Annotated in this window: 48 protein-coding genes (1 of these 48 cut by a window edge); 23 read left to right on the forward strand and 25 right to left on the reverse strand. The window is 69.4% G+C overall.

Annotation, left to right across the window (positions count from 1 at the left end):
* Positions 1–228: 228 nt before the first annotated feature.
* Positions 229–723: a hypothetical protein gene (locus QHF89_RS36220; RefSeq protein WP_136970506.1), complete on the reverse strand. Its 495-nt coding sequence runs from the start codon at positions 721–723 to the stop codon at positions 229–231.
* An 81-nt stretch (positions 724–804) separates the two neighbouring features.
* On the opposite strand from QHF89_RS36220, the gene QHF89_RS36225 reads away from it, so the two are divergent.
* From QHF89_RS36225 to QHF89_RS36240, 4 genes are all read left to right on the forward strand, one after another.
* Positions 805–1,467, forward strand: a complete 663-nt coding sequence (locus QHF89_RS36225; protein WP_136970505.1) for a hypothetical protein — start codon at positions 805–807, stop codon at positions 1,465–1,467.
* Positions 1,468–1,491: 24 nt separating this feature from the next.
* Positions 1,492–3,345, forward strand: coding sequence for a sensor histidine kinase (locus tag QHF89_RS36230; RefSeq protein ID WP_136970504.1), 1,854 nt, complete (start codon positions 1,492–1,494; stop codon positions 3,343–3,345).
* The gene (locus tag QHF89_RS36235; protein WP_136970503.1) at positions 3,342–4,070 is read left to right on the forward strand and encodes a response regulator transcription factor; all 729 of its coding nucleotides are present in this window, start codon (positions 3,342–3,344) and stop codon (positions 4,068–4,070) included. Before QHF89_RS36230 ends, QHF89_RS36235 begins: the two co-directional genes overlap by 4 nt.
* A gap of 161 nt (positions 4,071–4,231) precedes the next feature.
* A complete protein-coding gene (locus QHF89_RS36240) occupies positions 4,232–5,479 on the forward strand; it encodes an AgmX/PglI C-terminal domain-containing protein (protein ID WP_136970502.1) in 1,248 nt (415 codons plus the stop codon).
* Here QHF89_RS36240 and QHF89_RS36245 read toward each other — a convergent pair.
* Together QHF89_RS36245 and QHF89_RS36250 are read right to left on the reverse strand one after the other, a co-directional pair.
* Positions 5,464–7,797 (reverse strand): spermidine synthase family protein, encoded by a 2,334-nt coding sequence (locus QHF89_RS36245; protein ID WP_136970501.1) that lies wholly within the window; start codon positions 7,795–7,797, stop codon positions 5,464–5,466. The two genes, QHF89_RS36240 and QHF89_RS36245, sit on opposite strands and share 16 nt — an antisense overlap.
* Before the next feature lie 67 nt (positions 7,798–7,864).
* On the reverse strand, positions 7,865–9,382 hold the full coding sequence (locus tag QHF89_RS36250) for an amidase (protein ID WP_284721377.1): 1,518 nt from the start codon (positions 9,380–9,382) through the stop codon (positions 7,865–7,867).
* Between the two features lie 210 nt (positions 9,383–9,592).
* Here QHF89_RS36250 and QHF89_RS36255 point away from each other — a divergent pair, with 210 nt between their 5' ends.
* Entirely contained in the window at positions 9,593–10,036 is a 444-nt protein-coding gene (locus tag QHF89_RS36255; RefSeq protein ID WP_136934796.1) for a hypothetical protein, read from the forward strand.
* Between the two features lie 3 nt (positions 10,037–10,039).
* On the opposite strand, the gene QHF89_RS36260 is transcribed toward QHF89_RS36255, so the two are convergent.
* Entirely contained in the window at positions 10,040–10,900 is an 861-nt protein-coding gene (locus tag QHF89_RS36260; RefSeq protein WP_136970500.1) for a hypothetical protein, read from the reverse strand.
* 38 nt (positions 10,901–10,938) lie between these two features.
* Positions 10,939–11,934: a hypothetical protein gene (locus QHF89_RS36265; protein WP_136970499.1), complete on the reverse strand. Its 996-nt coding sequence runs from the start codon at positions 11,932–11,934 to the stop codon at positions 10,939–10,941.
* 105 nt (positions 11,935–12,039) lie between these two features.
* Here QHF89_RS36265 and QHF89_RS36270 point away from each other — a divergent pair, with 105 nt between their 5' ends.
* The gene (locus tag QHF89_RS36270) at positions 12,040–13,863 is read left to right on the forward strand and encodes a DNA methyltransferase (protein WP_136970498.1); all 1,824 of its coding nucleotides are present in this window, start codon (positions 12,040–12,042) and stop codon (positions 13,861–13,863) included.
* On the opposite strand, the gene QHF89_RS36275 is transcribed toward QHF89_RS36270, so the two are convergent.
* Both QHF89_RS36275 and adh read right to left on the reverse strand, forming a co-directional pair.
* Positions 13,841–14,236, reverse strand: coding sequence for a DUF779 domain-containing protein (locus QHF89_RS36275; protein WP_136970497.1), 396 nt, complete (start codon positions 14,234–14,236; stop codon positions 13,841–13,843). The two genes, QHF89_RS36270 and QHF89_RS36275, sit on opposite strands and share 23 nt — an antisense overlap.
* A complete protein-coding gene (adh, locus tag QHF89_RS36280) occupies positions 14,236–15,756 on the reverse strand; it encodes an aldehyde dehydrogenase (RefSeq protein ID WP_136970496.1) in 1,521 nt (506 codons plus the stop codon). The genes QHF89_RS36275 and adh overlap by 1 nt, the downstream gene beginning before the upstream one ends.
* A gap of 159 nt (positions 15,757–15,915) precedes the next feature.
* On the opposite strand from adh, the gene QHF89_RS36285 reads away from it, so the two are divergent.
* Entirely contained in the window at positions 15,916–17,043 is a 1,128-nt protein-coding gene (locus QHF89_RS36285) for a hypothetical protein (protein WP_136970495.1), read from the forward strand.
* 134 nt (positions 17,044–17,177) lie between these two features.
* On the forward strand, positions 17,178–17,444 hold the full coding sequence (locus QHF89_RS36290; protein WP_136934803.1) for a hypothetical protein: 267 nt from the start codon (positions 17,178–17,180) through the stop codon (positions 17,442–17,444).
* A gap of 256 nt (positions 17,445–17,700) precedes the next feature.
* Here QHF89_RS36290 and QHF89_RS36295 read toward each other — a convergent pair whose 3' ends face one another.
* The gene (locus tag QHF89_RS36295) at positions 17,701–18,042 is read right to left on the reverse strand and encodes a DUF3634 family protein (RefSeq protein WP_284721378.1); all 342 of its coding nucleotides are present in this window, start codon (positions 18,040–18,042) and stop codon (positions 17,701–17,703) included.
* Positions 17,994–19,574 carry a serine/threonine-protein kinase gene (locus QHF89_RS36300; protein WP_284721379.1) on the reverse strand — a complete coding sequence of 527 codons (1,581 nt, stop codon included), beginning with the start codon at positions 19,572–19,574 and terminating at the stop codon, positions 17,994–17,996. Before QHF89_RS36300 ends, QHF89_RS36295 begins: the two co-directional genes overlap by 49 nt.
* Before the next feature lie 457 nt (positions 19,575–20,031).
* Between QHF89_RS36300 and QHF89_RS36305 the strand changes: the two genes are divergently transcribed.
* Positions 20,032–20,418, forward strand: coding sequence for a hypothetical protein (locus QHF89_RS36305; protein WP_136970492.1), 387 nt, complete (start codon positions 20,032–20,034; stop codon positions 20,416–20,418).
* 9 nt (positions 20,419–20,427) lie between these two features.
* Here QHF89_RS36305 and QHF89_RS36310 read toward each other — a convergent pair whose 3' ends face one another.
* Positions 20,428–21,687 (reverse strand): MFS transporter, encoded by a 1,260-nt coding sequence (locus tag QHF89_RS36310; RefSeq protein WP_136970491.1) that lies wholly within the window; start codon positions 21,685–21,687, stop codon positions 20,428–20,430.
* A 186-nt stretch (positions 21,688–21,873) separates the two neighbouring features.
* Here QHF89_RS36310 and QHF89_RS36315 point away from each other — a divergent pair, with 186 nt between their 5' ends.
* On the forward strand, positions 21,874–22,269 hold the full coding sequence (locus tag QHF89_RS36315) for a c-type cytochrome (protein WP_284721380.1): 396 nt from the start codon (positions 21,874–21,876) through the stop codon (positions 22,267–22,269).
* 49 nt (positions 22,270–22,318) lie between these two features.
* Positions 22,319–23,335 (forward strand): hypothetical protein, encoded by a 1,017-nt coding sequence (locus QHF89_RS36320; protein ID WP_284721381.1) that lies wholly within the window; start codon positions 22,319–22,321, stop codon positions 23,333–23,335.
* Here QHF89_RS36320 and QHF89_RS36325 read toward each other — a convergent pair.
* Entirely contained in the window at positions 23,277–24,263 is a 987-nt protein-coding gene (locus QHF89_RS36325; protein WP_284721382.1) for a DUF4846 domain-containing protein, read from the reverse strand. The two genes, QHF89_RS36320 and QHF89_RS36325, sit on opposite strands and share 59 nt — an antisense overlap.
* Positions 24,264–24,594: 331 nt before the next feature.
* Between QHF89_RS36325 and QHF89_RS36330 the strand changes: the two genes are divergently transcribed.
* Positions 24,595–25,152: a GNAT family N-acetyltransferase gene (locus tag QHF89_RS36330; RefSeq protein WP_136970488.1), complete on the forward strand. Its 558-nt coding sequence runs from the start codon at positions 24,595–24,597 to the stop codon at positions 25,150–25,152.
* 90 nt (positions 25,153–25,242) lie between these two features.
* Here the strand turns inward: QHF89_RS36330 and QHF89_RS36335 are convergent, their stop codons facing one another.
* Both QHF89_RS36335 and QHF89_RS36340 read right to left on the reverse strand, forming a co-directional pair.
* Positions 25,243–28,161: a hypothetical protein gene (locus QHF89_RS36335; RefSeq protein WP_136970487.1), complete on the reverse strand. Its 2,919-nt coding sequence runs from the start codon at positions 28,159–28,161 to the stop codon at positions 25,243–25,245.
* A 118-nt stretch (positions 28,162–28,279) separates the two neighbouring features.
* The gene (locus tag QHF89_RS36340) at positions 28,280–29,572 is read right to left on the reverse strand and encodes a hypothetical protein (RefSeq protein WP_136970486.1); all 1,293 of its coding nucleotides are present in this window, start codon (positions 29,570–29,572) and stop codon (positions 28,280–28,282) included.
* A gap of 168 nt (positions 29,573–29,740) precedes the next feature.
* On the opposite strand from QHF89_RS36340, the gene QHF89_RS36345 reads away from it, so the two are divergent.
* Positions 29,741–32,482, forward strand: a complete 2,742-nt coding sequence (locus tag QHF89_RS36345; RefSeq protein ID WP_136970485.1) for a PAS domain-containing hybrid sensor histidine kinase/response regulator — start codon at positions 29,741–29,743, stop codon at positions 32,480–32,482.
* Positions 32,483–32,834: 352 nt separating this feature from the next.
* Here QHF89_RS36345 and QHF89_RS36350 read toward each other — a convergent pair whose 3' ends face one another.
* The 3 genes from QHF89_RS36350 to QHF89_RS36360 are packed head-to-tail and all read right to left on the reverse strand — an operon-like array spanning position 32,835 to position 35,013.
* Complete coding sequence (locus tag QHF89_RS36350; protein ID WP_136970484.1) at positions 32,835–33,545, reverse strand: hypothetical protein; 711 nt, start codon at positions 33,543–33,545, stop codon at positions 32,835–32,837.
* Positions 33,542–34,492, reverse strand: coding sequence for a multinuclear nonheme iron-dependent oxidase (locus tag QHF89_RS36355; protein WP_284721383.1), 951 nt, complete (start codon positions 34,490–34,492; stop codon positions 33,542–33,544). Before QHF89_RS36355 ends, QHF89_RS36350 begins: the two co-directional genes overlap by 4 nt.
* Positions 34,489–35,013, reverse strand: coding sequence for a hypothetical protein (locus QHF89_RS36360; RefSeq protein WP_136970483.1), 525 nt, complete (start codon positions 35,011–35,013; stop codon positions 34,489–34,491). The genes QHF89_RS36355 and QHF89_RS36360 overlap by 4 nt, the downstream gene beginning before the upstream one ends.
* Before the next feature lie 211 nt (positions 35,014–35,224).
* On the opposite strand from QHF89_RS36360, the gene QHF89_RS36365 reads away from it, so the two are divergent.
* Positions 35,225–37,681 (forward strand): thioredoxin domain-containing protein, encoded by a 2,457-nt coding sequence (locus QHF89_RS36365; protein ID WP_136970482.1) that lies wholly within the window; start codon positions 35,225–35,227, stop codon positions 37,679–37,681.
* 15 nt (positions 37,682–37,696) lie between these two features.
* Here the strand turns inward: QHF89_RS36365 and QHF89_RS36370 are convergent, their stop codons facing one another.
* From QHF89_RS36370 to QHF89_RS36385, 4 genes are all read right to left on the reverse strand, one after another.
* Positions 37,697–38,494: a hypothetical protein gene (locus QHF89_RS36370; RefSeq protein ID WP_136970481.1), complete on the reverse strand. Its 798-nt coding sequence runs from the start codon at positions 38,492–38,494 to the stop codon at positions 37,697–37,699.
* 5 nt (positions 38,495–38,499) lie between these two features.
* Positions 38,500–39,957: a hypothetical protein gene (locus QHF89_RS36375; RefSeq protein ID WP_136970480.1), complete on the reverse strand. Its 1,458-nt coding sequence runs from the start codon at positions 39,955–39,957 to the stop codon at positions 38,500–38,502.
* A gap of 75 nt (positions 39,958–40,032) precedes the next feature.
* Positions 40,033–40,749: a hypothetical protein gene (locus QHF89_RS36380; protein WP_136970479.1), complete on the reverse strand. Its 717-nt coding sequence runs from the start codon at positions 40,747–40,749 to the stop codon at positions 40,033–40,035.
* Between the two features lie 73 nt (positions 40,750–40,822).
* Positions 40,823–41,749, reverse strand: coding sequence for a hypothetical protein (locus tag QHF89_RS36385; protein ID WP_136970478.1), 927 nt, complete (start codon positions 41,747–41,749; stop codon positions 40,823–40,825).
* A 119-nt stretch (positions 41,750–41,868) separates the two neighbouring features.
* On the opposite strand from QHF89_RS36385, the gene QHF89_RS36390 reads away from it, so the two are divergent.
* The gene (locus QHF89_RS36390; RefSeq protein WP_136970477.1) at positions 41,869–43,098 is read left to right on the forward strand and encodes a zinc-dependent alcohol dehydrogenase; all 1,230 of its coding nucleotides are present in this window, start codon (positions 41,869–41,871) and stop codon (positions 43,096–43,098) included.
* Here the strand turns inward: QHF89_RS36390 and QHF89_RS36395 are convergent.
* The 3 genes from QHF89_RS36395 to QHF89_RS36405 form a co-directional block, all read right to left on the reverse strand.
* A complete protein-coding gene (locus QHF89_RS36395) occupies positions 43,014–44,012 on the reverse strand; it encodes an HTTM domain-containing protein (RefSeq protein WP_136970476.1) in 999 nt (332 codons plus the stop codon). The two genes, QHF89_RS36390 and QHF89_RS36395, sit on opposite strands and share 85 nt — an antisense overlap.
* A gap of 14 nt (positions 44,013–44,026) precedes the next feature.
* Positions 44,027–44,524 (reverse strand): hypothetical protein, encoded by a 498-nt coding sequence (locus QHF89_RS36400; RefSeq protein WP_136935639.1) that lies wholly within the window; start codon positions 44,522–44,524, stop codon positions 44,027–44,029.
* An 83-nt stretch (positions 44,525–44,607) separates the two neighbouring features.
* A complete protein-coding gene (locus tag QHF89_RS36405; protein ID WP_136970475.1) occupies positions 44,608–44,973 on the reverse strand; it encodes a hypothetical protein in 366 nt (121 codons plus the stop codon).
* A gap of 170 nt (positions 44,974–45,143) precedes the next feature.
* Between QHF89_RS36405 and dhaK the strand changes: the two genes are divergently transcribed.
* The 4 genes from dhaK to QHF89_RS36425 are packed head-to-tail and all read left to right on the forward strand — an operon-like array spanning position 45,144 to position 50,266.
* Positions 45,144–46,145 carry a dihydroxyacetone kinase subunit DhaK gene (gene dhaK, locus QHF89_RS36410; protein ID WP_136935641.1) on the forward strand — a complete coding sequence of 334 codons (1,002 nt, stop codon included), beginning with the start codon at positions 45,144–45,146 and terminating at the stop codon, positions 46,143–46,145.
* Between the two features lie 13 nt (positions 46,146–46,158).
* On the forward strand, positions 46,159–46,782 hold the full coding sequence (gene dhaL, locus QHF89_RS36415) for a dihydroxyacetone kinase subunit DhaL (RefSeq protein ID WP_136970567.1): 624 nt from the start codon (positions 46,159–46,161) through the stop codon (positions 46,780–46,782).
* A complete protein-coding gene (gene ptsP / locus QHF89_RS36420; protein WP_136970474.1) occupies positions 46,779–49,157 on the forward strand; it encodes a phosphoenolpyruvate--protein phosphotransferase in 2,379 nt (792 codons plus the stop codon). The genes dhaL and ptsP overlap by 4 nt, the downstream gene beginning before the upstream one ends.
* A gap of 11 nt (positions 49,158–49,168) precedes the next feature.
* The gene (locus QHF89_RS36425; protein WP_136970473.1) at positions 49,169–50,266 is read left to right on the forward strand and encodes a DUF4241 domain-containing protein; all 1,098 of its coding nucleotides are present in this window, start codon (positions 49,169–49,171) and stop codon (positions 50,264–50,266) included.
* A 74-nt stretch (positions 50,267–50,340) separates the two neighbouring features.
* Here QHF89_RS36425 and QHF89_RS36430 read toward each other — a convergent pair whose 3' ends face one another.
* On the reverse strand, positions 50,341–52,497 hold the full coding sequence (locus QHF89_RS36430; protein WP_284721385.1) for a hypothetical protein: 2,157 nt from the start codon (positions 52,495–52,497) through the stop codon (positions 50,341–50,343).
* A gap of 277 nt (positions 52,498–52,774) precedes the next feature.
* On the opposite strand from QHF89_RS36430, the gene QHF89_RS36435 reads away from it, so the two are divergent.
* The 3 genes from QHF89_RS36435 to QHF89_RS36445 all read left to right on the forward strand — a co-directional run bounded on the left by QHF89_RS36435 (position 52,775) and on the right by QHF89_RS36445 (position 54,778).
* A complete protein-coding gene (locus QHF89_RS36435; protein ID WP_136970472.1) occupies positions 52,775–53,377 on the forward strand; it encodes a hypothetical protein in 603 nt (200 codons plus the stop codon).
* A gap of 134 nt (positions 53,378–53,511) precedes the next feature.
* Positions 53,512–54,090, forward strand: a complete 579-nt coding sequence (locus tag QHF89_RS36440; RefSeq protein WP_136970471.1) for a hypothetical protein — start codon at positions 53,512–53,514, stop codon at positions 54,088–54,090.
* A gap of 220 nt (positions 54,091–54,310) precedes the next feature.
* Entirely contained in the window at positions 54,311–54,778 is a 468-nt protein-coding gene (locus QHF89_RS36445; RefSeq protein WP_136970470.1) for a hypothetical protein, read from the forward strand.
* A gap of 44 nt (positions 54,779–54,822) precedes the next feature.
* Here the strand turns inward: QHF89_RS36445 and QHF89_RS36450 are convergent, their stop codons facing one another.
* Complete coding sequence (locus tag QHF89_RS36450; protein WP_136970469.1) at positions 54,823–56,370, reverse strand: alpha/beta hydrolase; 1,548 nt, start codon at positions 56,368–56,370, stop codon at positions 54,823–54,825.
* A gap of 124 nt (positions 56,371–56,494) precedes the next feature.
* Between QHF89_RS36450 and QHF89_RS36455 the strand changes: the two genes are divergently transcribed.
* A protein-coding gene (locus QHF89_RS36455; RefSeq protein WP_136970468.1) for a hypothetical protein crosses the window boundary here: on the forward strand, positions 56,495–57,061 show its 5' end (the start). The gene runs 777 nt beyond the window's last position; 567 of the gene's 1,344 nt are visible here — the first part of the coding sequence; the start codon lies at positions 56,495–56,497; the stop codon falls past the right edge of the window.

Consider the following 57,061-nt stretch of genomic DNA (forward strand, 5'->3'; position numbering starts at 1 on the left):
CCTTCGCGCGAGCCACTGTGCCCTTCGCGCGAGCCACTGTGCCCTTCGCGCGAGCTGCTGTGCCCTTCGCGCGAGCTACTGTGCCCTTCGCGCGAGCCACTGTGCCCTTCGCGCGAGCCACTGTGCCCTTCGCGCGAGCCACTGTGCCCTTCGCGCGAGCCACTGTGCCCTTCGCGCGAACGGCTGTGTCGTCCGCGCGAGCCACTGTGCCCTTCCAGCAACCGCGGCTCACCCCCTCATCGGCATGGCCATCGCCCCTCGGCTCGGCCCCTCGGGCGGCGGGAGCATCACCGTCAGCGCCTCGATCGCTGGCAGCGCGGGTCGGATCTTCGCGGCCAGCGGGAACGGCGTGAACGGCCCGCTGAACCAGAGCAGCAATACGTAACCGCCGAACGATTGCGCGTAGGTGAACGGCTCTTCATCGGCCAGCGCGACCGTGAAGCGCGCGCCGGGTTTGTCGTTCCCGGGCGCCCGCGCCCGTAGCACACGCTCGAACATCTCGCTGAGCGTGGAGCGCTCGCGCTCGAACTCGGCCTCGGTCAGCCGCAACGAGGGGACCTCGAGCGCGGCGGGGCCGTTCTGCGGTCGCCGCGACAGACCGTAACAGAGCAAGCTGCCCGAGAGGTCGCACACGATGGCGTTCGTGGCCCCCACGCCGTCCTGCAGGGACACGAGGAGGCGATGCAGTTTGAGCCACGCGGGAATCTCGTCGGCCGAGGCCATGGTCGCAGAGCCTACATCCCTACCGCCCGAGGCACAAGACCCGGGCAGACTCTCGACCTCACCCCATGTATCTTCCCCCGCATGGACGCCCAATCCTTCCTGGATCGACTCCGCAACGACGAAGGCGCCGACGAAAAAGAAATCGCAAAGTCGGCTCTTGCCGACAATCCCGATCTTCCCGCGGAGCTGCTCGCCTGGGCCACGCGGGCGATGAACGAAGAGGTCGTGATCGAGCGCGCGGATGCCTCCACGTTCCTCGTCGTAGCCATGGCCGTGACGGACCCCGCCCTGAAGGGACGCCTCCGCCTCGCCCAGGCCGAGATCATGGAGGCCTCGGGGGATTCCCATCAATATGTGCTCGACGCCGCGATCGACGCCGTCGGCTGGGCTCCGGACCTCGCGCGCGCCTACGAGCTGATCTTCGACAAACTCCGCGGATCGTCCGATCTCGACTGGACCGAAGCAGTCGAAAAAATGGGCGGACGGGGCCTCCCCGAGGACGCCCTCGCGCTGCTGCGCCACGTGATCGAGCGCGCCGAGCTCGGCGTCAAGACCGGGGACCCTCCCTATTTTCTGAGGTTTGGCCCCACGGACGGGGCCACGCGCGCGGACGTCCAGGCGCTCCTCGAAAAAGGCCTCCTCGCCGAGGCCCTCGCGGCCCGCCGCGGCGCCACGGGGGAGGATTTTCCCACGGCGCGGCGGGGCGTCTTTCACGGCCCCGCGCTCGCCGTGACACGGCCGTGACATTTCCATGCGAACCTCCGCCTCGTGCTCACCGAACGCGCTGCGCGGCTGCGGGATCTCCTCCTCTTCGTGACGCTCGCGCTCCTGCCTTCGATCGCGGTGGGCGTGCTCGGCCTGCGCGCGATGGAGGGCGAGGAGGCGGCGCAGCGGCGCGAGGCGCAGAGCGCGCTCGACTTCAGCGCCGAGCGGCTCCGGCTCCGCGTCGAGCAGGCCCTCGCGGAGGCCGACGTGGCCCTCGCCGCCGCGCGCTTCGGCCCCGATCTCCGGGACGCCGAGCGCACCCTCGCCGGCATCGCCCCGCCCTTCGCGGCGCCCTTGCTCCTCGATCGCGACCGCGCCCTCGCCCTCCCCGCCGCGCCGCCCGCGAGCGCCGCCCGGCCGGCTTCGACAGAGCATTGCAATACCCTCGCCGCCACGTTCACCACCACGAAACACCCCGACACGCGGAAGGCCGCCCGGAAGGAGCTGCTCGACGTTTGTCCGGAGGTCCGCGGGGCCGGCGGCCGGTTCCTTTATCCCGTCGTCGCGCTCGTAAACCTCTCGGAGAGCGAGGCTCCGGCCCTCATCGCCTGGATCGAGAGCCATGCGGCCTCCTTCGCCCCCGGGGAGCGCGAGGCCACGCGCGAAGAGATCACCACGGCGACCGCCCTCGGGGATGCCTTGCGCGCCCGCGCGCTCCTCGCCTTGAAGGGGTCTCCCTCGACGCGCGGCCGTATCCTCGAAGCCTTGCGCAGCGAGGAGGCCGCGACGGCGCTCCGCGGCGGCCCCGATCACGCCGGCATGCTGCGGTTTCGCGCCCCGGGCGCCATCTTCGTCCTCCGCGCCCTCGACGACGGCCGGATCGCGGGCCTCGTCGTGCACGGCGAGTCCCTCGCCGCCTCCCTCGACGCGGGGTTTTCCGTCACGCAACCCGGCGAGCGCGCCCTCTTCGCCCCGACGGTGTCCTCGTTCGGGGATCTCCGCGGGACGACCCTCCTCTCGCCCGGCCTCGCCATGCACATCGTCCCCGCCGATCGCACCGCGCTCGATCGGAGGGCTGCGCGGAGCCGCCGCGTCCTCGCCGCCATCGGCGGGGGCGCCGTCGTCGTCTCGCTCGGCCTCCTCGCGTTGTTATGGGCGCGCATGCGCGCGGCGCGGCGCACGAGCGAGCTTCGGGTCGATTTCGTCTCCGCCGTCTCGCACGAGCTCCGCACGCCGGTCTCCTCCGTGCGCATGCTCGCTGAGCTGCTCGAAAGCGGGCGCGTCGAGCCCGAGGAGCAACACGAGGTCTTCGAGGCGCTCGCGCGCGAGTCGAAGCGGCTCGGCGACACGGTCGAGCGCATGCTCTCGCTCGGCCGCATGGCCAAGGGTCGGCTCGCCGCGGTGCGCGCCGAGGCCGATCTCGCGGCCGTCGCGGACGAGGCCATCCTCGCCTTCGAGGAGCGATTCCCCGATGTGCCCGCGATCGAGCGCGCCATCGACGCCCCGGCCCCCGCGCACGTCGATCCGGGGCTCGTCCGCCTCGCCCTCGACAACCTGCTCGACAATGCACGCAAATACGCGCCCGACGGCGCGCCGTATCGGGTCGTCGTGCGGCGCGCGGGCGAAGCCATCACGGTTCGCGTCGAGGACCGGGGCGCCGGCATTTCGCGGCGGGATCAAGCGCGCATCTTCGAGCCCTTCGAGCGGCTCGACGACAAGTTGAGCCGAGAAACCGAGGGCAGCGGCCTCGGCCTCTCGCTGGTCCGGCACGTGATGCGCGCGCACGGCGGTACGGCGCGCGTCGAGAGCGAGCCCGGCCGCGGGGCGGCATTCATGTTGGTGTTTCCCGGGGGTTCGGGGGCGAAGCCAGGCTCGTCCGGGCGGAGCCCCCGCGCGCTCGAGGAGAGCAAATCATGAGCACGAAGAGCCCCGCGGGGCGGCAGGAGACCATTCTCCTCGTCGAGGACGACCTCGGCTTGCGCCTCGCCATGACGAAGACCCTCCGATCCGAGGGATTCCGCGTCGAGATCGCGGGCACCGGCAAGGACGGCCTCGAAGCCGCGCTCGCGCAAAAACCCGACCTCGTCCTGCTCGACGTGATGCTCCCCGGCATGAACGGCTTCGAGGTCTGTCAGCGGCTCCGCGAGGCGGACCCCGAGGTCCCCATTCTGATGGTCACGGCCAAAGGCGAGGAGCCCGACAAGGTCCGGGGCCTGCGGCTCGGCGCCGACGATTACATCGTAAAACCGTTCGGCGTGGCCGAGCTCTGCGCGCGCATCGACGCGGCCCTCCGGCGGCGCAGGCGCGCCGAGGTCGAGACCGAGGTCCTCCAGATCGGCGACATCACCGCCGACTTCCGCGCCCACACGCTGAGCCGCAGGGGCCAGCCGCTCGAGACGACCGCGCTCGAAATGCGCCTGCTCCGGTACTTCCTGCGCCACGAGGGCACGCTCCTGCCCCGCCAGCGGATCCTCGATGCCGTGTGGGGCGCCGACTACTTCGGCACCGATCGCACCGTCGACAACTTCATCAACCGCCTCCGCGCCAAGATCGAGGACGACCCGAAGAACCCCCGCCACCTCGTCACCGTGCGCGGCGCGGGCTACCGCTTCACGCGCGCCCCGAGCGCGGACGGCGACTGACCCGCCCCCGGTGACCGAACGGTGACATGGCAGAGAAACTTCGTACAGGAACGCGCCGCATAGTGGTCTCCAGACGGCGCCGCGATGGCAGCCATAGGGGGTTTGGGGCGTAGGACGCCGAAGGCGATCCGCAGCCCCAAGCGCCGACAGGAGGTCTCGTTATGAACAGCAAGCTTGGCCGTGGTTTTGCGCTGGTTTCCTTGGCTTCGACGTTCGTGCTCGGTTGCGCGGGGGAAGGCACCGAGGGGACCGAGGCGCCCGCCATTCAGGCGGCGCCGGCCGGTGAGGCGTCGGTCGCGCTTCGTATCGAGCGGGTCGCGCGCGCGCTCGACCGGGGCGAGGATCCGAAGCAGGCGCTCGATGAGATCGTGACTGCGCTCACGCATCCCGCCGCCACGGCGACCGAGCAGGACGAGGCGACGCTCGTGCAGAGCCGCGCCCTCGAAGCCAACGGCGACATGGAAGGCGCGATCAGCGCCGTCGAGGCCCTCCTCGCGAACCACGCGGGCGATCGAGAATGGTCCTTCTCGTCCGAGGCCGAGAAACGCCTCCGCAAGCTGCTCACGGGCAGCGAGGACACGCCGAAGCGCCGCCTCACCCCGGCCGTGCCGCCGGTCTCGATCTTCGCGGCCGAGCTCGCGAAGTATTTCCCGGCCGACGCGGGCGGTCGGTATCGCGTGCGGGTGCTCGTGTTCGGCGGCGACCGTCAAGTCTCGGGGGATCGAATCGGCACGTTCAACGTGGATGGCGCGCTGCGCGCCGAAAAAGAGAAGACGTGCCCGACGTGCGAGGTGAACGTCCAAAGCACCACGAACCGCGAGACGTCGTGGGTCGGCATTGTCCGCGCGCGCGCCGAGCTCGCCTCGTCGCTCGTCGTTTATTATTACGACCTCGAAGGCGGCGAGATCCCCGCGCGGTATGACGCCGCGTTGCCGCTGCCTTCGGCCGAGATCAAGGCGCGGCTCGCGAAGGGCAAGGGGCTCGTGGCGGCGAAGAAACGCGAGGGCGCGCCGCCCGTGATCCTCATCGCGGCGCCGCGCTTCGCCCAGCTCGACAACGTCGAGACCACGCTCGCCGGGATGGACGAGCTGCCCCTCGAAGCGACGAGCGTCGATGTGCCCGAATCCCTCGAAGCGGAGGAGATCCAGGCCGTCGTGCGGAGCCACTTCGGCGCGTTCCGGGGTTGTTACGAGGCGGTCCTCCAGACGAATCCGGCGGCGTCAGGTCGGATCTTGCTCGATTTCAAGGTGGACCCCGACGGGCACGTGGCGAGCCTGAAGGCCACCGCGGAGTCGGCCGCGCTCCGGTCGATGGAGACGTGCATGCGGGACGCCGCCCAGAGCTTCGTGTTCCCCGCGGCGACGAAGGAGACCTCGGTCGTGTATCCGGTCCTCTACACGCCCGGCTGAGACGATTTCTCCTCGCCCGCTCTCGCCGGCACCACGAGCGCAGCCACGAGATACGTCGCGGCGCCGGCCACGAGCAACCACCGAAACCCCGCGTGCATGGCGACGAGCGTCCCCAGCGCCGTCGCCACCACGCTGGCCACGCCATTGAGCCCCCAGCACCAGGGCAGAAGCTCGGCCGCGCGCGCGTCGAGGAGCCGCACGCCGAGCGGCGTCTGGGATCCGAGGAGCAACCCGAGCGGCGCGAGGAGGGCCAGCGTGAGGGCAAGGCGCAATCCGAAGGGCAAGCTCACGGCGAGGCCGAGGACGCGGCCGAGCAGGAGCGCGTAGATCACGAGCAGCGCCGCGAGCAAGATCGCCCTCGCGCGCGCCGCTCGTTGCGCGCGCTCCACGCCGATCCGCGCGGTGAGCAGGCTCCCGAGGCCCGTCGAGAGCAAAAGCGCCACGAGCACCGTCGAGAGCGCATAGATCGGGTGCCCGAGGTACATCACGAAATACTGCACGAGCGCGACCTCGACGTAGACGAACCCCGCGCCGAGCCCGAGGAAAAAGAGGAGCGCGCGCAGCCTCTGGCCCCGATCGGGCGCCCGCAGAATGGAGACACGACGAACGAGGAGCGGGCCCAGGAGGAAAAGCGCCGCGCTCACGGCGCTCGTGACGAGCAGGCCCACGAGCGTGAGGAGCCCGTGTTGCAATTGCCGCTCGCTCGGGCTGCCGAGCACCGAGACGAGGCGGCGCGCGGGCACGGTGTAGAAAAAGAAGGGGCGGTCGTCGGTGGGCGGGGTGAGGTCGGTCGGGGCGTCGGGCCATGCCTGCCTCGCGTCGGGCAGGGCGGCGAGGCGGCGGCGGAGATCATTGCCGGGCGCGTCGGGGGCGAACACCTCGTAGAAGTGGTTCGTCTGGCAATGGGCGCGGAGCGAGGCGATCTCCTCGGGCGTGAGCGGCGTGCGCTTGACGAGGAGCGAGGTCGAGCGCTCCTTGCCGCAGGCGAAGAGGTGGTCTTTGGGTTCGGCCGCGCCGGTCTCGCGCAGGGCGGCCGCGCCGAGGGCGAGGAGGCGGGGAAACTCGTTGTCCCAGCGATTGACGAGGAGCGTGCCCTCCGGGGTGAGGCGCTCGATGAAATCGCGGAACGCCTCGACCGTGTAGAGGCTGTTCTCCGAGAGCGCGAGCGCCCCGACCGAGGCCGCCGCCCAGGTGTCCACGAGCGAGATCACGATGTTGCGGAACTGCACCGGCGAACGCCGCACGAAGCTGCGGCCGTCGGCGACCGAGACGTGGACCTCGGGCTTTTCGAACAGGCCGCCGCTGAAATCGCGATACTTCCCCCGCATCACGCCGTTGACGATCGTGGGGTTGATCTCCGCGGCGAACACGTCCTTCTGGCCCGCCTTGAGCGCGGCGCGGACGTCGCGCCCGCCTCCGGCCCCGATGACGAGCACGGGCCCCTGATCCCGGTGCAGGACATACGCCATTTCATCGGGGTGGAGCGGCGGCGTCTTGTCCGGCGCGAGGATGGCCGTGGCAGCGCTCGCGTCCATCCGCATCCAGGCCATTCCGTCCTGGGGTTTGTCGACGGTGATGAGCGCCATCTCATTCCATTGCTGGAACTCGACCTGCTTCATGTCGACCCAGCGCAGCTCGCCAAGCACGAGCCAAGGCACGCGCAGATCGGCCGCGAAGAGCACACACGTGCTGAGGACGAACGTGGCGATGACGGACATGGGCGCGGGCCGTTGCGGCCCATACGGCCCCTCCGCCTGCCGCGCGCCGAGGGCGAAGAAGAGCGCGGCGAGGGCGCAGAGCAAGCCGACGACGAGGCACGCGCGCGGGCCGCCCGCCCGGAGCGCGAGAATGGATCCGGCGCCGCCGACCGCGGCCCCCAGGAGATCGACGAGGTAGAGCCGGCTCACGTCCGCCGCGGCGTGGCGCAACGCCGCGGCCACCACGATGCCGATGAAGACGAACGGGATCGACGTCACGAGGTACGTCCCGGCGAGGCGCCCGAGGACGGCGAGGTCGATCGTCTCGATCGGGCGCGTATGCAGGAGCGTCACGACGGCGACGACGGAGGCGAGGCCCGCGAGGCCGGAGAAGAGCCCGAGGCGCGCGAGGAGGTGCGTCGGGCGGACCAGGGCGGGGGCGACGTACAAAAGGACGCCGCCGAGGCCGATGCCGAAGAGCGAGAGCGAAATGGCCAGGAAGGCGAGGTGATGGCCGAGCAGCGCCGAGTAGAGCCGCGTCAGCGCGATCTGGAGGACGATGCCCGCGGCCGAGATGATCGCCACGCCCGCATAAAGGCCTTGCCGTTGGGTGACTCGCACCGCCGGTGTTTATCACGAACCGCCGCGGGGACGGGAGCCTTCGAGGGGCCCTTTTCGCGGGTTCAGCTCACGAGAGACCCGGCGACGCAGCGGCATGCACGGGGGCCCGCCGCGCGCGGAAAGACTGGACCTCCTCGATTTGCGCGCAGAGCCGGAAGAGGCGCGCGTCCTCGCCGAAGCGCGCCGTGAGCATGGTCCCGATGGGCAAACCGTCGGCATTCCAGTGGAGCGGCACGCTCGCCGAAGGCTGGCCCGTCACGTTGAAGACCGGGGTGAACGGGGAAAACGCATACGCGCGGTCCACGGCCATGTCGAGCAGGCGCGGCAGCCGCAGGAGCTCGGGTCGATCGAGCCGCGCCACGAGCTCCTGCATGCCCTCCTCGAGGCCCTTCGCGAGCAGCGTCCCGTGGGGCACGGGCGGCCTGCCGATCGTCGGCGTGAGCAGGATGTCGTGGTCCTGGAAAAACCCGGCGATCGCGCGCTGCACGTCGAAGAGCTTGCGCCGGTAATACACGAACGTCCCCGCGTCCGTGCTCCGGCCGACGAGGTTCAGGAGCCACGTCGTCCGCTCGACGTCCTCGCGCTTCGCGGGGCGGCCGAGGAAGGCCTCCGCCGCGCGGATCTCGGCGGCGACGAGCGCGCTGAAATGCAGGAAAAACCCTTTCGCGAACTCGCGCGCTTCGAAGCGCGGCCGCGCCGGCTCCACGTGATGGCCGAGCTTTTCGAGGAGCTTTGCCGTCTCCTCGACGGCGCGCCGGTTGTCCGGGTGGGGCTCGGCGCCGTGGAGGAGCGGATCACTCGTGAACGCAATCCGGAGTTTCTCGGGAGGCGAACCGAGCGCAGCCAGAAACCCCTGGTACGGCGCGGGCGCGTGGTACATCGCGGTCGCCTCGGGCCCGGCCGTCGCGTCGAGCGCGGCCGCGCTGTCGCGCACGGTGCGGGAAAGGACGTGCTCGGCGGCGAACCCGTAAAAACTCTCGCTCACGTCGGGGCCGACGGGGTTTCGCGCGCGCGTGGGCTTGAAGCCGAAGAGGCCACAACACGAGGCCGGGATGCGGATCGAGCCGCCGCCGTCGCCGCCGTGCGCCATGGGCACGATCCCCGCCGCGACGGCCGCGGCCGCGCCGCCGCTCGATCCGCCCGGCGAGTAGCCGAGGCGCCAGGGGTTGTGCGTGGGGCCATAAAGCTCGGGCTCCGTTGTCGGCAGGATGCCGAACTCGGGGGAGTTCGTCTTGCCGAAGACAACGAGGCCGGCGCGCAGGAATCGCTCGGTGAGCTCGGCGTGGTGGGCCGGGACGTTGCCCCGATAGAGGCGGCTCGCGGCCTGGAGCGGCACGCCGGCATACGCGGTGGCCATGTCCTTCATGAGGAAAGGCACGCCGCGGAAGGGGCCGTCGGGCAGCTCGCCGCGCGCCCGCGCCCGCGCGATGACGTGCATGCCGATCACGATCGCGTTGAGCCGCCCGTTCACGCGTTCGGCGCGCGTGATCGCCTCCTCGAGCAGCTCGGCGGGGCTTACCTCGCCCTTTTTCACGAGCGCGGCGAGGCCGAGGGCGTCGTGGTCGTCGTATTCCTTGAAGCTCACCTTCGTTTACCTACCAGATCGCGCGCGCCCGACTCAACGACGAAGGGCACGCCCGCCGCGCATCTCCTGCGCCGCCGCGCGCATCTTGCGCGCCGCGCGGGGCCGCACCACGCGCGAGGGGTGAAACACCGGGCAGGTTGGTGTATGTAGGGCGACGAGCGAGCCCGGCACGCCAGGTGCTTGGGTCTTCGGTGCATCGAACGAGGCACGATGAAACACCAAATTCTCTTCGGTCTTCTCGCGGTGGGGGCCCTCGGCGCGGCCGGTTGTGGCACGGATTATTCGGGCACGTACAAGGGCGAGGCCACGGAGTCCGGTACGGTGAAGATCGCCGTCCCGCAGACGACGGACGTCGCCAAGAACGAGTCGCCGCCGCGCAAGGTGCCCGACGCGACCGTGACGGTCGCGAAGGACGCGAGCGGCTACACCGTGAAATTCGCGTCCTGCGAGATGAAGGGCGAGGCGTCGACGCCGACGCTCGTGGTCGTGAAAAACACGTGTGACGTCAAAGTGGCGAACTGGGAAGGCAAGCTCCCCCTCTCGGCGACGCTGAACTTCGACGGCACGGGCGCCCTCTCGATGGAGGTCACGGGTACCACGAAAAACGACGCGACCGTCGTTTCGTACGACTGGACGTTCAAGGGCAAGAAGTAACGTTCATTCAGGACAACCGATCGGCTGCGTGGCGAGGACGACGTCGTCGATCCAGATCGCGCGCGCCTCGTCGGGCAGATAGGACTCCCACCCGAGGTAGATCTCGGAGAAGAGCGGCGCCGTCCAAGGAGCCGCGGGGGTGTCCGGGTTCGTGCAGCCGTCCCCGGTCTCCTTCACGGCGAGGCCGGGGACGCCATATCCGTCGACGGAGAGCTGCATCGCGTTGTTCTGCCCGTCGAACTTCCATTCGAAGCACGTCCACCGCCCCACGGGTATGGTCACCTCGTGCGAGTGGGCCCAGCACGCCGTGTGGGGGGCGCTCATGGGATCTTCGTAATAATCGGGCGTGTCGTAAAACGCCGTGAGCTGGCTGCCGAGGAACGATCCCATCGCATCGAACACCGGATGGTGCACACCATATCGGTAATAGGCCTTGTAGTTCTGTCCAGGGACGCGCCCCTGCGCCGTCACGAGCCCGATGCCCCCCGGCTCCATGGGCACGGATTCGACGAACAACATCGCCCGACCATAAAGCACGTTTCCCTCCGGGGGGAGCACCGAGGTGTCGTCGAGCGCGAGCATCACGGTCCGGAAATCGCCGCTCATGGCAGTCGAGGTCGCCGTGACCTTCACCGCGCGCGAGCCGCTCCGGGCGTTCTCCGAGGAGACGACGACGGACCCTCCCACCTCGACGGTGCGCCACTTGCCGCCGGGTTTGTCGCTGTCGGCGTACGATTCGAAGTCGTCGCAAAGGAGCGCCGTGTCGCAAATGCTGACGAACTGTCGTTCCTCGGTCGTGCACCCGGCGGCGCCCAGGGCGGCCGCGAGGAGGAGGAGCGCTGAGAGGTTTCCGTCGTTTCGCATGCCGCTATTTATCACGGCGCTCGGCGAGACGGCAGGGGTCAGCGGCAGCCCTCGGCGCGGGACCAGTCGAACGTGTCGTCCTTGAACTCCCGTGTCGACTGCGATTTTCCTCCCATCGTCAAATCGACGGTCTGCTCGAACCGAACGTGACGGGGCCGAAGCGTGCGTGGATCGGTCTCCGCCTCGGTGCGCGTGATACGGCGGAGATTTTCGATGGGCATGTCTTTGGGGAAATGGGGTCCGGCGACCTCGCGGAGGAGGTTCGCGAGTCCCTGCTCGGCCTTTTCCCCCGCGAGGGTCTGGGTGATCGACACGCGGACGAGCGCGTCGTCGCCCTGGACTTTGCCGTGGTGCTCGAAGCGCATGCGCACAGGGACCTTCTCCGCGCCGGCCGGGACCACGTCGTCCGCCTCGACGACCTCGCCCGGCGAATTCGAGAGCCCGATCCACGCGCCGACCCAGGAATTCCAGGCGTCCCCCACGGAGGCGGCGAGCTGCGCCTGCATCTGCGGCGAGCGGAGCGCCTGCGCCATGAACGCGGAGAGCTTCGGGTTCTTGGTGATCGCCGGCGTGGCCAGCAGCCGCTCGATGACCTGATCGAGCTCGCGGGCCTCCAGGTACTCGCCCTCGGCCGAAATGATCATGGGCACGGGCATGCTGAGCAGCGGGAGCACCGGGGCGAGCTTTTCCTGGGCCTCGGGCGTGGTGGCGTCCTCGCCGTCAATCTCGAGGAATTCGGTGCCCTCGACGCGGACCTCGATCCTGTCGTTCTTGGCAGGGCGGGCTGCGACGAAGAAGCGCATCTTCACGGTCTTGCCCCGCTTCTCCGAGACGCGCAGGACGGGGACGCGGCAAGGCACTTTCCACCCGAAGGAGAAGACGTCGACGTTCGTCGCGGAAGGATCCGCGGCCTCGTCGGGGCTCCCCGCGGACGAACCGGAGGCGGGCGTGGCCGGGTCTCTCGTGGCCTCGGACGAGGCGCCGCAGGCCGCGGTGAACAGGAGGAGCAGCAGGGGAAGGAGCGCGTTCTGCATGAGCGCGCGCAGCATCCTCCCCTTCGGCCCTCGCGATCCAGTGATTTTTCCTTGGGGCCCTTCCCCCGCGTTGCGCCTTGACGCACGGGAGGACGGACGAACATCATGGCGCCCGTGACCGGAGCGCCCGAGCGCGTGGAGGAGACGATCAGCGCCGCCGAGCGCCGGCAGCTCGGCGTGCATTACACGAACGAGGCGTTCATCCTCCGCACGATCCGGCCGCTCTTCCTCGACGCGCTCGAAGCCTCGCTCGCCGCGGCGCGCACGGCCGCCGCGCTTCACGCGTTCGTGGAGCGGCTCCTCGGTCTGCGTTTCCTCGATCCCTCGTGCGGCGCGGGAAATTTTCTCGTGGTTGCATACCGAGAAGTACGCAGGCTCGAAATCGAGGCCCTCGTTCGCCTCCGCGCGCGGGGCACGGCCCTGCCGCGCCGGGTGCGGCTCGACCAATTTTGCGGGATCGAGATCGACGCGCGCGCCGCGGACGCCGCGCGGATTGCGCTGGAACAGGAGGCCGAGGGCCACGACATCGTGGGCCCGCGCGACGAAGCGCCGCGCATCACGGTCGGCAATGCGCTGCGGATCGACTGGAACGACGTTTTGCCCGCCGAGCGCGCGTCGTTCGTCTTCGGAAATCCGCCCTTCGTGGGCATGGCCTGGATGAGCCCCGAACAGCAGGAGGATCGCCGCCTCGCCTTCGAGCCGCTCGACACGCGCGGGATCCACGCCGGCAGGCTCGATTATGCCGCGGCGTTCATCGCCCGCGCGATCACGTACGGCGCGGGCCACCCCGTCCGATTCGCGTTCGTCGCCACGAACTCCCTGACCCAGGGCGAGCAGGCGCGGAGCCTCGGCCCGCTGCTCTGCCGGTACGGGGTTCGGATCGATTTCGCGCATCGGACGTTCCACTGGGCGAGCGCATCGAGAGGGAAAGCGAACGTCCATGTGGTGGTGCTCGGGTTTTCCCGCGGGGACACCGGGCCGCGCCGGATCTTCGATTACCCCGATCCGCGAGGCGAACCCGTGGAGCGGGCGGCGGCGAACATCAATGTGTATCTCGCCGACGGGCCGGACGTCGTACCGCGAAAACGAAAAACTCCGCTCGGCGCCGGTTATCCTGCGGGCACGAAAGGCAACCAGCCGACCGACGGCGGCCACCTCGTCGTCGAGCCCGCAGACCACGCCGCGGTGATGGCCGATCCCGTGGCCCGGCGTTACGTGCGGCGGTATCTCCAGGCGTCGGCGTTTCTCTGGGACGAGCCGCGCCATTGCCTCTGGCTCGAAGGCGTAGGCCCCGAGGAGATCACGGCGTCTCCGGTTCTGCAACGGCGTATCGAGGCCATTCGTCGGCTGCGCCTCGCGTCGCGCACGCCGTCGGTGCGAGACCTCGCGGACAAACCGTGGCTGTTCACGCAGATCCGGCAGCCCTCCGTCCGTTACCTCGCGCTCCCGGAGGTCTCCTCGGAGAACCGCCGCGTGATCCCCGCGGCGTTCCTCGATCCGGAGGTGATCGCCGGCAACAAGCTGATCACGTTCCCCGGCGCCGACGACTGGCTCTTCGGGATGCTGCAATCGAGCATGTTCATGGCCTGGGTGCGCGCCGTGGCGGGGCGCATGAAGAGCGACATCAGCATCGCGCCGCACCTCACCTATTGCACGTTCCCCTTCCCCGAACCCGACGCCGAAGGCCGCCGCCGCGTGGAGGAGGCGGCCCGCGCCGTGCTCGACGCGCGAAGGACGTTCCCGGGCAAGAGCCTCGGCGAGCTTTACGATCCGCGGGGAATGCCCAAGGAGCTGGCGCGGGCCCACGATGGGCTCGATAGGGCCGTGGAGGTGCTTTTCGAGGGGAGAACGCCGCTCCGCACGGAGGCGGACCGGCTGCGGGCGCTCTTCGAACGGTATGCCGTGCTCAGCCTTGCGGGCCGCGCCTGACGCCGACGGCGTCGAGCGCGCAGAGCTCGTCCCCGCCAAAGACATTCGATCGCGTGAGGAATCGCATGCCCTCGGGGGATTCGATCGAGAAGCCGGCCCCGCGGCCCGGGACGGCGTCAATCACGAGCTGCGTGTGTTTCCACAGCTCGAACTGCGCGCCGCCGATGTACACGGGGCAGCCCTCGATCTCGCCGAGCAAGACGTCCCGCTCGCCCACCTTGAACTCCCCACGGGGGTAACACATCGGGGCGCTGCCGTCGCAGCAGCCCCCCGATTGGTGGAACATGAGCGGGCCGTGACGCACGACGAGCCGCCGGATGAGGCCGATGGCCGCCTCCGTGGCCGTGACGCGCGGCGGGGCCGAGGCTTCCATCAGAAGAACCCCAGCGCCTTCGGGCTGTAGCTGACGAGCAGGTTCTTCGTCTGCTGGTAATGCGAGAGCATCATCTTGTGCGTCTCGCGCCCGATGCCCGACTGCTTGTAGCCGCCGAACGCCGCGTGCGCCGGATAGAGGTGGTAGCAGTTCGTCCACACGCGGCCCGCCTGGATCGCGCGGCCCATGCGATACGCCGTGTTGATGTCGCGCGTCCACACGCCGGCGCCGAGGCCATACAGCGTGTCGTTCGCGACAGCGAGCGCCTCGGCCTCGTCCTTGAACGACGTCACGCTCACGACAGGCCCGAAGATCTCCTCCTGGAAGATGCGCATCCGGTTCGTGCCCTCGAAGATCGTCGGCGCGACGTAATACCCATTGTCGAGATCACCGCCGAGCCGCACGCGCTCGCCGCCGATGAGGCACTTCGCGCCCTCCTTCTTGCCGATGTCGATGTAGGAGAGGATCTTCTCGAGCTGATCACTCGACGCCTGCGCGCCGATCATCGTCGTCGGATCGAGCGGGTTGCCCTGCTTGATCTTCTTCGTCCGCTCGACGGCGCGCTCGATGAACTGGCGGTAGATCTTCTCGGCCACGAGCGCGCGCGACGGGCAGGTGCAGACCTCGCCCTGGTTCAGGGCGAACATGGCGAACCCTTCGAGCGCCTTGTCGGCGAAATCGTCGTTCTGCGCGAAGACGTCTTCGAAGAACACGTTTGGCGACTTGCCGCCGAGCTCCAGCGTGACCGGAATCAGGTTCTCCGAGGCATATTGCATGATGAGGCGGCCCGTCGTGGTCTCGCCGGTGAACGCGATCTTCGCGATGCGCGGGCTCGACGCGAGCGGCTTGCCGGCCTCGAAGCCGAAGCCGTTCACGATGTTGACGACGCCCGGCGGCAGGAGGTCGCCGACGAGCTCGGCCCAGAGCAGAATCGAGGCCGGCGTCTGCTCGGCGGGCTTGAGGACGACGCAGTTGCCGGCGGCGAGCGCGGGCGCGAGCTTCCACGCGGCCATGAGCAGCGGGAAGTTCCAGGGGATGATCTGGCCGATGACGCCGAGCGGCTCGGGGAAATGGTAGGCGACGGTGGTGTCGTCGATCTGGCCGATCGTGCCCTCCGAGCCACGAATACAGCCCGCGAAATAACGGAAATGGTCGATGGCGAGCGGCAGGTCGGCCGCGAGCGTCTCGCGCACGGGCTTGCCGTTGTCCCACGTCTCCGCGACCGCGAGCTTTTCGAGGTTCTGCTCCATGCGGTCGGCGATCTTGTTCAGGATGTTCGCGCGATCCGTCGGCGAGGTGCGACCCCAGGCGGCGCGCGCGGCGTGCGCGGCGTCGAGCGCCTTGTCGATGTCCTCCGCGGAGGAGCGCGGGATCTCGCAGAAAGGCCGGCCGTTCACGGGGGAGATGTCCTCGAAATGCTCCCCCTTCACCGGGGCGACCCACTCACCGCCGATGTAGTTCCCATAGCGGGACTTGAACGCGACCTTGGAGCCTTCTTGGTTGGGCGGCACGTACACCATTGCGATTTCCTCCGCAGCGTGTCTCGCCCCCCGACGTGCCCCCCGCGGGCCGCCTCGGAGGCGAGCGAGGAGCAAACTCCCCGGGGTGGCCGGTGTCAAGGGGGTTTCCGGGCGCAGCAAGGCCGCGGCTCGGCCCGCGTGTGTGGTAACGTCGACGTCATGCCGGATCTGATGTCGGAGAACCACATCGGCCCCCTGATCTCGTCGTTCCTCGTGGACGGCGTGGGTACGCTGGGTTTCGTCGCGCTCTCTGGCGTCGCGCTCCTCGCGCGGGTCCGCAAGCGCGCGGAGGCACGGGCGGCCGAGGCCACGTTCGACGGCGAGAAGCCGCTCGTGGCCGGCGAGGCGGTGCTCTTCGGCAAGGTCGAGCGGGCGGAGGGGTCGGACACCACGGTGCGCGTGGAGGTGGATCAGGAAGGCGAGGAGTCCGAGAGCTCCGGCGTGTGGTCGCACAAGTGGACCGAAAAGAAGCGGCGGGTCTTCGTCGCGCCATTTTACCTGCGCCTCGCGTCCGGCGATCGTGTGCGGATCGAGCCGCGGGACGACGTTTTCCTCGTGGACGAAATGGACGGGCTCGTCCGCGTCGATCTGAAGGCCCGCATACGGTACGCCGAGCTCACGCCCGGCGAGCGCGTGTACGCCGCGGGGGTGCTCTCGCGCGCGCCGGATCCGGAGGCGCAGCCGGCGGCGGGTTATCGAACGGGGGGCGAGGGGTACGTGCTACGGCCGCCGCGCAGCGGGCGCATGCTGCTCTCATCGCAGCCGCTCGGCGAGCGTTTCCACGAGCGCGCCCGCTTTCACGGGCGCTGGGCGATGTGGATCGCGCTCACCGCGCTCGCGTTTCACATCATGTTCCTCGGCTATCACATCCGGCGCTGGGCCGGCACGGACACGACGGCCACCATCCGCAAGCTCGACCATTACGTCACGGAGAGCGACGACACCATCACGCACCATTATCGGGTATGGCTCTCGACGCGGGACGAACTCGTGGTCAACGACGAGGTGGAGGAGGAAGACTTCGCCTGGATGCACGAGGGCCAGATCTTGCCGGTGCGGCTCGTCGAGGGGCAACTCGCTTCGAACACGACGATCGGGGGTCACCTGACGGTCCACCACCTCGCCTGGAGCGTGGTGCCGCTGCTCCTCGGGGCGTGGCTCATCTACCGCGTCCGCGAGCGCTCGACGCGCCCCTGGTACGAGCGCGAGGTCGTGGATGAGGGCAAGGGGAAGCTCGAAGAGACGCTCGAGGCCGAGAAGAAGCGAAGCCGGCCGCCCCAGACCTGACGCGTCTTATTGAGCCACTTCGATAAGTTGGCGAGGGAGTTCGGGCTGGATTTCATCACGGGAACGGATTAGGGTCCCCACTGCCGTGAGGGGGAGTAGGCTCCGCGCGGCGCATAACCACAGGGGTATACGACATGGCAAAGCACAGTTTCTCGGTCAATTTCCCCGGCGCCGCGGTTGACATCATCGCGAAGGCGAGGGGCGCCATCGAGAAGGCGGGCGGCAAGTTCGGCGGCGACGAGAAGAAGGGTGATTTCTCGGTCCCCACCCCGGCTGGCACGGTCAAGGGCGTCTACACGATCACGGGCCAGGCGTTCGCCGTGGACATTACGGACAAGCCCTTCGTGGTGCCTGGCAGCGCGATCGAGTCGCAGGTCAAGAGCTTCCTCAGCAAGGCTTGAGCAAGCGGCGCGCCGGGGTTTCACCCTGGACGCGCGGCGACAGCGCGCGATGCGCGCTGTCGCCATGGAAATCGTCGCAACCATATACACCAACGCCGCCGTTTCTGCTGGCGAGGTGATTTGTGGTCTTGCCACAGGCCCGTCGGAGAAACCGCGCGATGCGCGGTTTCTCCGTTTTCGGTCCAGGCCGTGCCTGGTCCGGGGTGAAGGGGGCGGACAGCCCCCTTCTTCTGGGGTTCATGGCGACGCCCCGCGCTTAGCGCGCCCCGCTGCGCTCCACGCGCCGCGCCGTGCGCAGACGGGCGACCGGGAAACGTCCGACCACGTTGCGGAGCCGCTGCGCCGTGGTCTCGTCGATCCCCTTTTCGGTGCGCACCACGACACGTCCGCCTTCGAGCCGCAGCACGATCGTCCCGGTCGCCCGGGATCGGCCGAGGACGTCCTCGATGTCGGCGGCGAGCTCCGCCGGCGCCCGGCCTGAGAGCCGCGCCACCTTCCCCGCTTGCGCCTCCACGACGAGCAGCCGGCGCGTGCGCTCGACCGAAACGATCACGACCACGACGAACGCGACGAGCCCCAGGGCGACGAGCCAAGCCACGCGCCAGCATAGCAAGATTGCGCGCGCGTCGCCGCCCCCGGCCCGGCGGGCGCCGCGGCCCGCCGCGGCTTCATGCGGAGCAAGGCAAACCCCACGAGGGCGCCCACGAGCACGATCACGACGACCACGTAGATCCACGCCCGGGAAGGAGCCGCGGCCCGCGCCTTCTTCGGCGCGATCGGTCTCCCTGGCTCTTCCTTCACGTTGCGGATCGTGGCCTCCTCGGGCTCGGGCCCCGCGGCCGCTTCCTCCGTCTTCTTGTTCTGCGCCGCCGCGGCCGCCGCCGAGGCATTGAGCGCGGCCGTCGCCTTGGCGACCTCCTCCGAGATCTCGGCCTGATCCCCGAAATCGGCCGAGTCAAAGATCGACGCCAACCGCTGCCCGCGCGACTCGGGCCCGACGAGCCCGCTCACGCTGCGCTTCAGCGTCATCGAGGGCGGCGCGCCGACGATCGTCGGCTCGCTGTCCGGCGAGACGAGCCTCGGGCTCCGCGCGGTCGTCGAAGGGAGGCGTCGCGCGAGCGCGAGTTCGGGCATCCGCGAGAGGACCGCCGTGGGCTCGTCGTCGCCGCCGGTCGGCGTCGTCTCGTCCTCGTCGGTCGAAGGCACACGCAGGGCCTCATGGGGCGCCGTGGAGGCGAGGCTGCCGGTGAGCTCGTGGTAGACCGCGCGCACCGCGGCTTGCATCTCGCGCGCGGTCTGGAAGCGGTCCTTCCGGTCGAAGGCGAGCGCGCGGGCGAGGAGCGCGACGAGGGCGCGGGGGGTGCCGGGCGAGACCATCGCGAGCGAGGGCGCGGGCGTCGTGACGGCGGCGACGAGGGACTCCTGGGGCGTCAGGTTGCCGTGGACGAGCTGCCCCGTCAGCAAGGTGAACAGGGTGGCGCCGACCGCGTAGAGATCGGAGCGCTCGTCGACGAGCTCCCACTGCCCGCGGGCCTGCTCGGGCGGCATGAAGGCGGGCGTGCCGATGACGATGCCGTTCACCGTCAACGCCTTGCCGCGGGGGGCCTCGCGGAGCTTGGCCACGCCGAAATCGAGCATCTTGATCTGGCCGGTGCGGAGGAGGAAGACGTTCTCCGGCTTGAGATCGCGGTGCACGACGCCCTTCTCGTGGGCCGCGGCGAGCACGTCGAGGATCGGGTCGGCCATGGAGAGCACGTCCTCGAAGTCGAGGCTGCCGCCGCTTCGAAGGCGGCGCGCTTCCAGCGTCTCGCCGTCGAGCAGCTCCATGACGAGGAAGACGCAGCCGTCCTCGTCGACGTCGTCGTCGAGGATCGAGACCATGCCTGGGTGGCTCACGGCGTTGACGGCGTAGGCCTCGCGCAGGAAGCGGCTGCGGGCGTCGGCGATGGCGTTGAGCTCGGGGTGGATGATCTTGATGGCGACGCGTTTGCCCGTGCGGTGGGTCGCGGCGTAGACCGCGCCGAACCCGCCTGTCCCGAGCACGCTGTCGAGGCGCCACTTGTCCCGGAGCACGCGCCCCACGCGCTGTCGCGCGATCTGGGTCGCGATGCTCAGGGGGGCGCTGTCCATGCGGGCGCGGAGGGTACCAGAAGTCCCACGAAAGGGGGAACCGACCTCGGCGCGGTGCGCCCGGCGTCGTGCCCGGGGCGCTCGGGCGCGCGCCGGAAGTCCGCGCTGGCCGCCGCCCGCGCACCGCCCAGGGCCAAGCTGTTCTTCGTGCCAAACACGTGGCCCCCGCACCCCAGGTTTTTCCGCGGAACTTCCAAATCGATCGAACCGTTCGAAGAAAATCAACGAAAGTACGCAACTGGAGTACACCTCCGGTCGATGGACGGGCGCGAGCCTCAGAACGCGCACGAGCGGCGCGTGCGAGGACCGTTCCAGAAAAACCCGATCCCGGTAGACGAGCACCATGAAACCTTCCCGTCCCCCCCGTCGTCCCCCGTTTCAAAACCCCTCCCCCCGGGGTTCGTCCGGACGTCCCACCCGCCTCCACCCCCCCGATGCCGACGAGATCCGCGCCCTCGTGGCGGGCGTGAAGGAGAAGCTCGTCCACGCGGACGATTTCGGCGGGGTGATGGACGCGTTTTTCGAGCACCTCGGCACGGATCTCCGCTTCCTGACAAACGGCGTCCGCATCGACGAGCGGCCGCTCGTCGGCTCGCTCGTGCCCATGGCGGAGCAGATGGCGGGCCGGCCGCTCCGCCTGAAGGAGATGAAGCTGCTCCGGCTGCACGAGTACCGCCTGACGCACGGAATGCTGTATTTCGCGGGCTGGCTCGGCGTCGTCCTCCTTTTCGAGGACATCGGCACGGGCGTGCTCGCCATGAGCGAGTCGGACCTGCGCGGCCCGACGCTTTATGGGCGATTCAAGTTCGTGGCGTCGGAGCGGCCCGCCAAACCGCCGAACTGAGCGGCGCGTTCATCCCCGCTCGAGGGCGGTTTTCTCCAGGGAAAGCGGGGCCTCCGTCCGCCGGAGCGAGAGCGCGATCCAAACGACGAGCCCCGCCCCCGCCGCCATCGCCCCGATCGCCTGGACCGAGAAGGAGGCCTGGTACAGGAGCGCCGCGATCAGAGCGCCCACCGCCATCGTCGTGGTGGTCGTGAGATCGTCGATGCTCGAGAGCCGGCCGATCATCGCGTCGGGCGCGAGGCGCTGGAGGGACGCGCTCGTGAGCACCCAGTTGCTCCCGCCGCCCATCCCCCACACGAGCACGGCGACGAGCAAGAGCGTAGGCCAGGGCTGCACCAGCGAAAAGGCGACGATGCCCGCGAACGTGGTGAGCGTCGCCGCGTGCTCGAGCCCCCGCCCCGGATCGCCGCCGCGCGTGAGGAGCGAGATGCCGAGCGGGCCGAGCCCCGTCCCCGCCCCTCGCACGGATTGCAAGATGCCGAGCGAGAGGGCCGCCGCGCCAAACGGCGCCGCCCGATCCGCGACGAGGTTCAACGTGACCCAGCCCATGCCCCCCGCGAGCGCCGCGGGCACCTTCGAGAAGACGGCCCGGAAGAGCGCCGGCCGCGCGCGTGCATGCCCAAGCGCAGCCCAGAGATCGCGCGGCACGGCCCGGACGAGCCCCCAGACGCCGGTGGCCTGCGTCTCCCCGGCCCCCTCGGGCTTCAAGGAGGGCAGGCCCGAGGCGAGCGCCGCGGTGAGGAAAAACGAGAGGCTGTCCACGAGGATCGCGGGCACGGGCCCGAGCGCGGCGAGCAGGCCGCCGAGCGCCATGCCCGCGACGAACGTGATGCTCCACGTCCCCGAGACGATGGCGTTCGCCCGGAGGAGCTCCGGCGGCTCGACCGTGTGCCGGAGCGCCGCCGTCTCGGCCGGGACCATGAAGGCCGTGAACGCGGATCGCACGAGCACGAGCGCCTGCAGCGCGGCGAGCTCGCCCCGCGCGGCCGCGAGCACCATGGCGAGCGTGAAGGCGGCCTGGAGGAGCGGGATGCCGACGAGCAAGCGCCGCCGATCGAACCGGTCGGCGACGAACCCCGCGATGGGCGACAGGCACGCATGCGGGAGCGAATGCGCCGCGAAGACCCCCACGAGCGCGAACGCGCCTCCGCCGTGGTCCAGCGCCAGCCGGCTCACGGCGACGAACGCGAGCCAGTCGCCGACGAGCGAGATGGTCCCAGCCGCCCAGAGGCGACGGAACGCAGGGCGGCGACGGAGGAGGTCGAACATGCGGCAAGCATGGCAGCTTTCTCCGCATCCGCGCCTGGAGCGGGTCAGCGGATTGGCAGATGCTCAATCGACCAGCACGGCCCGCCTTCCGCCCTCACCCCTTCGTGCTAGCTTGCCGGCCGTCCTCGGGGCCCCTATCGAGGGCGAGCCTTCCGGCGGATGCCCGGGGCAGGCACGGGAGATCTGGTGGTTTTGTCACGACGGTATCGGCCTTTCCTGCTCCTCCTCGCGCTCGCCGCGCCCGGGGCGCTCACCGCGTGCAAGTCGAAGCCGGCGCCGCCGCGCGACGTGGCCGGCGGGGACGCGCAGCGGGGGCGCGAGGCGATCAAGAAATACGCGTGCGGCGCCTGCCACCTCATCCCGGGCGTCGAAGGGGCGATCGGCAAGGAGTCGCATCCGCTGTTCGGCTTCGCGAACCGGGGCGACATCGCGCACGTCGCGCCGAACACGCCGGACAACCTCATCAAGTGGATCCGGCGCCCGACGGATCTCGATCCACGCACGAAGATGCCGACCCTCGGCGTGAGCGAGCAGGAAGCGAAGGACATCGCGGCCTACCTCTACACGCTGAACGGCGAGTGATCGCGGGCGCCCAAGGGGACACGCGGATCAGGTATCCTCGGCGGGCCGCATGACGAAGGCCCGCGCCCTCGCCGTCGCCACGTTCGCGCTCGCCGCCCTCGCCGGGGGTGCGGCCGAGGCAAACCCGCGCCGCCGGGTGGGATATCCCTGCCCCGGCTGCCTCTTCGATCCGCCGCCCGAGGGAGCGACGAAGGCGCCGCTGCTCGTGGTGCTACATGGCGATGCGCCCGGCGGCAAGACGCCGCTCGTGGAGCGGGACGCCTCGCCGTTCGTCGCGGCCGCCGCCGCGCGGGGGGTTTCGCTCTTCGCGCCGATGTGCCCGAAAGCCGAGGGATGCCGGGTCGGGAGCTTCTGGCAATGGTCCGAGGGGGATCCTCCGGGGTGGATCGAGGCGCAGATCGACGCGATCGGCCGTGAGTACGCGATCGACGCGGATCGGGTGTGGATCGCGGGGTGGTCGGGGGGCGCGTCGTTCCTCGGGTGGAACTGGGCGCGGCTCGGGGCGCGATATGCGGCGGTGGTGTTCGTCGGCGGGGGCATTCCGCCGCGGGAGAGCGCGTGCGCGCCGGCGCCAACCCCGACATGCGCGCCGCCTGCGTATTTCCTGGTCGGCGACCGGAACCCGCTCCACCACCTCGCCCGGGGGCTGCACGAGCGCGTCGCCGCCTGCACGCGCGACGTGACGTGGGATCTCTTGCCCGGCAAGGATCACGGCGGCGAGTGGCGGGCGCTCGGCGCGAAAGGGAAAGCCGACAGCCTGCTCGATTGGCTCTCCGCGCGGCCGCGGGCCTGCAAAACCGAGCCTGCCGCGCCGGAGCCTCCGCCTCCGCCCCCGCCGCCCCCTGCGTCGCCGCCGCCCCCGCCACCACCTCCGCAAGCGACGCCGCAAACGACCCCGCCGCCGGCTGCGCTTTGTGGATGTCGAATGGGCGAACGGCCCCCGGGGTACGAATGGGTCGCCTTTTCATCGGCCCTGGCGCTCCTCGGGGGCCGCCTTCGGCGTCGTTTTACTCGGGCAAACGGCGGAGTGAATCGAACGGGAAGGGATCCCAAAACGGCGTCGTGAGCGCGCCCGCGGCCTCGTCGAGGACGAACCACACGCGCGCGGGCTCGGGGCGAAGCACGTGGACGTTCTGCGCGGGGACGAAGCTCTGGCCGAGCAGGACCGCGCGGCGCCCTGCCGCATCCTTTGCCATGTCGAGGACCAGGACGGTGTGGCCGAACGGCACGCCGGTCAGCACGAAAAAGTCCCCGGGGCGAAGCGCATCGAGGGCCACGCGCTCGCCGTCCCGCGCGAGGGCGCCCGTGTTGGTCCAGCCAAACACGTCGTCGAGCCAGGTCCGGAAGAGCGCGTGCGTCGCCTCGGCGCGCTTTGCCGATGGGACGAGCTCGATCCGATTGCCGTTGACGCGGATCCGCTGGCCCGAGACGTACCGCTGGAATTCGAGCTTCGTGCCGCTCGCCGTCCGGTAGGCGTGATCGCGCTGCCCGTGCGACCAGCGCCACTCCGCGTGCAGCCGGACGATCGCGTCGGCGCATTGCTGCAAATCCGCCTTCCCGACGTCGATGGCCACGACGGCGGCGACGTTCGGATGCCCGTCCGCGCGAATCTCGTCGCCGCGGTAGGACTTGACCGGCGTGCCCTTCGCGGCGAGCGGCAAGGTGCGCAGGAACGCGCCGAAGCCCTCGGGGGCGAGGGACACGCGCGTAAAGCCGCGCGGGGGTGGAAACCGCTTTTCGAGCGTGTCGACCGGCGCCGGCATGCCCACGGCTCCCCCTTCGAGCCACGGGTACTGCGCGAATGCACCCGCCGCCGGCGGGCTCGCGGGGGACGCGCTCGCCGGCGCGCTGCCTTGGGCGCTCGCCGCGGGAAGCGCGCGGGCGGGCTCGGGACGCATGGCCGGGTCCTCCGCATCGCGCCGAGGCTCCGCGCCCGGCGTCCCGAGCGCCGTGCATGCCGAGAGCGAGCCGAGAAGCGCGAGGGTCCACCGCATGGTCATCTCCTTCCGATCCGATCGTGCCCTCCACGTATCGAACGGGCGCTCGGAAGTGTGACGTGGTCTCACCCGCCCGGGCCCACGCGCCACATCACGGGGAGACAAAAAAACGAGCGCCTACTCTACGGCGGGGGGGGCGGCCGGAGCAGGCGCTCTGCCCGTAGAGATTGCACGGTCCGGGCCAACGTCGTTCATGTGTCGATCCGGGCATTTGGCGAGGGGTTCTTCCGGGCTGACTTTCAATCGTGCAAGCTCACGCGTCGCGATCGTGCAACGCGCCGAGGCGCCGTTGCTGGGGTCACGGAAAGGTGAAAGCCTCCCGGCCCTCATGGTCTCGTTCACTCCGTTCCCGACCCTCGAAACGCCCCGCCTCGTCCTGCGTGAGCTCGCCCCGGCCGACGCGGAGACGATCTTCCGCATCCAGTCGAACCCCGAGGTGGTCCGGTACTTCGGGCGACCTGCGCACGCGACCCTCGCCGAAACCGAGAAGCTCCTCGGGATCGTGTTCGACGCGCAACGCGACGTCACCGGCATCCGGTGGGGCCTCTCGTTCAAGGACAGCGGCGAGCTTTTGGGGACGTGCGGGTTCTGGCGCTGGAACAAGCCGCACCGCTACGCGGAGGTCGGCTACGAGCTCACGCCCGCGTTCTGGGGCCGCGGCCTGATGGTCGAGGCGCTCCAGCCGATCCTCCGCTACGGCTTCACGCAGATGGAGCTGCACCGGGTCGAAGCGGTCATCGACCCGAACAACCAGGCCTCGCGACGCGTCCTGGAGAAGCTCGGCTTCAAGCGCGACGCCCTCATGCGTGAGAACTGGTTCTACGACGGCAAGTTCACGGACTCGGCGATCTACGGCCTGCTGGAGCAGGAGTTCCTCGTCGAGTGACCTCCCGAGGGGGTCGACACGTGGCGACACCCGCGGTCATGCGACCCACGCGCAGCCACCGCGTCGAGAGGGGACAGCGGGTGAGGCGTTCTACGCCTCGTCCTCGTCGTCGCCCTCGTCGTCGTCCTCCTCCTCGTCGTCGAGCTCGTCGTCCTGCGCGCCTTGCCGCCGCGCGTAGGCGCGCTCGTCCCGCTCGTCGAGCGCGGTGAGCAGGGCACGCGCGATCTTGGCTTGCGGGCCCCGCTGGTTTGCCTCGATCTCGGCGCGGATCTCCGGGCGTTCGAAGAGAGCCTGTGAGATCGCCGCGCGCGCCTCCGGCCTCTCGGCATAAAGCGCGAGCGCCATCCCGACCACCCGCGCCGACGCGAGCCGCGCGAGCTGGCTGCCCACCCACGCCGCGTCCGCCACCTTGGGGATCCGCCCCTCGTACTTCCCGAGCATCTCCTCGCCCGCGAGCGACACCAGGAACACGTCGGGCGCGGACGCAGCCGTCTTGCGATCGAGGAGTTTGTCCCGGACCCACGTCGGATCGTCGCCCGCGTGCGCGAGATCGAGCTCGCACCGCGCGCTGCGCTCGGCTCCGGCGCGGCTGTGGAGCACGAGGTCGAGCATGCGCGGCGCCTCGCCCGTTTGTCCTTGCCGCCACGACGCCGCGAGCCGCTCGCGCAGCGGGCCCCGCGACCCTTCCACGCGACGCAGGACGAAGCCGAGCTCGAAGATCGCGCTCGCGAGCGCCGCCCTGTCGGAGGCCCACGCCTCCGGCGAGAGTTTTCCGAGGGCGGCGACGAACGCCTCGACCGTCTCGCGCCCGCCGACGAGCGCTTCCAGCAAGAGCACGAACTCCGTGCCCACGTGCGCGGGCACGCTCCACGGCCGCAGGACGAAGGTCTCCACGAGCTTCCGCGCCTCGGCCGCGTAGAGCATGCGCTCGTTCTTCGCCGCCGCGAGCACGCCGCGATCCCCGGTCACCCACTTGCGCTCGGCCAGGCCCGCGACGCGCGCCCACATGCACGCCGTCCGGCGCGGCCAGAACAGGCGCACGACGGGCGACGACGCGTTCGTGAGGTGCAGGATCGCCTGCTCCGCCTGCCCCTTCTTGTTCTGCGCCGCGCCGTGCAAGAGCCACACTCCGTGCGGAAAACCGCGCGCGATCGTGAGGCTCCAGTACGGCGTCACGCCGACGCCCGCGGCCGGCGTCTCCGGCTCGATCGGATCGTCGCCCTCGGACCATGCGTCGCCGCCCGCGTAGCTGCGGAGCTCGGCCGCGCCGGGGATCCAGCACTCGGGCCGCGCGTTCGCCGCGCCGGGCAGGCGCGTGATCTTGCGCCGCGCGCGCAGCGCCTCGACCATCGCCACGAGATCCATCGATCGTGACGCCGGCTCACCCGCGGCGACGTACTGGAAATCGTCGAACGAGAAGAGGCGCGTCGCGCCTTGCGGGACCGCTGCGGCGACGCGCAGATCCCGGTCGGCGGCGAAGATCACGTCGCGATGCCGTCGGCACAGATCCACGAGGAGCGCCTCGACCGGCGTCACGAGCCGGAGGCTCCCGCGCGTGGACTCCGGCAGCGCCGCGAACGCGCGCGGAAGGTGGTAACTCGCGCGCAGCGGATCGCCCTTCTGCCGCACCGCGGCGCGCTTGACGTGCACGATCATGTCGTCCGACGGGAGCGGCAGCGGCACGATGCGCGGGCCGTCGGAGCCCGCGGTGGGCCGGCCCTTCTCGTCGCGCTCGCCGAGCAGGACGATCTGGTTCGTGATGCCGTCGACGTAGTCGTCCGCGTCGATCTCCACGCTCTGGAGCTCGTCACGCGCCGCGTCGATGAGCTCGTCGTCGCGTGAGGATCGTTTGCCCGCGCCGGGCCCGTACGCCGAGAGCTCCCAGCCCGCGAGCGTGCCGGATCCCGGGTGGTGGAGGATCTGCTCGACGACGAGCACGTCGCCCTTCTGCGACGCGTACCCCGTGATCCGCATCGCCGCCGTCGTGTAGTTCGCGTTGTCCCAGATGGGCAGATCGAACCGGCGCGCGGCCTCGTCGAGCTCGGCGATGCTCCAGAGCGGACCCCGCGGCTCGTCGATCGCCTCGGCTTCGGCGAGCAGCCGCTCCACTTCCTCGGGCAAACGTGTCCGCGGCAGGTCGAACTGCTCGGCGAGTCGCTTGGCCGCTTCGGCGCCGAGCGCCGCCTCGATCGCCTCGCGCACCACGCCGCCGAGCGCCGCGGCGCGATCCCGCAAGAGCTCCGCCGCGCGCGGGTTCCCCTCGTCCGCGAGCGTCGCGAGCGCCCCGTACGCGTCCGGGTGCCGCGTCATCCACCGCCGCGCCATGTCGAGACCGTCGTCTTTCGTGGTCCCGTCGGCGCGCGCGTGCTCCTCGTCCTCGTCCTCTTCCGCGCCCGGATCGTCGTCGTCCTCGTCGTCCTCGTCGTCCTCGTCCTCGTCGCCGTCTTCGTCGTCCTCGTCCTCGGAAGGCGCGGACGTGTCCTCGGCGAGCTCAGGCTCGTCGGCCTCGATCTCGCTGCCCGCGACCGCGAGCTCCACGATCGATCGCGCGCGCAGCGCGACGTCGAGCGCCTCGCGTGATCCGATCGCGAGCAGGCACGGCACCACGCACCACGGCACGTTCACGAGCGCGCCGTCGCCATCGAGGCGGCTCTCGATCCAGGGCAGGATCGCGTCTCCGTAGCGATCGTGGAGCGCGGTGTTGTCGCGGCCGCGCACCTGAAACTCCCAGCGGATACGCTGGCCGTGCTTCACGAACTCGGCCGCGTCCTCGAGCGACAAGAGCGCCGCCCACACGCGGTCGCTCTCGAACACCATCGTCCCTGCGGCCGTACGGCCCTCCCCTTTGCGGAAGACCTCGGTCGACTCGATGAGGCGCCGCGCCTCGCTGAGCGACATGAGCCCACGGCCGTCGCGGCGGGACACACGCGCGTCCCGCATGGCGATGCTCACCGGCGAGGATGGATCGAACCACCGGGGCGCGGTCTTCGTGACGTGTTCCTTCTTCATCAACTTGCTCTGCGCGGGCCGATGCTAGCGAGGGCCCAAGCGTCTGGCTACCCTCGCCAACGGGCGGAGGCGGGAGCGGACGCGGAAGCGGGAGCGCCGGTGGCCTCGGCGCTTCGCCTCACCCTGGCATCGCGTGCGCCAGGAGCCTGGCGCCGTCCTTGAAAATCACTTCAATCTTCGCGCCGTCCACGCGGCGCACGAGCCCACGTCCGAACTTCGTGTGGTCGACGAGGTCACCGGGGGCAAACCTCGCCGTCGTGCGGTACGGCGCCGCTTTCTCGTCCATCCGCCCGGCGAGCGCCTCCTTCCAGGCGCGCTCCTTCTGCTCGGCCGCGGTCTCCGCCGACTTCGGGGGCGCGGGGTCGCGGAGCGGATCCCAGCCGTTCGCGTACCGCAACATCGAAGCGGCGAGCGCCGGATGCGCGGCGGCCCAGCGATCATCGAACAGGATCCACTGCTCGTAGCCGAACGCGCTCGACGTGTGCGGGCAGAAGAGCGCCGCGTGCTTGCCCACCTGCACGAGGGCCTTCTCGGGATCTCCGGTTCCCTCGAACGCCGTCCCCACCTTGGAAAACTCGCCCTCCGCGTTCTGGTGCGCGCCCACGCCGAGGAGCGTGTGGTTCGTAGCGGTGACGACCTCGCGCAGCGGATATGCCGCACATTTCGCGAGCGCCGGCGCGATCGAGATCTGACCCGGCTCGATCATCGCCCGCAGGAGCCGGAGCTCCACCGGCCACGTGTCGAGCCACTCCTTCGACCACGACGCCGGCTTCTTCGCCGGCACCACGGTGCGCAGGTGCGACGCGAGATCGGGCAGCCGCACGCCGGGGATCGCCACGGCGCAGCCCGGGATCGAATCGCCGTCGTACGACGTGAGCAGACAGACGTACGTCGTCCCCTCGCCTTCCCCGCGCGGCAGGACGGGCTCCGGCTCGAAGGGCGGCGTGAACGGGCCGTCCGCGTCGCCCTCCGGCAGCTTCGGCTCCTCGTGAAGCAGAAAGGACACGCGCTCGGGTTGCGTGCGCGCGATCTCGTCATCGAAGAAGAAGTACGCGAGCTCGACCTCGTCGTCGTCCGTCAGCACGCGGAGCGAGTGCGCGTCGATGCGCAGGTGCCCCGCGTCGCCCTCGACGTAGAGATGCTTGCGGAGGATCTTCTCGAGTTCGGCCGTCGACTTCGGCGCTAGGAGCCCGTGCTCCTTCACGGCCTCGAACACCGTGCCGAACCCGTACACGTAGCCGCCGAGCTCGGCCTCGTAGACGCTCTGCGGGTCCTCGGCCTTCTTGGCGTCGCTCATCTTCTCCGAAAACCACGCGAGGATCGAGGGCGCGTCGAGGCGCCGAACGCGGCGCGAGAGCGGCCCTTCGTCGTGCGATCGATACACGAACCAGATCCCAGGTGCCTCGCTCACGCGCCGCCGACTCCTTCCTCGGCCTCCCCAGAGAACGCGCAGTTTGCCCCGACGCGGAGCGAACGTGAAGGGGCAAGCCGGCCATGCCCGAGGCGCACGGACAGCCGCCGCGCCGCGGCCGCGCCGGCTTGCGATCGTGCCCGCGCGGCACCACGTGCCGATGGACCCATGGCCGAGCCTCGTGCTGGTGCTGCCCTCCCAGAGGGCCGATGTCGACGCCTCCTCGACAGCTTGCCCGGGCTCGTCTGGGCGTGCCGGGCGGACGGCACATGCGACTTCGCGAGCAGCTCGTGGCGCACGTACACCGGCGTCCCCGCGTCGGAGCTCCACGGCCTCGGCTGGCAGCGCGTGCTGCACCCCGACGACCAAGCACGCGCCGCGCGGGCGTGGAGACACGCGCTCGCCTCGGCCGGACGGTTCGCGGTCGAGGCGCGCATCCGCCGGCACGACGGCGGGTACCGCTGGTTCTCGATCCGCAGCGCGCCGAGCCTCGACGACCGCGGCGCCGTCGTGGACTGGTCCGGCATCGCCGTCGACATCCACGAACAGCACGAGCATGCGCGCCACGACTCCCAGGATCTCGCGCGTGCCTTCGATGTGCTCGATCGCGGCGACGCCTGCTTCGTGCTCGATCACGACTTCCGCTTCGTCTTCGTCAACCCGCGCCAGGAGCACCTGAGCCAGAAGCCGCGCAGCGAGACGCTCGGCCGGAGCCTCTGGGAGGTCTACCCTTCCCTCGCGGGCCCGCACTCGCGTTACTTCCGCGAGTACAACCGCGTCATGCGCGAGCGCGTGCCCGCCGAGTTCGACGAGCACTACGCGCCGCTCGATCTCTGGACACACGTGAACGTGTACCCGACGAAGGAGGGCGGCATCGCGGTCTTTTTCCGCGACGTCACGGCGCGCAAGCGGATCGAGGAGGAGCGCCGGCATCTCGTCGCGGCGCTCCGCGAGACCGCGGCCCGCGCCGACCACAGCCGCGCGCAGCTCGAAGCCATCTTCCAGGCGATCCCGGACGGCGTCGTCGTGTTCGACATGCAGGGCAACGTGGTCCTCGTGAACAGCGCGGAGGCGGTGAAGTACGCCTTCACGAACCGCAGCAAGATCTGCATCGCGGACTTCGCCGCGCTCTACGAGCTCACCGATCTCGACGGCCACGTGCTCCCCGTCGACGAATGGCCGGTCTACCGCGCGCTGCGGGGCGAGTCCTTCGCGGGCTGGCAGCTCCACACGAGGCGCCTCGACACGGGGCAGGCGTGGATCTTCAACTTCAGCGGCGAGCCCGTGCGGGACGAGCAGGGCCAGCAGATCCTCGCGGTCGTGGTCAAACGCGACATCACCGAGCACAAGCAAGCCGAGGAGGCGCTCCGGCAGAGCGAGGAGCAGTACCGCGCGTTCTTCGAGACGGCGATCGTCGGCATGGGCCAGGTGGATCCCGCGACGGGCCGGATCCTGCGCGTGAACGATCGGTATTGCGACATCACCGGCTACAGCCGCGAGGAGCTGCTCTCGGGCACGGTGCGCGACATGACGCACCCCGACGATCGCCAGGCGGACTGGGAGAAGTACCGCAGCATGGTGCGCGGCGAGGTCGATGAGTACTGCACGGAGAAGCGCTACATCCGCAAGGACGGGCGGCTCATCTGGGTGCACGTCGCGGCGCGGCTGATCCGCGACGCCGCGGGTGCGCCGGTCCGGAGCGTGGGCATCATGCAGGACATCACGCAGCGCAAGGAGGCCGAGCAAGCGCTGCGCGAGAGCGAGGCCGCGCTGCGCGAGGCGGATCGGCGCAAGGACGAGTTCCTGGCGATGCTCTCGCACGAGCTCCGCAACCCGCTCGCGCCCATCCGCAACGGCCTCTACATCCTGGAGCGGGCTCCGCCGGGAGGCCCGCAGGCGCGGCGCGCGCATGCGGCGATCGAGCGACAGGTCACGCACATGACGCGGCTCATCGACGATCTGCTCGACGTGACGCGTATCTCGCGCGGCAAGATCCAGCTCCAGCGCGAGCGGGTCGAGCTCGGCGAGCTCCTGCACCGCCTCGCCGAGGATCTCGGGCCGAGCTTCGATCAGGCGGGCGTGAAGCTCGAGGTCGACGTGGGGCCGGAGCCGCTCTCGGTCGACGGCGATCCCACGCGGCTCGCGCAGGTCGTGGGCAACCTGCTGGCGAACGCGGCGAAGTTCACGCCGCGGGGCGGGCACGCGCTGCTCTCGGCGAAGCGCGAGGGGGACCTAGCCGTCGTGCACGTGCGGGACGACGGTGCGGGCATCCCACAGGAGACGCTGCCGCACGTGTTCGAGCCCTTCGTGCAGGCGGATAGCACGCTCGATCGGAGCCGCGGGGGGCTCGGGCTCGGGCTCTCGCTGGTGAAGGGCCTCTGCGAGATGCACGGCGGGACAGTGACGGCCGAGAGCGCGGGGTGCGGACAAGGCGCGCAGTTCACGGTGCGGCTGCCGCTCGCTCCGGCCGTCGCGTGGAGCCGGGCCGCGGCGCCGACGGCTGCGCCGCGGGAGCTGCCGCGGCGGGTCCTCGTCATCGAGGACAACGTGGACGCGGCCGAGACGCTGCGCGACGCGCTGGGGATGGGCGACCACGTGGTGGAGGTGGCGTTCGCGGGGCCCGAGGGAATCGAGAAAGCGCGGCGCTTCGAGCCGGACGTGGTGCTCTGCGACATCGGCTTGCCGGGCATGGATGGGTATGGCGTGGCGCGGACGATACGCGCGGATCCGAAGCTGCGATCGGTCTACCTGGTGGCGCTGAGCGGGTATGCCTTGCAGGAGGACGTGGAGCGTTCGAGGCAAGCGGGCTTCGACAGGCACATGGCGAAGCCGCCGAGCCTTTCGGCGCTGGAAAAAATGCTGGCCGAAGTGGGGAGCGGGAAGCTGAAGGAGGCCGCGGGGACGGGATGACCGGGCGCGAGAGGCTGTGCCCTTGACGCGAGCACCCCCGCCGTTGTGGAACACGCCCCCGCCCTTGCGGAACACGCCCCCGCCCTTGGCGCGAGCGACCTCGCCCTTGAGGAACACGCCCCCGCCCTTGGCGCGAGCGACCTCGCCCTTGCGGGACACGACCCCGCCCTTGCGGGACACGACCCCGCCCTTGCGGGACACGACCCCGCCCTTGCGGGACACGACCCCGCCCTTGCGGGACACGACCCCGCCCTTGCGGGACACGACCCCGCCCTTGCGGAACACGGCTCCGCCCTTGCGAAATACGACCCCGCCCTTGGCGCGAGCGACCCCGCCCTTGTGGAAGCGCGGCTCAGCGGCCAAGCCCGAGCTGCGCGAGCTGCGCGAGCGACGCTTGCAGCACCGGCGTCGCGACGTGATGCTTGCGCGCGATTTCGACGGGGTCCTCGGCCGAGAGCAGCAGCTCCGCGAGGAAGGGCGTGATCGCCCCGAGGACGAGCTTTCCGCGCGCGGCGGCGTAGAGCGTGGGCCCGGCCCGCTCGCCCACCGCGAAAAACCCCTCGGGGACGACACGAATCTCCCCCGGGAGGGTGAAATCCGGCAGCGGGCTCATCACGAGCGCCTTCATCATCGCCGTGAGAAACTCCGACTCCAGGATCGCGCCATCGCCGATCCCGCGCGCGTCGCAGAATCGAAAGAATGCCTCTTCCAGGCAAACGCCGGGACCCGCGTGGGAATACGCGCGATACGCCTCGAAGGCTGGAGATTCCAGGAACGACGACATCAATGCATCGAGTTCGTGATCCTCGGGATGCGTGGCTCTCCACGCGTCCAGGGTGCGCGCATAGATCGTGAGGAGCCCGCCGCTCCCCCGATGTTTTCGCTGCACGACCGCCACGCGCACGCGCTCGGCCGTCCTTCGAAGCTGCTCGGGATCGATGGATTGGAGCGCGCGCAGATCGCCTTCCGACACGTCGAGCTCCTCCACGCGCCCCTCGAAAAATGCTTCCCGGTACGAGCGATGATGCAGAAGCCGGTCGAGCGCCTGATCGAGCGAGATCATGAGAGCCAGAGGTCCACGGCGGCGCGGAGGCGCTCGAAGCTCGTGACGGTCTCGGGGGCGAGCCGCCCTTCGGCGTCGAGCCGCGGATCTTCGTAGGTGATCGCGGACAGGTTCGGACAGAGCGGAAGGAGGCGGCGAAGGAGCTCGAGCTGCTCGTCGAGCAGCACGCCGTGGTGGTGATCCATGAAGGAATCGCCGTCGAGCCCGCAGCCCGAGAGGTGAATCTCGAAGCAATGGTCGAGCGGCAACCGTTCGAGCTCCCCGAACAGCGCCTCGCCTCGCTTGCCGAGCAGCCATTGATAAGAAAGGAGGTGGCCCACGTCGAGCGTGGCCGGCGACCTCGTCTCCTCGACGACCGCCCGGAAAAAATCGTACGCGTGCATGTGGCCAATGAAAAAGCTCGTCCCGTCCGAGAATCCGGGGAACTCCACGAAGAGCGGCGCCAGGAGCTTCCCTTGCACCTCGGCCGTGTTCCGGATGGCGGCGTCGAGCCCGGCGGGCGTGAGATACGGCGGCAGCGGATACGGCAAGGGCCTGCCGTGCAGCGACCAGAGGCCGAGATCCTCGTTCACCCACGCGAAGTGGTAGCGCTCGACGAGCGCGTTCGTGAAATCGAGGATCCGGCCGCGATCGTAGGCTTCGAGCGCGCCCAGGTTGAACGTCGTCTGGTGGAGGGCGCGGACAGAGAACGCTGGCGTACGGGCGAACAGGTCGTCGTAGGCGTCGAAGTACTCGCGCGGATCGAGGCGATTTCGGCTCCGGGGCTGGAACGACGTGAAGAAATACCGAAAGGCCCCGGCATGGGACGACAAGAACTGTACGACGGGATCCGTCACGTGATCCCCGCGGCTGGGATCGTGGGCGAACCCGACGGGCGCGCCCCAGGGGAGATCCATTCCGACGCCCAACCCGAGGCGCCCGTTCACCTCAGGGAAACGGGCCTTCACAGATCCTTGGCCGCGTTCACGATGCTGGCGAGCTTCCCCGCGCGCTCGCAGGTGAGGGCCTTGGACGCCTGGGCATCGTCCGGGCAGGGCTGCCCGTAACAATTCGTGCTGTTCTTGGGCTCGTCCTTGATCAGCCCCCGGACCTCCAAGATCCCGAGCGCATTCAGCGCGGCGAGGTTCTTTTCGATGGTTGCCTCGTCGCAGGCGTCCGGGGCGGGGGTCTTCGCGGCGGACTCGGCGACGTCGGCCAATTTGTCCACGCGCAACGCGGCGATCTGGCGATGCTTGCAGACCGAGTAACAATGGCCAGAATGCCCGGGCATCTCGAAGTTGACGTGACCCACGTCGAAGACCGCGAGCGCGCGCAGGCGGGCCATGTTCTCATCCAGCGACATGAGGGCGGCGTTGCCCGCGGCCGGCTCGGGCTCGGCTACGGTGTCCGTCGGGTGACTGGAAGACGACCCGGCACAACCGGCAACTGCGCCGACCGCTCCAACGACGAGGGCAATTTTCAATTCCACGGAAGCTCCTTGACGTCGAGGCACGCTGCGGCCCCTTGGGATCCCCCCATATAGAACGTACTCCGCTTTGCGTCACGTGTTCTTCGGCCGCCGCGCCCCGTCCGCCGCCGCGATCGCCTCATTTCCTCCTTCGCTCGGAGCGACCAAGGCCTTCCCCGTCCGGCCGTCGTGGCGTACTCTCCCGCGCCCGATGCCCGATGGAGAAGCCACGATGAACCACGCACGGGGACGGCGCCGCACGGCCTTCCTTTCAACGGTCCTGTTCTTGCTCGCCGCTTGTGCGCCCCCGCCTCCCGTGCAGCCGGCGGTGAACGTGAGCCAGGACGAACCGCGCCGCCCCCTCCTCGTGCCCGAGGCGGGCCACGAGGGCGCGGTCGAGGGCGCAGCCGCGCTCCCCGATCCCGGGACGGCCATCCCCGTCGGGCCCGACGCCCCCGCCTGGGGAAACCCGCTCGCCCCCGTCACCCTGGTCATCTGGGGCGATTTCGAGTGCCCCTTCACGTCGCGGCTCATGGCCACGCTGGCGCTCCTGCAGCAGCAGTACGGTCCCGACCAATTGCGGGTCGTCTGGAGACACAACCCGCTCCCGTTCCACAAGAATGCGCGTCCCGCGCACCTCGCGGCCGAGACGGTGCTGCGGCTCGGAGGCGTGAACGCATTCTGGAAGTTTCACGCCCTCGCGTTCCGGAACCAGCGCTCCCTCGACGTCCCGTCCTTCAACGACTGGGCGGCGCAAAGCGGCATCGATCCCTGGGCCTTCCAGGCCGCCTTCGACCAGCAGCGCTTCGCCGCGAACGTGGACGCGGACATCACGTTCGGCAAAAAGGTCGGCGTCCTGGGGACGCCGGCCTCGTTCGTCAATGGCATCTTCCTCGCCGGCGCTCAGCCCATCACGAAATTCCAGGAGACCATCGACGCCGAGCTCGAAGAGGCCGCCGCGCTCCGGCGCGAGGGCACTCCCCCCGAGCGCGTCTATGCCGAGCTCTCCGAGCGAAACCACCAGAAAGCGCCGCCGCCCACGCCGCCGCCCCCTCCGCCGGCAGACTCGGACACGGTCTGGAAGATGCCGCTCGACGGCTCGCCCGCGCGCGGCAAACCGACCGCGCTCGTGACGATGGTGATGTTCGGCGATTTCCAGTGCCCCTTCTGCAAACGATCCCTCGCGACGATCACCGAGCTCGAAGCCAAGTACGGCGACAAACTGCGCCTGGTGTTCAAGCACAACCCCCTGCCCATACATCCGCGCGCCGAGGCAGCCGCCGAGCTCGCCATCGAGGCCGGCGCGCAGAAGGGAGAGGCCGCCTTCTGGAAGGCCTTCCAGGCGCTCTTCGACACCCAGGATCGCCTCGCGGACCCTGAGCTCGAGAACCTCGCGATCGCCCTCGGCCTCGACGTGAAGCGCGTGAAAAAGGCGATCACGTCGCACACGCATGCCGCGCGCATCGAGCGTGATATGGACCTGGCCGAAGACTTCAAGGTGATGGGCACGCCGCATTTCTTCATCAATGGCAGGCGCCTCATCGGCGCGCAGCGCCGCGAGCAATTCGAAGCCATCATCGACGAAGAGATCACGAAGGCCGGAAAGCTCCTCGCTTCGGGGACGCCGGCCGCGAACATCTACGATGCCCTCCTGAAAGACGCGAAGAGCCCCGCGCCCGTGGAGCGAATCCTCGCCCCCGCGCCCACGAAGGACCAGCCGGGCAAAGGCGCGCCGGCCGGCGCCGCGGTCACCGTTCAGATGTTCGCGGACTTCCAGTGCCCCTTCAGCAAGCGCGTGCAGGCGGACATCGATCAGCTCCTCGCCGCCTTTCCGGGCAAGATCCGCGTCGTCTGGCGGCATTTGCCCCTCCCCTTCCACAAGCAGGCGCAGCTCGCCGCCGAGGCCTCCGTCGAGGCCTACCGGCAAAAAGGCGAGGCCGGCTTCTGGGCCTTCTCGGCACGCCTGTGGGAGGACCAGTCGGAGCAGGGCTTGAGCCGCCCGGCCATCGAGCGCAAAGCCGCCGAGGCGGGGCTCGACGTGACGAAGCTCTCGGCGGCGCTCGACGCGCGCACGCACTGGAAGGTGGTCCAGGCCGATCTGGAGCTGGCCGATCGCCTGAAGATCATGGGCACGCCGGCCTTCGTCATCAACGATTATTTCGTCGGCGGCGCGCAACCTCTTCACAACTTCAAGCGGATCGTCACGAGGGCCCTGAAGTCGAAAGAGCCGATCGCCTCCGGCACGCTGAAGGCCGACGCCCGGCAGCCCGCGCCCCTCGTGGCGACGTCGCCGCCGCCGCTGAGCCCGCCGCCGTCCCCGGCCCCGCCCGCGCCCGCGCCCGCGGCCTCCGCGGTGACGCCCGCGGGGCACATGGGCGCAAAGCACCTGGTCATCATGTATGCGGGCTCGAAGCGCGCGCCCTCGCACATCACGCGCAGCCGGAGCGAGGCGCTGGCGCTCGCGCAGGACGCGCGCAAGCGACTGCAAGCGGGGGCGAGCTTCAACGACATCGTCGCGCAATACAGCGACGAGCCCAGCGCCGCGCAACGCGGGGGCGACCTCGGCACGTTCCCGAAGGGCGCGATGGTCCGCGAATTCGAGGAGGCCGTGGAGAAGCTCGGCGTGGGCGAGACGAGCGGCGTCGTGGAAACGCCGTTCGGATTCCACATCATCGTGCGGACGCAGTAGCCGCTCGTCTCGGGGCTACGTCCACACGCGGGAGATCGCCGTGCCGTTCACCCTGCCGGTGCGCGCGTCGATGCCCGCCTGGACGAACAGGCCGGTGATGCTGTCGAGAATCGGATACTCGTGGAAGTACAGCCCCGTGCTCTGCGTCCACAGGAGCGGCTCGACGCGCAGGAGCTGGTGGCCCTTGATGTCGAGCGGGTAATCGCCTTCGCCTCGTAAGGCGTGGACACGGCCCCAGGCGTCGCTTTTCCAGGTGTAATACCAGGTGAGACCACGGCTGTCCGGGATCGGGAAATCGATGTACCCTTCCTCGCGCTTGTCGATGGGGAAGTGCTGTTTCTTCGCGTAGCTCCGGAGGAACGCCGAGCTGCCGAGCCAATGCAGCAGGGTCTCGTGGAGCGAATCGCCCACGAGCGGCAGCTCGAAGTGGTCGAACTCCGCATCCCCCTCGTCGCTCGGGTTGCGCACGGTAAAACCGTGGCGCTGGAGGGCCCGCACGAGGTCGCAGAAGGAGCGTATCTCCTGGTGAAACAAGGGCAGGATCGCCGAGGCCTTCACGATCGCGGCGGACGGGTACTTCGCGCGCGCCTTCTGCGGGGCCGCCGGGCCGCCGTGGAGGATGACGTCCGCGGTCGCCATCAGCTTGTTCGTCACGCCCTTCGCGCCCAGCCCATACAACATGGCGCGATAAAGCTCGTAGTCGTCCACGTCGACGACGTAGACGCTCTTGCCCGCCACGCCATTGGGGATGTTCGCGGCGGGCTCGCCGGCGCCTGCGTGCAAGGCGGTCGGATGTTTCTTCAGAGGAAGCATGGGCCTCATTTCCCGTCTTTGATCTCGATGACGCGCGGTTTCTCCGGTGCGTGGCAAATCAAGATCGGGTTCTCGTCTTGCATCGTGGCCTTCACGTGCGAGATGAGGACCTCCCCCTGCGCCTGGTTCTTCACCTCGACGCCGAGCCGCCGCCCGCCCTCGGAAAACTCGACCAATCGAATGTCGGCGACGCCGGGGAACGTGGCGAGGGCCTTGCGGGTCCCCGGGAACGTGAAGTTGTTCGCGTTCCCAGGGTTCACGTCGTAGAGATACACGAGCGGCGTCTTGCACCCCTCCGCGAACGACCAGCCTTTCCCCTCGCGGACCCGATACACCTTGCCCTCGGCGGACGCCCACATCGCGTCGCCGTCGACGACCATCGTGCGGAAGATCATGGGCCAGGAGAGCTTTCCGACCTCCACCCATTGGCCGCCCTCCCATCGCTCGAGCGAGGGCCCCGCGACCACGTGCAAGACGCCGCTCGTCGAGACGAACGCGAGCGTCGGCGGCGCCGCGGTCCGGGGCAGCGCCGTGAGCTCGCCGCCTTTGAGCTGGAGAATCGGGTTGTTTTTCCCCGCATACAGCCAAACCTCGTCCTTGCCGCCGAGGAGCTTCGGCCACCAGCCGATGTCTTTCACCAGAGGCCGGACATCGATGAACCGCGATTTCGTCGCGTCCGCATCCCACACCTCCAGCGCCGGCCCCCGCGTGTGGCACATCTGGCCGACGGCGACGAGCACGCCCGATTTCGAGGCGGCGATCGTGTCCGCCCATATCGCGGGGCGAATCGGCATGAACTCGCTGGGCTCGACCTCCCCCGGCTTGCAGCCCGCTTCCGTGGGCATCTGCTGCTTCCGATCGAGCTTGGGCCCGCGCACGGTCGAGAAAAAGATCCCGTCGCCGTACGCGTACGACCAGCCCAGGAGCAGGACCGATTCTCCGATCCGGGCGATGCCGTTGAGCGCGGCCGGGCCACCGCCCAAGGCGAAGGATTTGCTCGCTCCCTTTCCGGTCAGCGGCATGTACGAGGGCACCGGCGCCCGCATGCTGTCGCTGCGATAGAGCACGTCGATCGCGTCGGGCCAGCGGCCTTGCACGGAATCGATGACCGTCGCCTGCGGCCCGCCAATCTCGGGCGGGATCGTCTCCTTCAGCCATTCGACGCCGTCGCCCGCAATCCGGCCGACGCGTTGCTTGTGCGTGACGACGATCGCGCCCTCGACGTCGAACACGGCCTCCGGCTTGCTGCCGCCCGCGGGCGCGAATTCTTCGAGGACGAGCGTGGGCACGGCCTTCGGCCCCGCAGGCTGCGCCGAGGCCGCGCTCGCGCTCGGGGCCACGCTCGCCGCAGCTTTCGGCGGATCCTGCTGGGGCGGCGGGGGATCACTCTTCTTGCACGACGCGACGCAAGCGAGCATCACGACGAGCGGGAACAGGACAGGAAAACGGGCGGTCCTCTGCATGGGCCGCCCGGAACTATCGGCGATCGGTGCGCCCTTGTCCACACGGGACGCGCCCGCGTGGGCTCGCCGCCCCTGTCAATCGATGCAGACGAAGCCTGAGAATTGATACACCTGCGCCCGAGCCGCGACCCGCACGCGCCCGCTATTCGGCACGAAATAATCCACCGCCGACGTCGGGTGCAGCCCGCACCCGCAGACCTCCATGTCGAACAGCCGCACCCGGTATCCCCCCCGGACCTTCCGGACGTTCGTCGTCTCGATGCGATCCACCAGGAAATCGCGGCCGTCGTTGATCTCGATCGTGTACTCCGGGGTCGCCGTCGTGAGCGCGACCGCGAAGCCGAGCGCCTCCGCCTGCGAGGTCACCGGGGCGAAGCGGTCGAGGAACGCCGCGGCCGTGTCGAGCAGCTCGAAGCGCCCGCCGCCCGTCGCCAGCAGATAGCGCCGCTTCTGCGGCAACATGCAGCCGAGGTTGACGATCCCCACAGCCCCATCCTCGCGCGCGTCCGCGTTGCACGACGCGATGGCCACGCGCGGCGCGAGACCGCCGAGCGCCTCGTCGATGTGCAGGGTATTTCCGAAGCACCCGAAGGGCTGAATCGTGGGCGAGGCCGAGCAATCCAGCGTGTCGTCGCTCCGGACGCACCCCGCGTCGAGGAACGGCTCCACGTCGACCGCCGGCACGCGCGGCGGCGGATGCTGGATGATGACCGGATCCCGCGCCGACGCCTCCGCCGCGAAGCCAGTCACGAGACCGAGACCAAGCGCGAGAAGCGGGAAAACGTGCTTCATGGTCATGCCCTCCCCGACGTACCTAAGCCCGTACGCCTGGGTGACAAGCCGCCCCGCGCCCGCCTTTATCCCGTCAGAACCGCAAAACCCCGTTCTCCAGCACGACGCCCGTGTTCGCGCCCTGCGCCTTGACGAGCTCGACCCGCGTGCGGCCGTCCGACAGGAGCATCGCCCCCCCGACCACCGACGCCACGCCGATGCCGAGCGTGATGAGGCCGATCGTCCGGACGGCCCGAACGTCCTTCATCGGCTCACGGTCCTGGGGCGTCGGGGTATCGTTCATGGTGAAACTCGCAGCGGTGAACATGACGCCGCCGAGGCTGAGCACGCCGCCCATCGACACCAGGAGGATCCCCGACGCGAACCGGCCCATGCTGGTGCCTTTGACGCGCACCGTCACAGGGCCCTCCTGGGAATCGAGGCGGAAGGACTCGCCCGGGAACATGCCGGGGCCGCTGATGAAGAACCGATGGCCGTCCCGACCGTCGACGAGCCGGTTGCACGGCGCGCTGCACACGAACTTGGTGATCGCATTGGGCCCAACGTACGGTTGGTGCTGGTAGCCGCCGCCACCCATCTCACCCTCGACCCGCGCGAGCTCCACGTTGGGCCAGTCCGATTCGATGTGGAGGAACGGCACGCCGAGCCCCGGCGTGAGCGGCGCGGGGGCGGCCGGCGGCGCGGGGGCGGCCGGCGGCGCGGGGGCGGTGGCTTCCTGCGGGCCGCCCGCGATCTTGGCGATCTCGCTCCACGGGATGACGCTCTGCTCCCCCGCGACGATGACGATGACGCGTTGCCCCGGCTCGACGTTGACGAGGGTGCCGCGCATCGTGCTGCCATTCTTGAGCTGAATCTCGGCGGCCCCTGTCGTGACCGCGACCGGGACCGAGGCCGGCTCCGGGGCTGCGGCCTCGGCCGCGCCGTCGTCCGCCCGCGCCACACCTGCGGAAGAAGCGCCCACCAGCGCCACCACAGCCACCCACCGTGCAACGAAGCTCATGGATCCTTCATAGAGCAAACGAGCGGCCGGGTGAAGGGCGCACCGAGCAATCCGAGGCATGTTTCTTCCCTGGGCAAGACGGGTCGCCGGCGTTAGGGCCCAGGCGAGGGGGTGGCTGCATGAAAGCCGTCGTGTTTCACGGGGTGGGCGACATCCGGCTGGATGACGTCCGCGAGCCGAAGATCAAAGAGCCGACGGACGCGATCGTGCGCCTGACGGCGAGCGCGATCTGCGGGACCGATCTGCACTTCGTCCGCGGGACCATGTCCGGGATGAAGCCGGGCACGATCCTCGGGCACGAGGGGGTCGGGGTCGTCGAGGAGCTCGGCAAAGACGTGCGCAATCTGCGGAAGGGCGACCGCGTCGTCGTCGCCTCGACCATCGCCTGCGGTACCTGCTCGTATTGCCGAGCCGGCTACCAATCGCAGTGCGACAAGAACCCGAATGGCAAGCAGGCGGGGACGGCCTTCTTCGGCGGGCCCATCCAGACCGGCCCGTTCGACGGGCTCCAGGCCGAGTTTGCCCGCGTCCCCTTCGCGCACGTGGGCCTCGTGAAGCTGCCCGACGGCGTGAGCGACGATCAGGCGATCCTGCTCTCGGACATCTTCCCGACGGGGTATTTCGGGGCGGAGATCGCCGAGATCACGCCGGGCGACACCGTGGCCGTGTTCGGCTGCGGGCCCGTGGGCCTCTTCGCGATCGTGAGCGCGCAGATGCTCGGCGCGGATCGGGTCCTCGCGATCGACGCTGTCCCCTCGCGCCTCGACATGGCGCGGGCGCTCGGCGCGGAGGTCATCGATTACAATGAGGAGGACCCGATCGAGACGATCCAGCGCCTCACCGACGGGATCGGCGTGGACCGCGCGATCGACGCCGTCGGCGTCGACGCGAACCGCCCGCACGCCGGGCCGGCGAAGGTCAGCCGCGAGGAGAAAAAAGAGGCCGAGCGAATGATCGAGCAGGTGGCGCCGCGGACGAACGAAGACGGCGACAACTGGCACCCGGGGGATGCCCCGTCGCAGGCGCTCACCTGGGCCGTGGAGGCGCTCGCGAAGGCCGGGACGTTGTCCATCATCGGCGTGTATCCGCCGCAGATGAAATGGTTCCCGATCGGCATCGCCATGTCGCGAAACCTCACGGTGAACATGGGCAACTGCCCGCACCGCCGGTTCATCCCGAAGCTGCTCGACCTCGTCGCGAGCGGCGTCGTGGATCCCACGAAGATCCTCACGAACCGGGAGCCGCTCGTCTCGGTGATCGACGCCTACAAGGCATTCGATCGGCGCATGCCGGGCTGGGTCAAGGTCGAGCTCGCGCCGGCCTCCGCCCCTGCGAAAAAGGCGGCCTGATCGGGGCGCGGCTCGGGGGAGACGCCGAAGAGCGCGAAGTTCAGCACGAACATGATCGCGCCGAAGAAGTGGAGGCCGAGGAAGACGGCGATCCCGACGTGAAGCGCGAGGATCGCCGCGAGCCACAACCTCCGCGTGCGCCGCGGCCAGATGAACACGCAATACCCGAGCTCGACGACGAGCGTGCCGACGCAGGCGAGCTGCGAGATCGCGGGATAAAACGCGAGCCACGACATGTCGAATTGCTTGCAATCCGGGAACGAGAGCGCCCGGAAGAGGAGCTCTCCGTCCCACCAGTCGATGCCGGAGGCCTTCTCGATGCCGCTGGCGAGGTACGAGATGGCCATGTGAATCTGCATCACGCGCAGCCCGAACCGCGCCGTCGATGTGGACGCGGACGCCGGACGGAAGAGCGTCGCGTCGAGCGAGATCGCACGGCCGGCGGGGACCCATATCAGGTAAAAAAGGAAAATGTGGGCGTACCGGTCCATCCCGTAGCCCAGCGGATCGGCGCTGAGCATGAAGGTCCAGTGGAGGAACCACGCGACCAAGGCGGCGAGCCGCGTGCCCAGGCCAACGGCGAGCAGGGCGAGGGCCGCGACGTAGGCGGCGCCGAGGACACGAATGCCGCCCCCTTCGCCGAGCCCGAGCCAAGAGAGCCCTGCGAGCAGGTCGTGGACGCGCGGCCCGAACGACGCGCTCGAGGCGTTGCCGATGCCCTGGAACAGGCCGTCGCGCGAGAACCAATCGACGACCTCGGGGCGAAGCGTGGCGGCCTGCACGAGCAGCACGAGGGCGAGGCCGATGCGCAAGACCGCGAGCGGCCGCGCCGTGGCCGGGGCGAACAAGAAGGCGTCGACGGCGCCGCGCACGCGTGCCTTCACAGCGAGCTCATCCAGGATCGACCGTTCCATGATGTCCCCCTGTCTCACCGAGATCCGCGCTTGAATTTCGCCTGGTAGACCGGCGTCACGCGCGGCGTGCGCCCGTTTCTGTGCTCCTCCATCGAGACCGATTCGAAGTCTTCGGCGCGCACGACGACCTCACGCGCCTCCGGGTTCCGGGTGAACATCCTCGCGGCGAGCGCGGTGGCGAGGGCGCGCCGGCGCTCGGAATCGTCATACTGGAACTCGGCCGCGACATGGGAGAGGCGGAGGTCGACCTCGCGGCTCCCGCCCGTTTCGAGGGTGGTCGTCGTTTTGCGTCCCTCGTGATCGATCAAATCGAAATGGAGCATGAGCTGGTCACGCGCCACGGGCGCGAAAAACCCGTACCCCGTTCCTGCACCCGAGAGGTCGCTGTAGTGCGAGAGGACGCGCCCGATGGGCCCGACATGGAGCAAGGGCATGTCCGCGGCTCCGAGCGTCACGAAAAGCAAATGAGCGGCGGCAAGCCCGATCAGCCATCGGCGCGGCACGGTGCGCATGGTCGACTCCTTACATCACAGCACCGCCCACCGGTTTCCCGGTGGGCGGTCTTCATGAGCTGCCTGCTCGTCCAGGATCTGCGTCAATCCCAGCGGTCGTAGCGACGATCGTAACGACGATCGTAGCGACGGTCGTAGCGACGATCGTAGCGACGGTCGTAGCGTCCGTCGTAGCGACGGTCGTAGCGACGATCGTAGCGGCGATCATAGCGACGATCGTAGCGACGGTCATAACGACGGTCCCACGGTTGGGTGCTCAGGGCATCCTCGGCTTCGTCTACGGCTTCGTCGGACTCGTTCAAGGCATCCTCGGACACGCCCACGTCTTCCGCGACGAGCTCCGGATCCGCCGGGATGTCCGCACGGGCCGCGGACGGCGCCGCGACCACGCCGAGCCCCGCACCCAACACGCCTGCCACGAGCAACGAACGAATGAAATTCTTGAGCATGAATCCCCCTTCCTGTCCGGAACGTGCAGTCGTCACGCCGAACGGCAAGGGCCATCCGCGCGGTACGCTCGCACGAAGGTTTCGCCGTCTTCATTCTCCGCCCCCGCCTCTCTCCCGCCTCCGCCGTTTCCGCTCGCGAGCCGCTCCCCTCTTTCGGTATCCTCCGCGCGATGAAGAAGCTCCTCAACGCGCCCTCCGATCTCGTGAAGGAGGCCCTCGCGGGCATGGCCCTCGCGCACCCGGGCCTCCTCCGCGTCCACGTCGACCCGGCTTTCCTCGTGCGCGCCGACGCGCCCGTGCGGGGCAAGGTCGCGGTGCTCTCCGGGGGCGGCAGCGGGCACGAGCCTTTGCATGGGGGGTTCGTCGGGCGCGGCATGCTCGACGCCGCGTGTCCCGGCGCGGTGTTCACGAGCCCCACGCCGGACCAGATCCTCGAAGCCACGCGCGCCGTCGACGGCGGGGCGGGCGTCGTCCACATCGTCAAGAACTACACCGGCGACGTCATGAATTTCGAGATGGCCGGCGAGCTCGCGCGCGACCTCGGAATCACCACCGAGACCGTGCTCGTGAATGACGACGTGGCCGTGGAGAACAGCCTTTACACGGCGGGGCGCCGCGGCGTCGGGGCGACGGTGCTCGTCGAGAAGATCTGCGGCGCCGCGGCCGAGGCGGGGCGCGCCTTGGCGGACGTCGCGGCCCTCGGCCGGCGCGTGAACGAGCACGGGCGCAGCATGGGGATCGCGCTCAGCCCGTGCACGGTGCCGCACGCAGGGAAACCCTCGTTCGAGCTCGGGCCGGACGAGATGGAGGTCGGGATCGGGATCCACGGCGAGCCCGGTCGAAGGCGCGCGAAGCTCGAACCAGCCGATCGCATCACGGAGATGCTGATGCATCCGATCCTCGACGATCTCCCGTTCCAGGCTGGAAAAGACGTGCTCCTCTTCGTCAATGGCCTTGGCGCGACGCCGCTCCTCGAGCTGTACGTGGTGTTCCGCAAGGCGCACGAGATCGCGGCGGCGCGGGGCCTGCGGGTCGTGCGGAGCCTCGTCGGGCCGTACATCACCTCGCTCGAAATGGCGGGCGTGTCCATCACCCTCCTCCAGGTCGACGAGGAGATGGTCCGGTATTGGGACGCGCCCGTGCACACGGCGGCGCTGCGCTGGGGGGTGTGACGTGGGGAGCGGAATCTTGAACGCGGACACCGTGGTCCAGTGGATCGAGCGCGCGGCCGAGGTGATCGAGGAAAACGAGAAAACGCTGACCGAGCTCGACGCGGCCATCGGCGACAGTGATCACGGGGCGAACATGGCGCGTGGCTTCTCGGCCGTGCGCGGCAAGCTCACAGCGCATCCCCGCGACGACATCGGCGCAATCCTGAAAATGGTGGGCATGACGTTGCTCTCGACCGTCGGAGGCGCGAGCGGGCCGCTCTACGGGACCTTGTTCCTGGAAGCCGCGAAAATCTCGGCGGGGAAACCGGAGATCGATCGCGTGGTGATCCTGCAATCGCTCGCGGCCGGGCTCGCGGGGATCCAGAAGCGCGGCAAAGCCGAGCCGCTCGACAAGACGATGGTCGACGCGCTGGGGCCGGCGATCCGGGCCTTCGAAGGCGCGGAGGGGGTCTCGCTCGCCGAAGCGCTCGCGCAGGCGGCCGAGGCGGCGCGGCTGGGCGCGGAGGCGACGATTCCGCTCGTGGCGCGCAAAGGACGGGCGAGTTATCTCGGGGAGCGAAGCGCGGGCCATCAGGATCCGGGCGCCACGTCGATGTGGCTCCTGCTCCAGAGCCTCGCCGAGGCGGGAGCGGAATGAGCAAAACGACGGTCGGGCTCGTCCTGGTCTCCCATAGCCGCGCGCTCGCCGAGGCCACGCGCGCGCTCGCGACGCAGATGACGGGCGATGCAGTGGTCGTCGAATGCGCGGCCGGCGTCGGCGAGGCGGGCGAGGCGCTCGGCACCGACGCCATGGCCATCGTGGCGGCGCTCGAACGCGCGGCCGGCGCGAAGGGCGTGGTCGTCTTGATGGATCTCGGCAGCGCCCTCTTGAGCGCCGAGACCGCGCTCGATCTCGTGGATACGTCGATTGCGGCGAAGACGCGGCTCTCGGCCGGGCCCTTCGTCGAAGGCGCCGTGGCCGCGGCCGTGCGCGCGGCGGGCGGCGGGACGCTCGACGAGGTCGCGGCCGAGGCACGACGAGGGCTCGTGGCCAAGGAGGAGCAGCTCGGGGAGGCCATGCCCGCCCCCGCGCCCGTGTCGGTCGAAGAGAGCACGGAAAACGTGTTTTTGGAGGACGCCATCCTCGGGGACGAGCACGGCCTGCATGCGCGCCCCGCGGCGCGGCTCGTGTCCTGCGCCGCCCAGTTCGACGCGAAGGTCGCGATCGAGAATCGAACGAATGGAAAGGGACCGCGCGCGGCGGACAGCATCGTCCTCCTCGCGGGGCTTCAGGCTGGGCGGGGGGATGTTTTGCGCATCGCCGCCTCGGGGCGCCAGGCGGAGGCCGCCGTCCGCGCCATGGCCGCCCTCGTGCGCACGTTCGGCGCGACACCCGACGCGCCCCCGCCGCCGGCGCCCGAAACGGCCACGAACGAGCGCGGGATCCCCATTGCGCCCGGTGTTGCCGTGGGGCCGTGTGTCCGCCTGGAACGAGCCGAGATCCGTTTCTCGCATGCCTTCCCCAAAGATCCCCCCGCGGAGCTCGGTCGGCTCACGGCCGCGCTCGACGAGGTCGAGGCGGAGATCCGCAGCGCGTTTGGCCGTGACGACATGGCGACCCTGCACGCCACGTTGCTCCGGGATCCCGTCATCCTGCAGGCGGCCCGTGAGCTCATCACGAACCAGCACCAGCATGCTGCCGCGGCTTTCCACGAGGGGATCGAGCGCGCGGCCCTGGCCCTCGCGAACGCGGACGACCCCTACATGCGCGCTCGGATCGCCGACCTGCGCGACGTCGAGCTCGCCGTCTTGCGCGCGCTCGGCGCCGCGCCCGCGGCCGTCCTGCCCGAAGGCCCGCCGGCCCTCCTCCTCGCCGACGAGCTTTTGCCGAGTGAAGCCGCGCGCCTCGACCCCACGCGCGTGCTCGGCGTCGTCGACCTGCGCGGCGGCCCGACCTCCCACGCCGCGATCCTCCTGCGCGGCGCCGGCATTCCCGCGGTCTTCGGAGCCGCCTCGATGCTGAAGAATCTGCCCGCATCCCCTGCCCGCCTCGGCCTCGATGGTTCGACCGGCGAGGTGTGGGTCGATCCGCCCCCGGACCTCACGGCCGATCTCGAACGCCGCCGCGCCGAAGAACGGGCCGCGCGGCGCTCCGTGGCGGCCCTTCAAGGCAAGGTCCCCCTTCCCTCCGGCCCGACCGTCGAGCTTTGGGCCAATGCCGCGAGCGCGCTGGAGGCGCGCGCCGCCAAGGAAGCAGGCGCCTTCGGGATCGGCCTTTTGCGTACGGAAATGTTCTTCCTCGACCGCGGCGACGCGCCCGGCGAGGACGAACAAGCGGACCTGTATGCCGAGGTCCTCGCCGCCTTCCCCGGCGCGCCCGTCGTGATTCGTACGCTCGACGCGGGCGGGGACAAGCGTTTGCCCTGGCTGCACGTTCCCCCCGAGGAAAACCCTTACCTCGGCCTCCGCGGCATTCGCCTCTCCCTCGATCGGCCCGACCTCTTGGAGACGCAGCTCCGCGCGATCCTCCGCGCCGGCCGGGGCCGGGACGTGCGGCTCATGATCCCGATGGTATCGACGGCGACCGAAATCGAGGCCACGAAGGCGGCCCTCGCGCGCGCCGCGCGGACGCTCGACGCCGCGGGAAAGCCGTACCTCTGGCCCGTCCCGCTGGGCATCATGGTGGAGGTGCCGGCGGCGGCGCTGCTCGCGGATCGGCTCGCGCCGCATGTCGATTTCTTCAGCATCGGGACGAACGATCTCACGCAATACACGCTCGCGGCGGAGCGAGGCCATCCGAGGCTCGCGGCGCTCGCGGACGCGGGACATCCGGCGGTGCTGGACCTCGTGGATCGTGTGTCGAAAGCGGGCCTCGCCGCAGGGCGCGCCGTCTCCGTCTGCGGCGAGGCAGCGGCGGATCCAAAACTCGCGGCGACGTTCGTCGGGCTCGGGATCACGCGCCTGAGCATGGGCCCGGCGGCCATCGCCCGCGTCGCCGCGGCGCTCGTCGCGGGCGCCGCCGAGATCGGGTAGGGTCTCGCGTGATGAACGCCCCCGGCTACGCGCTCCCCCGCTCGTTCCTCCCGATTCGCAACGCCCACCTCGCCGGCAAGAAGGCCGCTGGCGTGAAGGAGGTCGTTCCCGCCGGCGAGATCGTGATCACCACGGGGCGCCTCGTGGCCTGCGATCCCCTGATGCAGCCCGAGCGGCCCCCCTTCGAGCGCCTCCTCGCGCCGGGGAAATACCCCGTTCATCTCTTCGTCGCGAAAGAGGGGTCGGTGATCGGATTCGCCGAGATCCGACTGCGGAAGACGACCATCGACCATTTCGAACTCGCCACGATCGCCGGGCAAGATGCAGCAGACCTGCGCGAGGGCCAGTTCTTCGGGTATCCCGTCGACGCGGGGCTCGGCTGCTTCGCCGACGAAGCCGCCCTGCGTCACCTCCGCGACGCGGACGCCGCGCGCCGGAAGGCGGAGGGACCCTCCTATGGGAGCTATTACGACGTCGTGAGCCCCGAGCTTCGCGCGAATGGAGGCCGGTGGGTGGCGCATCGGCCCCACGGGAGCACGAGCGAAAGCGTGATGATCTTTCGCTCCGGCGACGGCGACGGGACGTATGCGACCTACTTCGGCCTCGATGCCGACGGCGAGGTGGCATGTGTCGTCACGAGCTTCAACGTCTTCGCGGAGCCGGTCTCCCCGGAGCGCAAGCTGCAGAACGTCACCGAAATCTTCGCGCCGTTCGTGGCCGCCATCGAGCGGGACATCGGCGCCTTCCTGCAATCAAAGGGGTTTTCAGGGCCGAATGCGGCGTACAAGGTGAAGTCGGACGGGGGCGAGCTTGATCTCACCTACACGCGTGACGGGCTCGCCTTCCAGGTGCGCACCACGGCGCTGTACAAGTCGGTCTTGGACGCCCATTTCCGCTGGACGCGCGGGCGCGCTACGCTCGACGTGGGCAACGAGCACCACAAGGCGGGTGTCGCGCTGGCTCTGCCGAGCGCCCTCGCCATCGGCGATGCGGCCGCGTATACCTACGCCGCGAAGATCGGAGCCTCGTACACGGCGCACTGGGACGTGCTCGAAGCGGCGGTGCTGGGGTACCTGCCGATCAAGGCGCCCAAAACGAAGAAGCGCTGACGTATCCGTCGCCAGCGGCGTCATTCCTGCACGAGCGCGGCCGTTCGGTTGCACGAAAGCGGGAGAGGATCGACTCACGGCGGCGAGAGGGGCACGAACTCCGTCCAGCGCAAGCCGCGCGCGACGAACCTCCACGGCTTCGCCGCGCGTGACGAGGGACGTGGCGTCCGCTTGGGCACGAGCGAGAACGTTGCCCGCGTCCCCGGCGCGATCTCGCCGCCGGCGAGGACGGCCACGTCGATCACATTGCCATCGTCGAGCACGATCTGACTCCTGTCGCTGAACCAACTCGGATACATCGGGTACTTGTCGAGGTTCTCGACATCGATATCGATCGCGCAGATGTTCGGGAGATACGCAGCGTCGTATTGTGCCGCCGCGGCCTTGCCCTTCGCCTCGATCTCGCGCTTCACCGCCTCACCGCAGCGCGCTCTCGCTCCATGAATCTTCCTCTCGGGCGAATCCGAGCGCTCCAGCACGACCCTGCCCGCAGGGTCCGTCTTGAGCCCCTCGATCGCGCGCCGTATGCCCGCCCCGAATCGCCTGTTCTGCTCCTCCCAACGAGACACGAGCCCTGCGACCCGCGGATCACTCCACCCCACGAAGGCCGCCGCAGCGGTCACGCGGCGCTGCGCCTCGTGAAGAGGGGAGTCGCCGAGACCAAAATCACGCTTCTCCGGATGCACGACGACGGGCGACTCGACGCACGCGTCGAGAGCGTCCGCCGCGCGGTACCACGCCTTCGCGAACGCCGCCTCCACGGCGCCCCGATCGAAGATGTGGCACTTCATGGATACGTGCGTTCGATCGAGGCGCGCCCCGGAGCCGATGGAGCCTGCCATCGTGGCGCCCTCGCGCTTCAGCGTGAGGCTGGCGAGGTGGTCGTTGCCGCTCAACCAGTCCCAGTCGTAAAAGGAAACCTGAACCTTGGATGTTGGGCCGAGCGAGACCAGGGGGAGCGTGAAATCTTCGCCGCTTGCCCGGAACGTCTCGTCGCCGATCGTCACGTTTGCGAACACGCGATCGGCATCATCGTTCGGAATGTTGAACGCCTCGGTGTCGCACGCGAGCACACCGCCCTCCACCTTCGCCGCGACGGGCAGGGACGTGTCGAGCAGCGAGTGCAGGGGCGTCGGCGCATACTTCGTATCGCTCGTATCGGTCCACCCGTAGGGCCGCGCCGCGAGGCTCTCCTTCGGCGTGCCTAGCCGCTCGGGGACCTTCGGCAATTCGAGCCCGATCGGCGTGATCTCGTCCGTGGGCCACGGCGCGCTCGGGGCGCAGGCCGAATCGCGCAAGCGCACGAGAGAGTCGCGATCACAAGCGCGCCTTTCCTTCACGGCGTCCGGGCCGATCGCCACGCGCGCGCCCGGCAGCTCCGCGACGGCGAGCCGCGTCGCCGCACGCGCGAGCCGCTCCTCGAGCCGGCCCCCTTCGGGCACGGGGACCGTCGCCACCGCTGATACGACCACGCCCGAGGGCCGCGTGACGTTCACGATCACGTCGAGCGAGAGCGGCGCGTCCTCACGCTGCGGGCGCCTGAGCACGAAGCGGTTTTCACAAGGGCCCTTCGCGCAGCTCCCGGCGAGCGCCTTCTCGAGCAAGAGGGCGCGCGGCACCGCGGCGCGCACGGTCTCCTCCGGCGGCCGCGAATATGTCGTGTCCACGCGCGCCGTCAGCACCGTGAGCACGCCTGCCGTGAGCAGGTGCAAAGGAAACGGAAAATCGCCGGTCGTGAGCTTCGAGTGCTCGATATCGGGCGGATAGGTCTCGCCCGTGAGCACGGTCAGCGACTTCGCGTCCTTGCCGATCACGAGCAACGCCTTGTCCTCGGACGTGACGTGCACACGCGCGCTCACGGCGCCGAGCGCCGCGTTGCGCGCCGAGCCGTGCACGCGCAAGAAGACCCACGCGGGATCCACGGCGCGCAGGAGGTGGATTCCCGTCGTCTTTTTCAGCTCGTCCGGCGGGACCACGTCGACCGTGATGCTTGGCCCCGCGGCCGCCATCACCGCGCGCGCGATGCGCTCCCGTGTGCCTTTGTCCACCTTATAGGAGAAAGCGGCCGCGTCGAGCGCGGCCCCGGGATCGCCGGCCGCGAGCAGCTCGGCCGCCGTCTTCGAGGGCGGAGGCTCGAACGAGGCGCACCCCGTCAGCGTGAGGGCGAGCGCGACGCCCCGGAGGCCCCTCCCCATCCCCTGCCCCACCGGCCTGCGCGTCCATCCGCTCATGCTGACTCTCTCTTCACGCCCACCCCGAGAGCACGTGATCGAGCGGCTCCGAACGCAGGACGAAGAAACCAGGATTGCTGCCTCCTCGGCGCGTAGCACGCTTCGATGCGGCGGCCAACCACGGGCTGGGGGTGTGAACAGATCCTCATCCGCGGAGCGAGCGATTTATTTTCTTCGAGCCTCGTCAGGTCTCGCCCCCCGGAATCGTAGTCCCAATGTGGCCGGAGAAGGCCGCTCAAAAGGATTCGTGCCCTTCGCGCCCAGGGAGAGACAGCCCATGAAGAACACGCTCAAGCTCGCCGCCGCAGGACTCGTGATCGCCCAGGCCTTCCTCGCGGGCCACGCCGAGGCCGTGACCAAGAAAAACATCGGCAGTCCGCTCGACGGCGCCTGCTCCGCCTACCCCGATCATCCCCACCACTACCAGGCGCCCGACGGCAAGTCGTACTGCTGCGAGGAGATGCTCCCGGACAGCTCCCCTTCGGGCTACGGCCAGGGCTGCGTCCTCTTCCATAACATCTACAACACCATCGATCCGGGGATCCGCGTCGACTTCCAGCTCGGCTTCGGGCAGCCGAACACCCCGCTGGGGAGCGACGACAGCCGTATCACGATCACCCCCGGGAACAACGGCTTCGCGACCGTGAACTGGGACATCGCGCTGAATGGCGCCACCATCGGCGGCGACACGGTCACGATCGCCTATGACGACGCGGACGTCGATCTCCATCCCAACGTTGCCTCGCCCGCCCCCGGCGCCGCCTCGGTCTACACCTTCCATTGGACGAAGGACGTCAACGGCGCGATCGTCGGCTGGGAGTTCACCGACAACCTCGGCCACATCGACCACGGCTGGGATTGGCAGATCGGATATTATTGATGCTCCTCCGATGACGTATCCCCCGCCGAAGCGCGCGAGATCGCCGGGGGTGATCTCGCGCGCGACCGGAGCACGCTCACCGAAATTTTCTTGCTTGCGAGACGCATGGGCTTGGCGTAAAGGCGTGCGCACCTATGTCCAAGCTCACCCTCTCGATGAACGATGCGCTCCGCGGCAGTATCCAGGAGCAAAATCCCGCGTTGGTCGCGTCCATCGACAAGTATCTCGCCCCCCGCCCCTGGACAGACGACGAGGACTCGCGGCTCGCCACGGAGATCGCGGACTTGCTCGTGAATCTTGTACATACGAGCGACATTGATATCGGGTATTTCCCGTGCGTGCTCGAGGGCCCCGAGCCCGGTACGCCGGCGTTTTACGAGGCGATCGGGATCGCCCCCACGACGCGCTTCAAGGTCGGGGGATTCGACAACGCGAAGGTCGAGGTCCTGGGCGAGGGCGAAGGGAAGGGGAAGCTCCCGGGTTTCGCGTTGATCTCGGGCCTCGGGAAGGACAACATCGACGATTGGCGCGAGTACGTCGTGGAGGAAGAGAAGGAGCTCCTCGATGAGGTGACCAAGAAGCTCTCGAGCCTGGGGACCATGTACAGCATCAACCTTTGCGCGGACGACGGGGCGCATCGGCTCTTGCTCACCGTGGCGTATCGCAACAAGGGCCCCGCGGTAGGGTTTTTCACGCTCCGCCAGGAGACGTGAGCGCGGCGAGCCAGGCCGCCTGAGACCCCCCGTCCCTCCGCGCATTCGCGTCCGCTTCCGTGGGCTCACCTCTGCAAAGACGCCTCGCACCGGCCTCCGCTGGGGAGTTCGACGGAAGCCTCGCACGCATGGGATGGCCTCGCCTTCGTCGTGGGACTACGCTCCGCCCATGCCGTCGTACGCCCATCTCGTGGCGCGAGTGCGATGTCCTGGATGCAGTGTGGAGATCGCGACGCGCCCCAAAGACCTGATCGCATTCCAGTGGGGCTACTGTCCCAGCCGTCAGCCCTGGGAGGATCTGTTTTACCGCATCGGCGATGCGCTCCGCTGGAGGCTCGACGATGAGGGCCGGATCCGGCCGTGGGTGTATTTCAAGGGTGCGCTCCAGGCGGGCAACATCGGCGATCCCTTGTTGCGCGATCTCCTCGTACGGGGCCTCCACCTCAACGGGCTCGACATCGAATGTGCGGCGTGCGGCGCAAGCGGTGTCGCCATCCGCATCCGCGACGGCCGCATCGTTGGACTCGAGGCCGCACGCGCGGACTGCGACGTCGCGGTCGTCGGGCAGGACGGGCGGATCCACCCGTGTCCGGACTTGGATGACCCCCCCATGCCAATCCTCGAGGTCCGGAGCCGGGTGCTTGCGACCTGCGAAGGTACGGTGATCCCCGGCATGCACGCCCCGTAAGCACAGGCCGGGCGGCAGGGCTCCTTTGCGCCCCGCCGCCTCTTTCACCTTGCGCGCGCGGGAGGCGCAAACGACGGCAGCTCGAACTTGGGCACCGGCAACGTCACTTCGGCGGGGAGTTCCTCCTTCTTGCCAGTTTTGAGGAATTCATACACCGCCTGCTTCACAGCCGGTTCTCCGCGAAGCTGATAAAACGTGCCGTCGTGGCCGGCGCGATGGACGACGATCGCATGGCCGTTCGGAAAGTAAGGCTTGAGGTCCAGGGTATTTTCGACCGGCGTCGAGGTATCCCAATCCCCATGCACGAACACGACCGGGATCGGGCTCTCGACCGGCTCGCGCAGCGCGTCGCCCATGTCGCGGGTCGGCCAGTCGGGCGCGGAAGCGATGTTCGACTCGAAGTTCCAGGTGCCCAGCATCTCGACGGCCGGATCGGTCCGTAGCTTTTGCTCGCGCGCGGCCGTGACACCCAGGCTGCTGTCGACCAGGGGACCGATGAGCTTCGTCTTGCTCGCTTTTCGCTCTTCGAGGACCTCGCGCGCCCAAGCCTCGTAGTGCCCGTGATACAGCGACAAGATGAACGCTGGCCATTGCTCGCCTTCCTGCGTATGCGACTGCAGGGCGAGCTGGAGGTCTTCCGCCCCGAGGACCACCGTGCGCTCGCGTCCGGCCTCGTCCTTGGCCTGCACGTGCACCGGCTTCTCGGCGAAACGAAGGCGCAGCACGCGCACGGCTTCCATGACGCCGCCCGCGGGTAGATAAGGCGCGAGCCCAGGATTCCGGTCGGCGTCGTTCGCGATACGTTGCAGCGCCGCGAACACGTGCGAGGGCATGTCATAGCCATTGTTCAACGGCTCCACGCCCGAGAGCACCGCGCGCGCGACGGTTTCGGGATGGAGGCGCATCACCGCGAAGCTCCACTGCGAGCCGAAGCTCCCCCCGAACAGGCTGATCTTGTCATAACTGAGCGCCCGGCGAAGGTCGTCCACATCCGCGACGAGCTCGCCGATGTCGTAGCCCGAGAGGTCCTTGTCGGGGTTCGCCGCAACGGCCGCCTTGGCCAAGGCACGCATGGCCTCGGCTTCCGCGCGCGCCGAGCCGGGTTGATCCAAGGGCAAGGCTTCGCTCATGGCTTCGAGCATTTCGCCGCGGCGTGTATACCCGCGCTGTTCGATCACGACGAGGTCCCCCACGGCGCCGAAGGTCAGCCAGGACCGGAGTCGGTTCTTGGCAGCCGCATCGTCGTCGGTGAACGCGCCGAGCACGCTCAGACCGGGACCTCCCGGTAGCCAGAAGACAGGCGGCGCGCCGGTGGGCCGAGGCGCCTTGATGCGGGCAAACCCGACGCCGATCAAACGGCTGCCGGGGTTTCGCCTGTTCTCGGGCACCAAGAGCGTGCCGAGCTCGTACGGCACATCGGTGCCATTCTCGTGCCGGACGGTCCCCCGCTCCACGACGATTTCACGGGGTTTTGACGGGCCCGCCGCGGAGACCGGCGCTACGGCCGGCAACGGCGAGGACCGGGGCGTCTGGCTTGCGGGATTGCAGCCAGCCGTGAGCAGGAGGGCGGCGAGGACGAGGGAGCGAGCCATGAGGACACGCCCTACCACGCGTCCCGCGGGGCAGGCAACGGCCCCAGCGCGAAACTGGCGGACTGTGAGAAGCGGATGGGGTCATTGTTCGAGCTCGAAGGGCTGGTACCCTCGGCGAGGTCCCATGCGTCGTGACGTCTTCACCTCGTCCCTGCTGGCGCTGCCCCTTCTCTTCTGCGCTTCGCCCGCGCACACGCTGGAGTTCCGTGTCTGCGTCAAGCCGCCGGACGTCCCGCCCGGCATGACCCAGTGGGCCTACGAGCAGGGGTCGGCGACGGTGTGGACCACGCGCAGCCGGATGGAGTTCGCGCGGAAGGTCGAGGGGCGCGCTATCTTTATCTATGACCCTCATGCCCCGCCAGAGAGCGTGCGCATTTTGCCCATCCCGTACAACGCGCTGAAATGCCCGCCGCCGCCGCCGAAACCGGCGCCGGCGAAGGAGCCGCTCAAAGAAGAGAAGAAAGCGGAGGACGGGAGCGCGAGCAACGCGCCTGGCAAGCGCGGCGGCGACGAGGAACGCAAAGGCGGCGGCGACGAGGGCAGCGTCGAGAAGCGCGTCGAGAAACATCGCGTTCCGCAGCCGAAGGAGGACCCGCCGCCCCCGCGTGCTTCGGCCCCGCCGCAGCGGCAAGATCCTGTGTTGCCGCGACAAGGTGTTCTGTCGAGCGAGCCTGTCCTCCCGCAGCGGGAG

Source organism: Polyangium sorediatum (assembly GCF_029946465.1).
In the GTDB taxonomy this organism is placed as follows: domain Bacteria; phylum Myxococcota_A; class Polyangia; order Polyangiales; family Polyangiaceae; genus Polyangium; species Polyangium fumosum.

Excerpts from the sequence above, each read along its gene's own strand:
- QHF89_RS36265 (WP_136970499.1), bottom strand. The coding sequence starts at position 11,934 with ATGCAGAACGCGCTCCTTCCCCTGCTGCTCCTCCTGTTCACCGCGGCC.
- QHF89_RS36450 (WP_136970469.1), bottom strand. The coding sequence starts at position 56,370 with ATGGCTCGCTCCCTCGTCCTCGCCGCCCTCCTGCTCACGGCTGGCTGC.
- QHF89_RS36330 (WP_136970488.1), top strand. The coding sequence starts at position 24,595 with ATGGTCTCGTTCACTCCGTTCCCGACCCTCGAAACGCCCCGCCTCGTC.
- adh (WP_136970496.1), bottom strand. The coding sequence starts at position 15,756 with ATGGTGTACGTGCCGCCCAACCAAGAAGGCTCCAAGGTCGCGTTCAAG.
- QHF89_RS36335 (WP_136970487.1), bottom strand. The coding sequence starts at position 28,161 with ATGAAGAAGGAACACGTCACGAAGACCGCGCCCCGGTGGTTCGATCCA.
- QHF89_RS36405 (WP_136970475.1), bottom strand. The coding sequence starts at position 44,973 with ATGCTCAAGAATTTCATTCGTTCGTTGCTCGTGGCAGGCGTGTTGGGT.
- QHF89_RS36380 (WP_136970479.1), bottom strand. The coding sequence starts at position 40,749 with ATGAAGCACGTTTTCCCGCTTCTCGCGCTTGGTCTCGGTCTCGTGACT.
- QHF89_RS36385 (WP_136970478.1), bottom strand. The coding sequence starts at position 41,749 with ATGAGCTTCGTTGCACGGTGGGTGGCTGTGGTGGCGCTGGTGGGCGCT.
- QHF89_RS36395 (WP_136970476.1), bottom strand. The coding sequence starts at position 44,012 with ATGGAACGGTCGATCCTGGATGAGCTCGCTGTGAAGGCACGCGTGCGC.
- QHF89_RS36240 (WP_136970502.1), top strand. The coding sequence starts at position 4,232 with ATGAACAGCAAGCTTGGCCGTGGTTTTGCGCTGGTTTCCTTGGCTTCG.
- QHF89_RS36310 (WP_136970491.1), bottom strand. The coding sequence starts at position 21,687 with ATGTTCGACCTCCTCCGTCGCCGCCCTGCGTTCCGTCGCCTCTGGGCG.
- QHF89_RS36275 (WP_136970497.1), bottom strand. The coding sequence starts at position 14,236 with ATGGAAGCCTCGGCCCCGCCGCGCGTCACGGCCACGGAGGCGGCCATC.
- QHF89_RS36325 (WP_284721382.1), bottom strand. The coding sequence starts at position 24,263 with ATGCGGTGGACCCTCGCGCTTCTCGGCTCGCTCTCGGCATGCACGGCG.
- QHF89_RS36285 (WP_136970495.1), top strand. The coding sequence starts at position 15,916 with ATGCCGGATCTGATGTCGGAGAACCACATCGGCCCCCTGATCTCGTCG.
- QHF89_RS36235 (WP_136970503.1), top strand. The coding sequence starts at position 3,342 with ATGAGCACGAAGAGCCCCGCGGGGCGGCAGGAGACCATTCTCCTCGTC.
- QHF89_RS36290 (WP_136934803.1), top strand. The coding sequence starts at position 17,178 with ATGGCAAAGCACAGTTTCTCGGTCAATTTCCCCGGCGCCGCGGTTGAC.
- QHF89_RS36350 (WP_136970484.1), bottom strand. The coding sequence starts at position 33,545 with ATGATCTCGCTCGATCAGGCGCTCGACCGGCTTCTGCATCATCGCTCG.
- QHF89_RS36320 (WP_284721381.1), top strand. The coding sequence starts at position 22,319 with ATGACGAAGGCCCGCGCCCTCGCCGTCGCCACGTTCGCGCTCGCCGCC.
- QHF89_RS36435 (WP_136970472.1), top strand. The coding sequence starts at position 52,775 with ATGAAGAACACGCTCAAGCTCGCCGCCGCAGGACTCGTGATCGCCCAG.
- QHF89_RS36260 (WP_136970500.1), bottom strand. The coding sequence starts at position 10,900 with ATGCGAAACGACGGAAACCTCTCAGCGCTCCTCCTCCTCGCGGCCGCC.
- QHF89_RS36430 (WP_284721385.1), bottom strand. The coding sequence starts at position 52,497 with ATGAGCGGATGGACGCGCAGGCCGGTGGGGCAGGGGATGGGGAGGGGC.
- QHF89_RS36225 (WP_136970505.1), top strand. The coding sequence starts at position 805 with ATGGACGCCCAATCCTTCCTGGATCGACTCCGCAACGACGAAGGCGCC.
- QHF89_RS36390 (WP_136970477.1), top strand. The coding sequence starts at position 41,869 with ATGAAAGCCGTCGTGTTTCACGGGGTGGGCGACATCCGGCTGGATGAC.
- dhaK (WP_136935641.1), top strand. The coding sequence starts at position 45,144 with ATGAAGAAGCTCCTCAACGCGCCCTCCGATCTCGTGAAGGAGGCCCTC.
- QHF89_RS36375 (WP_136970480.1), bottom strand. The coding sequence starts at position 39,957 with ATGCAGAGGACCGCCCGTTTTCCTGTCCTGTTCCCGCTCGTCGTGATG.
- QHF89_RS36440 (WP_136970471.1), top strand. The coding sequence starts at position 53,512 with ATGTCCAAGCTCACCCTCTCGATGAACGATGCGCTCCGCGGCAGTATC.
- QHF89_RS36370 (WP_136970481.1), bottom strand. The coding sequence starts at position 38,494 with ATGCTTCCTCTGAAGAAACATCCGACCGCCTTGCACGCAGGCGCCGGC.
- QHF89_RS36365 (WP_136970482.1), top strand. The coding sequence starts at position 35,225 with ATGAACCACGCACGGGGACGGCGCCGCACGGCCTTCCTTTCAACGGTC.
- QHF89_RS36400 (WP_136935639.1), bottom strand. The coding sequence starts at position 44,524 with ATGCGCACCGTGCCGCGCCGATGGCTGATCGGGCTTGCCGCCGCTCAT.
- QHF89_RS36270 (WP_136970498.1), top strand. The coding sequence starts at position 12,040 with ATGGCGCCCGTGACCGGAGCGCCCGAGCGCGTGGAGGAGACGATCAGC.
- QHF89_RS36220 (WP_136970506.1), bottom strand. The coding sequence starts at position 723 with ATGGCCTCGGCCGACGAGATTCCCGCGTGGCTCAAACTGCATCGCCTC.
- QHF89_RS36425 (WP_136970473.1), top strand. The coding sequence starts at position 49,169 with ATGAACGCCCCCGGCTACGCGCTCCCCCGCTCGTTCCTCCCGATTCGC.
- QHF89_RS36345 (WP_136970485.1), top strand. The coding sequence starts at position 29,741 with ATGGCCGAGCCTCGTGCTGGTGCTGCCCTCCCAGAGGGCCGATGTCGA.
- ptsP (WP_136970474.1), top strand. The coding sequence starts at position 46,779 with ATGAGCAAAACGACGGTCGGGCTCGTCCTGGTCTCCCATAGCCGCGCG.
- QHF89_RS36255 (WP_136934796.1), top strand. The coding sequence starts at position 9,593 with ATGAAACACCAAATTCTCTTCGGTCTTCTCGCGGTGGGGGCCCTCGGC.
- QHF89_RS36300 (WP_284721379.1), bottom strand. The coding sequence starts at position 19,574 with ATGGACAGCGCCCCCCTGAGCATCGCGACCCAGATCGCGCGACAGCGC.